The sequence below is a fragment of the Methylocystis heyeri genome (assembly GCF_004802635.2).
Lineage (GTDB): Bacteria > Pseudomonadota > Alphaproteobacteria > Rhizobiales > Beijerinckiaceae > Methylocystis > Methylocystis heyeri.
In genome coordinates this window covers 2779837-2836565 of record NZ_CP046052.1, presented here as the reverse complement: position 1 = coordinate 2836565, position 56729 = coordinate 2779837, and the positions used below count along the sequence as shown (strand labels likewise).

The 56729-nt window shown below is 62.8% G+C and carries 53 protein-coding genes and 1 pseudogene (1 of these 54 running past the window's edge); 35 read left to right on the top strand and 19 right to left on the bottom strand.

What is annotated here, in order from left to right:
* Positions 1-25 carry the start of a bacterial ammonia monooxygenase, subunit AmoC gene (gene amoC / locus H2LOC_RS12950; protein WP_136496759.1) on the bottom strand. It extends 752 nt beyond the left edge of the window, so the window shows 25 of its 777 coding nt (coding positions 1-25); its start codon is at positions 23-25; its stop codon lies off the left edge, out of view.
* 159 nt (positions 26-184) lie between these two features.
* Here amoC and H2LOC_RS12945 point away from each other — a divergent pair, with 159 nt between their 5' ends.
* From H2LOC_RS12945 to H2LOC_RS12935, 3 genes are all read left to right on the top strand, one after another.
* Positions 185-1168 carry a GlxA family transcriptional regulator gene (locus H2LOC_RS12945; protein WP_136496758.1) on the top strand — a complete coding sequence of 328 codons (984 nt, stop codon included), beginning with the start codon at positions 185-187 and terminating at the stop codon, positions 1166-1168.
* A 193-nt stretch (positions 1169-1361) separates the two neighbouring features.
* Positions 1362-3164, top strand: a complete 1803-nt coding sequence (locus tag H2LOC_RS12940; protein WP_136496757.1) for an amidohydrolase — start codon at positions 1362-1364, stop codon at positions 3162-3164.
* 276 nt (positions 3165-3440) lie between these two features.
* Positions 3441-3926 (top strand): hypothetical protein, encoded by a 486-nt coding sequence (locus H2LOC_RS12935; RefSeq protein ID WP_136496756.1) that lies wholly within the window; start codon positions 3441-3443, stop codon positions 3924-3926.
* Positions 3927-4230: 304 nt separating this feature from the next.
* On the opposite strand, the gene H2LOC_RS12930 is transcribed toward H2LOC_RS12935, so the two are convergent.
* From H2LOC_RS12930 to H2LOC_RS22005, 4 genes and pseudogenes are all read right to left on the bottom strand, one after another.
* Positions 4231-5151, bottom strand: coding sequence for an HNH endonuclease (locus tag H2LOC_RS12930; protein ID WP_162009762.1), 921 nt, complete (start codon positions 5149-5151; stop codon positions 4231-4233).
* A gap of 109 nt (positions 5152-5260) precedes the next feature.
* Entirely contained in the window at positions 5261-5428 is a 168-nt protein-coding gene (locus tag H2LOC_RS12925; protein WP_202620457.1) for a hypothetical protein, read from the bottom strand.
* A gap of 14 nt (positions 5429-5442) precedes the next feature.
* Positions 5443-5771: pseudogene (locus H2LOC_RS12920) on the bottom strand (HigA family addiction module antitoxin).
* 9 nt (positions 5772-5780) lie between these two features.
* Positions 5781-6221, bottom strand: a complete 441-nt coding sequence (locus tag H2LOC_RS22005) for a hypothetical protein (RefSeq protein ID WP_343040025.1) — start codon at positions 6219-6221, stop codon at positions 5781-5783.
* A 37-nt stretch (positions 6222-6258) separates the two neighbouring features.
* Here H2LOC_RS22005 and H2LOC_RS12910 point away from each other — a divergent pair, with 37 nt between their 5' ends.
* The 5 genes from H2LOC_RS12910 to H2LOC_RS12890 all read left to right on the top strand — a co-directional run bounded on the left by H2LOC_RS12910 (position 6259) and on the right by H2LOC_RS12890 (position 11704).
* Positions 6259-6825: an NADPH-dependent FMN reductase gene (locus H2LOC_RS12910; RefSeq protein WP_246206825.1), complete on the top strand. Its 567-nt coding sequence runs from the start codon at positions 6259-6261 to the stop codon at positions 6823-6825.
* Positions 6826-7386: 561 nt separating this feature from the next.
* Positions 7387-8925 carry a DUF4153 domain-containing protein gene (locus H2LOC_RS12905; protein ID WP_136496754.1) on the top strand — a complete coding sequence of 513 codons (1539 nt, stop codon included), beginning with the start codon at positions 7387-7389 and terminating at the stop codon, positions 8923-8925.
* A gap of 12 nt (positions 8926-8937) precedes the next feature.
* Positions 8938-9633 carry a response regulator transcription factor gene (locus H2LOC_RS12900; protein WP_136496753.1) on the top strand — a complete coding sequence of 232 codons (696 nt, stop codon included), beginning with the start codon at positions 8938-8940 and terminating at the stop codon, positions 9631-9633.
* Positions 9630-11258, top strand: a complete 1629-nt coding sequence (locus H2LOC_RS12895; protein ID WP_343040024.1) for an ATP-binding protein — start codon at positions 9630-9632, stop codon at positions 11256-11258. Before H2LOC_RS12900 ends, H2LOC_RS12895 begins: the two co-directional genes overlap by 4 nt.
* Positions 11255-11704, top strand: a complete 450-nt coding sequence (locus tag H2LOC_RS12890) for a ribosomal maturation YjgA family protein (protein WP_343040023.1) — start codon at positions 11255-11257, stop codon at positions 11702-11704. Before H2LOC_RS12895 ends, H2LOC_RS12890 begins: the two co-directional genes overlap by 4 nt.
* On the opposite strand, the gene H2LOC_RS12885 is transcribed toward H2LOC_RS12890, so the two are convergent.
* The 4 genes from H2LOC_RS12885 to H2LOC_RS12870 form a co-directional block, all read right to left on the bottom strand.
* Positions 11619-12200: a DUF3280 domain-containing protein gene (locus H2LOC_RS12885; RefSeq protein WP_136496751.1), complete on the bottom strand. Its 582-nt coding sequence runs from the start codon at positions 12198-12200 to the stop codon at positions 11619-11621. The two genes, H2LOC_RS12890 and H2LOC_RS12885, sit on opposite strands and share 86 nt — an antisense overlap.
* 135 nt (positions 12201-12335) lie before the next feature.
* Positions 12336-12986 carry a response regulator gene (locus tag H2LOC_RS12880; RefSeq protein ID WP_136496750.1) on the bottom strand — a complete coding sequence of 217 codons (651 nt, stop codon included), beginning with the start codon at positions 12984-12986 and terminating at the stop codon, positions 12336-12338.
* Positions 12983-14377, bottom strand: coding sequence for a sensor histidine kinase (locus tag H2LOC_RS12875; protein WP_136496749.1), 1395 nt, complete (start codon positions 14375-14377; stop codon positions 12983-12985). Before H2LOC_RS12875 ends, H2LOC_RS12880 begins: the two co-directional genes overlap by 4 nt.
* Before the next feature lie 291 nt (positions 14378-14668).
* Positions 14669-14866: a hypothetical protein gene (locus tag H2LOC_RS12870; RefSeq protein WP_136496748.1), complete on the bottom strand. Its 198-nt coding sequence runs from the start codon at positions 14864-14866 to the stop codon at positions 14669-14671.
* Between the two features lie 316 nt (positions 14867-15182).
* Here H2LOC_RS12870 and H2LOC_RS12865 point away from each other — a divergent pair, with 316 nt between their 5' ends.
* Entirely contained in the window at positions 15183-16043 is an 861-nt protein-coding gene (locus H2LOC_RS12865; RefSeq protein ID WP_136496747.1) for an ABC transporter permease, read from the top strand.
* A complete protein-coding gene (locus tag H2LOC_RS12860; protein ID WP_136496746.1) occupies positions 16033-16797 on the top strand; it encodes an ABC transporter ATP-binding protein in 765 nt (254 codons plus the stop codon). Before H2LOC_RS12865 ends, H2LOC_RS12860 begins: the two co-directional genes overlap by 11 nt.
* Here the strand turns inward: H2LOC_RS12860 and H2LOC_RS12855 are convergent.
* Together H2LOC_RS12855 and H2LOC_RS12850 are read right to left on the bottom strand one after the other, a co-directional pair.
* Complete coding sequence (locus H2LOC_RS12855) at positions 16776-17948, bottom strand: LptF/LptG family permease (RefSeq protein WP_136496745.1); 1173 nt, start codon at positions 17946-17948, stop codon at positions 16776-16778. The two genes, H2LOC_RS12860 and H2LOC_RS12855, sit on opposite strands and share 22 nt — an antisense overlap.
* 27 nt (positions 17949-17975) lie before the next feature.
* Entirely contained in the window at positions 17976-18884 is a 909-nt protein-coding gene (locus tag H2LOC_RS12850) for a hypothetical protein (RefSeq protein WP_136496744.1), read from the bottom strand.
* Between the two features lie 48 nt (positions 18885-18932).
* On the opposite strand from H2LOC_RS12850, the gene H2LOC_RS12845 reads away from it, so the two are divergent.
* Positions 18933-20219, top strand: a complete 1287-nt coding sequence (locus H2LOC_RS12845; protein ID WP_246206824.1) for a glycosyltransferase — start codon at positions 18933-18935, stop codon at positions 20217-20219.
* On the opposite strand, the gene glmS is transcribed toward H2LOC_RS12845, so the two are convergent.
* On the bottom strand, positions 20206-22035 hold the full coding sequence (gene glmS / locus H2LOC_RS12840) for a glutamine--fructose-6-phosphate transaminase (isomerizing) (RefSeq protein ID WP_136496743.1): 1830 nt from the start codon (positions 22033-22035) through the stop codon (positions 20206-20208). The genes H2LOC_RS12845 and glmS overlap by 14 nt on opposite strands.
* A gap of 167 nt (positions 22036-22202) precedes the next feature.
* Here glmS and H2LOC_RS12835 point away from each other — a divergent pair, with 167 nt between their 5' ends.
* Both H2LOC_RS12835 and H2LOC_RS12830 read left to right on the top strand, forming a co-directional pair.
* The gene (locus H2LOC_RS12835) at positions 22203-22892 is read left to right on the top strand and encodes a hypothetical protein (RefSeq protein WP_136496742.1); all 690 of its coding nucleotides are present in this window, start codon (positions 22203-22205) and stop codon (positions 22890-22892) included.
* A complete protein-coding gene (locus tag H2LOC_RS12830; RefSeq protein WP_136496741.1) occupies positions 22889-24088 on the top strand; it encodes a helix-turn-helix domain-containing protein in 1200 nt (399 codons plus the stop codon). Before H2LOC_RS12835 ends, H2LOC_RS12830 begins: the two co-directional genes overlap by 4 nt.
* A gap of 290 nt (positions 24089-24378) precedes the next feature.
* On the opposite strand, the gene H2LOC_RS12825 is transcribed toward H2LOC_RS12830, so the two are convergent.
* Positions 24379-25136, bottom strand: a protein-coding gene (locus H2LOC_RS12825; RefSeq protein ID WP_425487302.1) for an IS5 family transposase whose coding sequence is annotated in 2 segments (ribosomal slippage) — positions 24379-24791 and positions 24791-25136 — 759 coding nt in all. Because the reading frame shifts where the segments join, the coding sequence is not laid out codon by codon here.
* Between the two features lie 243 nt (positions 25137-25379).
* Entirely contained in the window at positions 25380-26690 is a 1311-nt protein-coding gene (glmU, locus tag H2LOC_RS12820; protein WP_425487301.1) for a bifunctional UDP-N-acetylglucosamine diphosphorylase/glucosamine-1-phosphate N-acetyltransferase GlmU, read from the bottom strand.
* A gap of 292 nt (positions 26691-26982) precedes the next feature.
* Between glmU and H2LOC_RS12815 the strand changes: the two genes are divergently transcribed.
* The 12 genes from H2LOC_RS12815 to H2LOC_RS12760 all read left to right on the top strand — a co-directional run bounded on the left by H2LOC_RS12815 (position 26983) and on the right by H2LOC_RS12760 (position 41745).
* Positions 26983-28515, top strand: a complete 1533-nt coding sequence (locus H2LOC_RS12815) for an OpgD/OpgG family glucan biosynthesis protein (RefSeq protein WP_136496739.1) — start codon at positions 26983-26985, stop codon at positions 28513-28515.
* Positions 28503-30713: a glucans biosynthesis glucosyltransferase MdoH gene (gene mdoH, locus H2LOC_RS12810; RefSeq protein WP_136496738.1), complete on the top strand. Its 2211-nt coding sequence runs from the start codon at positions 28503-28505 to the stop codon at positions 30711-30713. The genes H2LOC_RS12815 and mdoH overlap by 13 nt, the downstream gene beginning before the upstream one ends.
* A 10-nt stretch (positions 30714-30723) precedes the next feature.
* A complete protein-coding gene (locus H2LOC_RS12805) occupies positions 30724-31062 on the top strand; it encodes a DUF952 domain-containing protein (protein ID WP_136496737.1) in 339 nt (112 codons plus the stop codon).
* Positions 31059-32117: a quinone-dependent dihydroorotate dehydrogenase gene (locus H2LOC_RS12800; RefSeq protein ID WP_136496736.1), complete on the top strand. Its 1059-nt coding sequence runs from the start codon at positions 31059-31061 to the stop codon at positions 32115-32117. Before H2LOC_RS12805 ends, H2LOC_RS12800 begins: the two co-directional genes overlap by 4 nt.
* Positions 32118-32372: 255 nt before the next feature.
* Positions 32373-34145, top strand: coding sequence for an acetolactate synthase 3 large subunit (locus H2LOC_RS12795; RefSeq protein WP_136496735.1), 1773 nt, complete (start codon positions 32373-32375; stop codon positions 34143-34145).
* A gap of 41 nt (positions 34146-34186) precedes the next feature.
* Positions 34187-34738: an acetolactate synthase small subunit gene (gene ilvN, locus H2LOC_RS12790; RefSeq protein WP_136496734.1), complete on the top strand. Its 552-nt coding sequence runs from the start codon at positions 34187-34189 to the stop codon at positions 34736-34738.
* 190 nt (positions 34739-34928) lie between these two features.
* Positions 34929-35948: a ketol-acid reductoisomerase gene (gene ilvC, locus H2LOC_RS12785; RefSeq protein ID WP_136497107.1), complete on the top strand. Its 1020-nt coding sequence runs from the start codon at positions 34929-34931 to the stop codon at positions 35946-35948.
* A 116-nt stretch (positions 35949-36064) separates the two neighbouring features.
* On the top strand, positions 36065-36964 hold the full coding sequence (locus H2LOC_RS12780) for a nuclear transport factor 2 family protein (protein ID WP_136496733.1): 900 nt from the start codon (positions 36065-36067) through the stop codon (positions 36962-36964).
* A complete protein-coding gene (locus H2LOC_RS12775) occupies positions 36961-37866 on the top strand; it encodes a PhzF family phenazine biosynthesis protein (RefSeq protein ID WP_162009761.1) in 906 nt (301 codons plus the stop codon). The genes H2LOC_RS12780 and H2LOC_RS12775 overlap by 4 nt, the downstream gene beginning before the upstream one ends.
* Positions 37863-38582 carry an NUDIX hydrolase gene (locus H2LOC_RS12770; RefSeq protein WP_136496731.1) on the top strand — a complete coding sequence of 240 codons (720 nt, stop codon included), beginning with the start codon at positions 37863-37865 and terminating at the stop codon, positions 38580-38582. Before H2LOC_RS12775 ends, H2LOC_RS12770 begins: the two co-directional genes overlap by 4 nt.
* A gap of 60 nt (positions 38583-38642) precedes the next feature.
* The gene (aroB, locus tag H2LOC_RS12765; RefSeq protein WP_136496730.1) at positions 38643-40430 is read left to right on the top strand and encodes a 3-dehydroquinate synthase; all 1788 of its coding nucleotides are present in this window, start codon (positions 38643-38645) and stop codon (positions 40428-40430) included.
* A gap of 43 nt (positions 40431-40473) precedes the next feature.
* A complete protein-coding gene (locus H2LOC_RS12760; RefSeq protein ID WP_136496729.1) occupies positions 40474-41745 on the top strand; it encodes an HlyC/CorC family transporter in 1272 nt (423 codons plus the stop codon).
* Positions 41746-42019: 274 nt separating this feature from the next.
* On the opposite strand, the gene H2LOC_RS12755 is transcribed toward H2LOC_RS12760, so the two are convergent.
* A complete protein-coding gene (locus tag H2LOC_RS12755; RefSeq protein WP_136496728.1) occupies positions 42020-43786 on the bottom strand; it encodes a glucan ABC transporter ATP-binding protein/ permease in 1767 nt (588 codons plus the stop codon).
* A 207-nt stretch (positions 43787-43993) separates the two neighbouring features.
* On the opposite strand from H2LOC_RS12755, the gene H2LOC_RS12750 reads away from it, so the two are divergent.
* The 5 genes from H2LOC_RS12750 (at position 43994) to H2LOC_RS12730 (ending at position 48446) form a co-directional block, all read left to right on the top strand.
* On the top strand, positions 43994-44611 hold the full coding sequence (locus H2LOC_RS12750) for a YcxB family protein (protein ID WP_136496727.1): 618 nt from the start codon (positions 43994-43996) through the stop codon (positions 44609-44611).
* 321 nt (positions 44612-44932) lie between these two features.
* The gene (locus H2LOC_RS12745; RefSeq protein WP_154331659.1) at positions 44933-45331 is read left to right on the top strand and encodes a hypothetical protein; all 399 of its coding nucleotides are present in this window, start codon (positions 44933-44935) and stop codon (positions 45329-45331) included.
* 330 nt (positions 45332-45661) lie between these two features.
* Entirely contained in the window at positions 45662-46258 is a 597-nt protein-coding gene (locus tag H2LOC_RS12740; protein ID WP_136496725.1) for a LemA family protein, read from the top strand.
* A 145-nt stretch (positions 46259-46403) separates the two neighbouring features.
* Positions 46404-47288, top strand: coding sequence for a serine O-acetyltransferase (gene cysE, locus H2LOC_RS12735; protein WP_425487300.1), 885 nt, complete (start codon positions 46404-46406; stop codon positions 47286-47288).
* Between the two features lie 129 nt (positions 47289-47417).
* Positions 47418-48446 carry an NHL repeat-containing protein gene (locus H2LOC_RS12730; RefSeq protein WP_136496724.1) on the top strand — a complete coding sequence of 343 codons (1029 nt, stop codon included), beginning with the start codon at positions 47418-47420 and terminating at the stop codon, positions 48444-48446.
* Between the two features lie 63 nt (positions 48447-48509).
* Here the strand turns inward: H2LOC_RS12730 and H2LOC_RS12725 are convergent, their stop codons facing one another.
* Positions 48510-49478, bottom strand: a complete 969-nt coding sequence (locus H2LOC_RS12725; protein ID WP_136496723.1) for a hypothetical protein — start codon at positions 49476-49478, stop codon at positions 48510-48512.
* Positions 49479-49733: 255 nt separating this feature from the next.
* Here H2LOC_RS12725 and H2LOC_RS12720 point away from each other — a divergent pair, with 255 nt between their 5' ends.
* Entirely contained in the window at positions 49734-50690 is a 957-nt protein-coding gene (locus H2LOC_RS12720; RefSeq protein ID WP_136496722.1) for a 50S ribosomal protein L11 methyltransferase, read from the top strand.
* A gap of 69 nt (positions 50691-50759) precedes the next feature.
* Positions 50760-51554: a YdcF family protein gene (locus tag H2LOC_RS12715; RefSeq protein WP_136496721.1), complete on the top strand. Its 795-nt coding sequence runs from the start codon at positions 50760-50762 to the stop codon at positions 51552-51554.
* A gap of 26 nt (positions 51555-51580) precedes the next feature.
* Here H2LOC_RS12715 and H2LOC_RS12710 read toward each other — a convergent pair whose 3' ends face one another.
* Positions 51581-52354: a response regulator transcription factor gene (locus H2LOC_RS12710; protein ID WP_136496720.1), complete on the bottom strand. Its 774-nt coding sequence runs from the start codon at positions 52352-52354 to the stop codon at positions 51581-51583.
* 816 nt (positions 52355-53170) lie between these two features.
* On the opposite strand from H2LOC_RS12710, the gene H2LOC_RS12705 reads away from it, so the two are divergent.
* Positions 53171-53584 carry a DUF1190 domain-containing protein gene (locus H2LOC_RS12705; RefSeq protein WP_136496719.1) on the top strand — a complete coding sequence of 138 codons (414 nt, stop codon included), beginning with the start codon at positions 53171-53173 and terminating at the stop codon, positions 53582-53584.
* Between the two features lie 223 nt (positions 53585-53807).
* Here H2LOC_RS12705 and H2LOC_RS12700 read toward each other — a convergent pair whose 3' ends face one another.
* The gene (locus H2LOC_RS12700; protein WP_136496718.1) at positions 53808-54629 is read right to left on the bottom strand and encodes a DUF3108 domain-containing protein; all 822 of its coding nucleotides are present in this window, start codon (positions 54627-54629) and stop codon (positions 53808-53810) included.
* Positions 54630-54713: 84 nt separating this feature from the next.
* Positions 54714-55130, bottom strand: a complete 417-nt coding sequence (locus H2LOC_RS12695) for a hypothetical protein (protein ID WP_136496717.1) — start codon at positions 55128-55130, stop codon at positions 54714-54716.
* A 108-nt stretch (positions 55131-55238) separates the two neighbouring features.
* Here H2LOC_RS12695 and sseA point away from each other — a divergent pair, with 108 nt between their 5' ends.
* Together sseA and H2LOC_RS12685 are read left to right on the top strand one after the other, a co-directional pair.
* On the top strand, positions 55239-56102 hold the full coding sequence (gene sseA, locus H2LOC_RS12690; RefSeq protein WP_136496716.1) for a 3-mercaptopyruvate sulfurtransferase: 864 nt from the start codon (positions 55239-55241) through the stop codon (positions 56100-56102).
* Positions 56103-56306: 204 nt separating this feature from the next.
* Complete coding sequence (locus H2LOC_RS12685) at positions 56307-56645, top strand: P-II family nitrogen regulator (RefSeq protein ID WP_136496715.1); 339 nt, start codon at positions 56307-56309, stop codon at positions 56643-56645.
* The last annotated feature ends 84 nt before the right edge of the window (positions 56646-56729 follow it).

Below are 56729 nucleotides of genomic sequence, written 5' to 3'. Positions count from 1 at the left end.
CGGCGGTTTGTGTCGATATGCTCATTTCTTTCTCCGTCTTCTCCGGTGGCGTCTTCCTCCGGTAACGGAAATGTCCTCGACCTCGGGACCGTTTGCAGCTAGTCTTATTTGACAATAATGATGCTATTTTCGCCAGCGGATCTGCCAAATCGAATACAAAGTTGGCCAAATCTTGGAGCGTGCGATGGATGTTGTCGTTCTCGGCTACCGCAGCTGCATCGGCTCCGCCTTTCTCGGCGCTTACGACATGCTGACGATGAGCCTGCGCATGCTGACGAGGCCCGGCAGGCCGCCGCCGTTCGAAGTCGTCACCGCGAGCTTTTCCGGCGAAGCTTTCGTCGACGGAAACGGCAGACGGCTCGATGTCGACAGGGGGTTGGAGTCGATCAAATCCTGCGACGCGGTCATCGTTCCGGCTTACATCTGCGACGGAACCGACCGCCTCGATCAATCCAGCGAGATCGGCGCCGTCGCGGCGTGGCTAAGGCGCCAGCATGCGCTCGGAGCCGCCATATGCGGCTCCTGCAACGGGGTCTTCATCCTCGGCGAAGCCGGCCTGCTGGATCGAAGACGCTGCACCACCACCTGGTGGCGTCACGACGATCTCAAAAGCAATTATCCCCGCGCCCAGGTCGCATGGGGCGCGTCGTTGATCGAAGACGGCCGGGTGGTGACGGCCGGCGGTCCGCTGTCGTGGATCGATCTCTCGCTCCATGTGATCCGCACGCTCTGCGGCGGGGAGGCGGCCAAAAAGGCGGCCGATTTCACCGTGGTGGAAACGACGCCGTCCAATCAGACTGTTTATGTTCCTCCCGGCCATCTCGCGGCCTCGAACCAATTTTTGCTCGAAGCCGAGCATGCGGTGCGCCAGGCCGGCCATTCCCCGATCACCGCGCGCCAGCTTGCGCTGGCGCTGAAATCCTCGGAGCGCACCCTGCACCGGCGGCTCAAGGAGATTTCCGGCGAAACGCCCAAAGGCTTCATCGATCGGGTTCGATTCGAGACCACGCGGACGCTGCTCGAAACAACCAAGCATTCGATAAAGGAGCTCGCTCAAACTTCGGGCTATGCCGACGCCACCAGTTTTCGGCGGGCGTTCCAGCGCTATTCCGGCATGACCCCGGGCGCCTATCGCACATGGGCGCGCAGCCGTCGTGGAGCGGAATGAGCGGGGAAGGATTGCAGCTTGACCTCGGCCTTGCCGGCGGCAAGGTTTCAACATAGGCTTCACCCGTTGAAATTGCTTCGCTTTTCACGGGGGAAGTAAAAATATGTGCCTCATTTGTGGAAACGCCGGTTTTGGGCGGATGTGGGGACGTCTCTCGTCGAGCAAGGAGGATCGTTCGGCTTCGGCAATCCCAATGACGCGCCGGCAACTGGTGGCTTCCGGCGTGGCTGTGGGAGCGCTGGCGGCGACCGCACAACCGGCCCTTTCCGCGCCTGAAACAGTCACCGTCTTCCGCAACGGACGTATTTATACCGTCGAGGACTCACAGCCCTGGGCGCAGGCCGTGGCGGTGCGGGGACGACGCATCGTCTATGTCGGCGACGACGCCGGCGCCGTAAAATTCGCAGGACCGGGCGCCGATGTCTACGATCTGAACGGCCGCATGATGCTGCCGGGTTTCGTCGAGGCCCACTGGCATCTCGCCACCGTGGCTTTCGCCCGCGGAGCCTGGGTGAATTACGACCGGACCGAAGAAATCTACGAGGCCTTGCGCCAATACGCCAAGTCCCATCCAGATGAGAAAATCATTTCGGGATTTGGATGGATCGCCGCCGATTTCCCCGCAACAGGGCCGCGCAAGGAGCCGCTGGACGAGATTATTCCCGATCGGCCCGTGCTGCTGATCTCCAACGACTTCCACAACTATTGGGTCAATTCCAAATTCCTCGAGATGGCGGGGATCGACAAGAATACGCCACGCGACGTCGTGCCGGGCTCCTCCTGGTTCGAAAAAGACCCCAAGACCGGCGAACCCACCGGGTTCATGAGCGAACCGCCTGCATTGTTCGCTGCGCTGGAGGCGCTCGAAAAGCACGGGATACAGCCCTATGGGCTCAAATCCGCCGCCGCGGCGATGGAGGAATGGCAGCCCAAGCTCGCGGGCGCGGGAATAACCACCTTCTTCGATGCGGGATTCGTTCTTTGGCCCGATCAGCAGCACAATGGCTTCGACATATTGCTCGATCTCGAACGCCGCGGGAAGCTGTTGCAGCGCGTAGTGGGCTCGTACTATTACAACGACGCCAAGATCGACCCGCTGCCGATCATCAGAGCCTATAAGAAGAAATATCAAACCGCGCTGGTTCAGGCCAATGTGCTCAAGCTGGTCGCGGACGGCACGGAATTGACCCGCACAGCCTATTATCTCCAGCCTTATGTAGGCAAAGGCGATTGGCGGGGCGAGCCGCTGATTCCGCCCGATGTGTTCAACCGCGTAGTCAACGCGGCCGATGCGGAAGGGTTCGACATGCATGTGCATGCCGTCGGCGACGCCGCCGTGCGCATGACGCTGGACGCCTATGAAGGAGCGATGAAAGCGAATGGTTCGCGAGACCGCCGCCACACGCTTTGTCACGCCTTCCTCACGGCGCCCGAAGATATCCCGCGCTTTAAAAAGCTCGGCGTCGTCGCCAATACGCAGATCCAGTGGGGCGTGCCCGACGCCAGCCAGTTGCTCATTCGCGAGATTTTGGGGGAAGAGCGCTGGAGCCGCATGTATTCTTTCAAGTCCTTCATGAATTCAGGCGCAACCGTTTCATTCGGCGCCGACGCGCTCGCGACCGGATACAAGGTCGTTTACAAGCCTCTGGAAGCGATCCAGGCGGGTCATACGCGGCAGGAGCCCGGCAAGCCCGACGGTCCGCTGCAGCCGCCCGCGAGCGAGCGTCTCTCCATCGCCGAGCTCATCCGCGGCTACACGCTCAACGGCGCCTATCAGCTGCGCAAGGAAAACGAGATCGGCTCGATCAAGGTCGGCAAGCTCGCCGATCTCGTCGTGCTCGAGCAAAACCTGTTCGACGTTGCGCCGCACGACATCGGCAAGGTGAAGGTGCAACTCACCATGATGGACGGGCGCATCACGCATCGCGATGGGATCGAACCGGCGGCGATGGCGAAACCCGCCGGCCGCAAAAGATCTTCGCGAAAAAGCGGCTGAACAAAAACTTGGAGTCTATCCTTGTTTCCATGAAACAGGAAAAGACTCTGGCGCCTGAGACCGGCTAACGACAACAGCTCTGCAGGAACCGACTTCGATCATGGCCTTCTCTTCGAAACGGTGTAGAGCGCCGGCGTCGCGCTCAATCAGTCCTTCCATATCCGTGATCGTCGCAGCGCTGCGGCCTGTTCCGCTACAGCACAGGAGAAGGACCTGTCCGCGGCGGAAATCGCAAAGCTCGTCCAAAATCCGCTCTCCGACGCGATCCTCGTTCCGATGGCGAACGACACTAATTTCGGCGTCGGGCCCTGGCGCCAGCCAGCCGATTATCTGCAAATCCAGCCTGTGGTTCCATTTCATATCAACGAGGATTGGAATCTGATCACCCGCACGACGATTCCCCTCATGTCGCAGGCTCGCATTTCATCGGCGCAAGGACGGGAGAACGGGATCGGCGACATTGTGCCTATCCTGGCGTTCTCGCCCTCTCACCCTGGTCCTGTCATTTGGGGCTTTGGTCCCACATTCTCGCTGCCGACGGCGACGGACAAAACGCTTGGAACGAGGCAATGGAGCGTCGGTCCCGCCGCCGTCGTGCTGATCATGCCGGATCCGTGGGTGTTCGGTGCGCTCGTGACCCAGCACTGGGGCTTCGCCGGCGCGCATGACGTCAATCGCATCAGTCGGTTCTCGGCGCAGCTTTTCGCGATCTATAACTTTCCCGATGGGACGTTCCTGTCCTCGACCCCCCGCTGGGAGTGATTTGACCGAGGCGCAGGGACGCCGCCCCCATCGTTTGCTCGAACCATAGTTCCGCCAGTCTTGTTGCGGGTTTCGCGTCCGGCCAGTTGACGGTCGAATAACTGAGGATGTTGTGCGCGGCAAAGCCGCGACCATGGATCTGATAGGCGCCAGGGCGAGGGGAGTGGCCATCCCTGAGCCAAACAGCCGGAAACTCGGGCTTTGGTCCGTGCTTGCCCGGTGCGGGCCATAGACCGATCTCCACGATCGGCAAATGATGCAATGGCAGGTCCGAGAGAACCAGAAGTCTCGCCGCTTCCTTGCTTCAATGCCTGAATATAATCTTCCGATGGAAGTCTAGATACCTTTTCTGCATGTCGGAGAACGGTCGGATTTGTAGCTCGCTTGGATCAAGCATGTTGATCTGACTCAAGACATGCTTCGGTAGCCGTGATGATATTCGCGGACGACCGTCGGCTTCGAAGGTCAAATAACCCCTGTCGAACATCACGTCATAGGTCGGCGTTAGAAGTAGCCCATTGGCGCCGTCCAGCCTTTCATTCGAGTTGTCGCAAAGACTCCAAGGCTTGATGTGGCTCGCACGTAACAGGAACGGTTCCATAACGCCGGTCAGGCGGCACCCTTTCTCGATCAGACCGACGTTTTCGCGATATTTCCCTTGTCCCACCCGCGCGAGACCAACCACGTTCCGTTCGGTTTCTGAGAGGTCGGGGGAATTTCTCAGGATTTCATCTTCGAGTAGAGCGGCGACGGCCAAGGTCAGGAAAGAGGTCGAAGCATCAACGAATGCATCGACGTCTTGCCCGAAGGCGTAAATTCCGAAACACACCGACTCCTCGTACACCGGAGCGAAGTCCTTGGGAGGAACCACTCCCTTCTTGAAGCGCCAACCATCGTGCGGCAGCGGGAGGAGGTCCGTGCCGTAGAAGTGGTGGATTCCCTGGAATTGAGCACTTTTCAGAAGCGGGTCGAACGGCTTTGTGGTCGACCCTTCAAGGCCCGCCCAGAGCGACCGTTCCGGGGTTTGCCAAGAGAAGTCGATGTGCAAGGAGATACGGAGATGCTTGAACTTTCCGATGCGAATGCCCCAGCCTTCATTCACGGTCTCAAACGGAACAGGGTTCCCGTCCTCGAGCAACCGCGCGATCGTCGGGAGTTCGGATAGGCGGCTAGAAACTCGTTTCGCGACATCTATCAGGAGCTTCTCATCGTCTTGGTCTGACATGATAATACCCATAAATACAAAGCGTTAGAACCATTTGAGCAGCACCGCTGTGTAGCAGTCCACCGCGGCAAAGCCCTGATAATTAAAGCAACTAGCTGTGAAGCCGGGGTTAAGACGGGATGACTAGCGGAAGGACGCCGCCCGCGCCCTTGCTGAGTCGCTGCAGCGTCGTCTCCTTGTTCCTGAAAGCTTCGAGAAAGACGAAAGGAAACTCCACAGCGTCGAAAGGACGCTCCGCCGGCGCCGAGATGGCTTCTTCGATTTCGACGGCGTTCACGGCGATTCGCCGACTCAGGAAAGCCGTTGATTGTCCGATTGGCCCTTGAACGGCAGGACCTTGATTTCCTTCTCCCGCTTGCGAGCCTGCGCGATATCGTAGCTGTTTTGCGTCCGCATGAGCGTGTCCATGGATACGCCGAACGCCTTTTCGAGACGTAACGCCATCTCAGGCGACAGATGCACCCGCTCGTTCAGGAGCGCCGATAACGCCGGACGGGTAACGCCCAGCACTTTAGCCGCGTGCGTCACCGAAAGGCCGAGAGGGGTTCGATGATCTCGCTCTTGACGAACCCGTCGGGATGAGCCGGGCTCTTCATCCTCAGTCCTTGCGTCGCCGTCATGATCCCCTCCTAATGGTAATCCTCATAGTCCAGGTCGACGATCTCGACTTCGGCTGGGTCGATCCGGACGTGATCCGCCAGTTTTTGTTGACGAACAGGCTCCAGGCGCCGTTGCGGGCGCCCGTCAACTGGTGCGCCTTCCAGGTGGGCACGGATCGCAGTTCCTATACGTTGTTTTCTCCACGGGTTCACTGTTACAATAGAAATCGAGCAACAAATTCGTATCCTTAGGCGAATTGTTGCGGTTGTTGTGGCGTCAAGCAATGCTGGAGATCGTCTTGCCGCCACTTGCGCAAAATCGGCCCATGCAGTCATCAGTTCTCGCCGTTTTTCTAACGCCGAACTACAGCGATTTGGCTGCTCGGCCTTGTCGCCGACAGCATGCGCGAGCGCGCTACGAGCTACGCCTCTTACAGCGCCCTGTATAATTTCGCCGGCGCCGCCGGCCATGTCGGTCCCATTTCGCCTAACTGTCCAGGAGACGGCGTTGACTTCAAGCCCGCTGCGCATTCTCGCTTTTTCCGGCAGTCTGAGAACTGCGTCCTCCAACGCCGCAACCCTGCAAGCGATGTCGATCCTGGCGCCGCCCGGAGTCGATATCGTTCTTTACGAAGGGCTCGCGAGGCTGCCCCACTTCAATCCCGATCTCGACCGCAGCGAGGCGCCCGAGCTTCTACCTCCGCAAGTCCGAGAACTGCGGCGGCAGGTGGGGCTCGCAAGCGGATTGCTGATCTCTTCGCCGGAATACGCCCATGGGGTGGCGGGCTCCTTCAAGAACGCTCTCGACTGGCTCGTCGCCAGTCTCGAATTCCCCGGAAAGCCGGTGGCGCTGATCAATACGGCGCCCCGCGCCGTGCATTCCGACGCCCAGCTTCGCGAGATCCTCGCCACCATGTCGGCGCGAGTGATCGCAGGGGCTTCGATCACCGCGCCGATTTCGGGCGTCGGGCGGAATCTCGACGCGCAAGCCATAGCGGCCGACCCTGAGCTGTCGCGCCAGCTGCGCCAGGCGCTCGGCGTCTTTGTCGAAGCAGTTGTCGCTGCGCCGGAATAGACGCGTTTGGGATGAAATCTCGGCCTCTAGAGTCTTTTATTTTAACGCGTTTCGTACGCCGAACCGGGCGTCCACTTCGGCTGGAAACGCTCTAACCCCCGCTTGCCTACGCGGGGCGTGGCGGCGAACACGGTTGCTTTCGTTCGCGCCAATGACGTCGGCGACTTGATCCGCATCCCTGCGGAGCGGCCTTGGGCCGACGAAAATCCGTTTATTTCGGTATCGATTTCCCCGCAGCTCGCGCCGGCGCGCCATGAGGCTCGCTTGAAATCGCTATAGAGCCCGCAACGTCCCGCGTCCGGGTCTGCGCAAAATCTGCACGACAATCCTCAAATTCTCCGAACAGCGTCCAATTGGTCTGCATAGCCGGGGCGCATCTTCGGCGCATGGCCAAGGTCATCGCATTTCCTCTCCCCGCAAGCCGCCTGCCGCGGCGACTCGCAAAAGACGGCTGGTGGCTCGTCTGCGAGCCGAAACAGGCGTCGATCCGCGCATTCCCGCGCGAGGGTCCGCGGGAGCGGATCGTCCCTCTTTCCAGCTTTCGAAGGAAACAAAATCCAAATGACGATTGAAGCGCCTTCACTTGCTCGCCGCACGCCTGCGCGTTGGTTCGTAAACCGTCTCATGCTCGCCACGGGGGCCGCAGCCCTTGCCGACTGGCTGTTCTACAACGCTTATCCGCTAGGCGTCTCCGTCGCTATTTTCCTGGGCTCGTGCGCTGTATTGGCGATCGGGACCAATCCCGTGCGCGCGCATCCGCGCCTTCGAATCGGCGCAAGCATCGCTCTCCTCCTCGCGCTTCTCGCCGTCGTGGAGGAGGTGTCCTGGCTGTCCTTTCTTGTCGCGTCGGGCGCGACATCGCTTTTCGCGCTGATGATGGTTTCGGGGGATTTCGCAGCATGGCCATCCCAACTGCGTCGCGCGCTGGGATTGCCGCTGGCCGGGCCCTTCTGGCTCGCAGGCGACGCCTTTCGCGCACGCAGGCTTTCGTTGCGCAAGGGCAAGCCGGCCGGACGCATCGCCGCGCTCGCGTCGTGGATCGCGCCCATATTGCTGGGTTCGATATTCCTGGCGCTGTTTGCTTCCGCCAACCCCTTGATCGAAGACTGGGTGCAAGAGCTCGATCCGCGCCGCATTTTCGAGCTTGTCTCCGTCGCGCGAGCCGTATTCTGGCTGCTCGTCATTTGCTCGATATGGCCGCTCCTTCATTTGCGGTTCTCGCGCAAGGCTGCGCGCGCGGCCCTTGCATCCGGAACGTCGCCCGCCGGCGACTTCGAGGCGCTGTTCGGCAAGGTTGCGGTGCTGCGGTCGCTGCTTCTGTTCAACGCCCTCTTTGCGGTGCAGACCTCTCTCGACTTCGCCTATCTCTGGGGCGGACTCGCGCTGCCGAACGGATTGACCTACGCGGCCTACGCCCATCGCGGCGCCTATCCGCTCGTCGCCACCACGCTGCTCGCCGCCGGTTTTGTTCTTGTCGCGATGCGTCGGGGCGGCCCTGCGGAGACTTCCCCCTGGATCAAGCCGCTGGTTCTCGCCTGGGTCGCGCAAAATCTGATGCTTGTCGCCTCCTCGATATTTCGGACTGGCCTTTATATCGCCGCCTATTCGCTCAGCGAATTGAGACTGGCCGCGCTGATCTGGATGGCGCTGGTGGCGGTGGGGCTCGCTTTGATCGTGGTCCAGATCGTCTGGCGAAAGACCAGCAGATGGCTGCTGAACGCCAATGCGATTGCAACGGCGATCACGCTTTACGCCTGCTGCTGGATCGACTTTCCCGCGATCGTGGCGAGTTACGATATCGCGCACTGCCTGGAAATAAGCGGAACCGGACCCGCGCTCGACCTTGATTATCTCTTCGCGCTCGGCCCGGAGGCGATGCCGGCCTATGACGAATTTCTTCAGGCTTATTGGAGACGCAACCAGACTGGGAAATCCAGCGGTCAAATCGCCTGGAGCCAAAATGAGCGCCGGTCAAACGCAGAAACCGCCTCCAGGCTGAACTGGCGCAGCCGGACGTTCCGCGGGTGGCGTCTTCAGCGCTATTTCGATACACATCCCGAGGGCGCATCGACGGGCGAGCGCCCTTTGGCCAATCAATAGGGCGCAGCTTCCGTGGCGTTCCGCATCCTCGTCGCCGATGACGACCCCCACATCCGCGACATCATCTGCTTCGCGCTGGAGAAGGCGGGCATGAAGGCGGTCCCGGCGCGAGACGGCGCCGAGGCCCTTCGCCGTTTTGACGAAGACGCGCCGGACCTCGTCGTTCTCGACATCGGCATGCCCGAAATGGACGGTCTCGAAGTATGCCGCCGAATCCGCAAGTTCTCGGAGGCGCCGATCCTGTTTCTCTCGGCGCGAGACGAGGAGATCGATCGGGTGATCGGACTCGAGATCGGCGGCGACGACTACGTAACAAAGCCGTTCAGTCCCCGCGAGCTGGTGGCGCGCGTCAACGCCATTCTGAAGCGCACGCAAGCGGGCCTCAAGCCGGAGACGGGCTTGATGTCGCGCGGGGAGCTTACGCTCGACCCCGCAGCGCATATCGTCGCATTGGGAATGAAACCGGTCGCCTTGACCGCGATCGAATTCGCCATCCTCAGGATCTTGCTGGCCCGTCCGGGTGTCGTCTTCACCCGGGAGCAAATTCTCGATCTGGCCTATGGCGGCGCCATCCATGTCGCGGATCGGACAATCGACAGCCACATCCGCAACATCCGAGCCAAGCTCCTGGCCGCCGGCTGCGACAACGCCGTCGACACGGTGCACGGCGTCGGGTTCCGTATCGGGCGCTGCGAGGCCACGTCGTGAAGGCGCGCGCAGCCAAGACCCGGATCGTCCGCAAATGGCGACCGAGCATCGGGCTCATCGTAACGGCTCTCGTGATGACGGCCCTCGCCCTGCCGCTTGCCGGACTGTTTTTCTTTCGCATCTACGAAAACCAGCTGATCCACCAGACCGAATCCGAATTGATCGGCCAAAGCGCGGTCCTCGCGATGGTGATGCGGCGGGAAATCGAGGCCGGCGTTTCGACTGCGGTCCCGCTCGGCGTTGAAGCGCCGACGCCGGCCGCAGCAGAGCCATATGAGCCGATCATGCCGACGCTCGACCTGACGAGGGACGAACTGCTGGGGCGCAGGCCTGAATCGCAACCGTCCCCGGCCCCGGCCGATCCGGCTTTCGTCGCGCTCGGCGCGCGCCTCGCGCCCGACCTCGCCGAAACGCAGCGGATGACGCTCGCGGGTTTTCGGTTGCTCGACCCAAACGGCGTCGTGATCGCCGGGCGCGAGGAAGTCGGCCGTTCGCTCGCCAATATCGAGGAAGTCACGGAGGCCTTGCGGGGCCGATTTCGCAGCGTGATGCGGCTGCGCGTCTCCAAACACGAAGCGCCGCCGCTCTATTCCCTGAGCCGCGGAACAGGCGTTCGCGTCTTCACGGCGACGCCGGTGGTCGTGCGCGGCCGCGTCGCCGGAGTCGTCTACGCTTCGCGCACGCCGAGCAACGTATTCAAGAGCTTCTATGACGAACGCGGCAAAGTCGCCGCCGCCGGCTCGACGATTATCGGTCTCGCACTGCTGATTGGTTTCGTGTTCCAGAGGACGATCACACAGCCGATAAACGAACTTCGAAGACGCACGGCCGCCATCGCGCGAGGAGACCGCACTGCGCTGCGATCCCCCGCACATTATGGGACGGCGGAATTTGCGCAGCTGTCGCAGAGTTTCCTGGATATGGCCGCGGCTCTTCAAAACCGGTCTGATTTCATCGCCACCTTTGCCGCGCATGTCTCGCATGAGCTCAAATCGCCGCTGACGGCGATCCAGGGCGCCGCGGAACTCCTCCGCGACGATCTGGAAGCGCAGGAGCGCAAGATGAGCGACGCAGACCGGCGAAGGTTTCTCGATCACATCGTCGCCGACACGGGCCGGCTGACTGCTATCGTGCGCCGTCTGCGCGAACTCGCGCGCGCCGAGGGCGCCGCTACGGGAGGCGTGACGACGCTCGCGGCCGCGGTCGCCGACCTCGGGTGCGCCTTCCCCGCGTTGCGGATCCATAGCTGGGGCGATCTTACCGTTCCGATCCGCATGTCCGTCGAAAACGCCCGGGTCGTCTTTGCGCATCTTGCGGACAATGCGGCGAACCATGGCGCGACGTCGTTGACAGTTTCGGCCCGCCTGCAAGGCGAGGCCGTTTGCGTGACCGTGCAGGACGACGGCCCTGGCGTTTCTTGCGCGAACCGCGCCAAGATTTTCTACAGCTTTTTCACGACACGGCGCGAGAGCGGCGGCACAGGCATGGGCCTTGCGATCGTGCGCGCCATGCTGCACGCTCATGGCGGAAGCATAGACCTCGCGGCCGACGGCGCCGATCCGCCGCGCGGGGCCGCGTTCGTCGTCATGATTCCTGAAGCTGAATGCAACCCGCGGTCCGCATGAAGACGCGGCTTGCGATCTTCTGCGCCATTATCGCCGCGGGGCTGTCGCTGCGCGCCTTCGGGCCCGGCCTGGGCCTGCCATTTTGCTTTGTGAAATACGGCGGCTCCATTCTCTGGGCGACAATGGTCTATTTCCTTTTGGGCCTGACGGCGGGCGACGGACTTCGCCGCTCTATCGCCGCCGGGGCGATGCTGATCGCCATCGCGGTCGAGTTGTTCAGGCTTTACCACACGCCGTGGCTGGACGCGTTCCGCCTCACGCCGCCCGGGGCGTTGTTGCTCGGCCGAGTCTTTTCGCTCTGGAACATTGTGGCTTACGCCTGCGGCGTCGCGCTCGGCGTTGCGATCGATCCGGGGGCGATCAAGGGCGCGCCGCCGCTTCCTTGCGGAGGCTGTTGCGGCGGGCGAGTTCCGGCTCCACGAGATTATACCGGATCAGATATTTGAGCGCGCGGCTCCAGGATTCGTCGGTTTCGTTGCGCAGATCCGTGCGTGAAAAATTCAAAAGCTCGCCGGTTGCGGCGTCACGGATGCGGAACTCGAGATATTGCTCCATGATGCTCACCTTTCGGAAAAAGGCGACGAAGGACATGTCGGCGCCGAGCTCGTGCGCCGCTTCGGCGTCGCAACCGTTGCATTTGCGCAGCCAATGCTCCTTCGCCATCGCATGGCCGGATGCGGCGCCGTCGACGATCTCGAAAATGCCGGAGCGGGCGAGGAGCTCGCGCGCCAGCAGGGTCATGCGATGAAGCCGCTGCGTCTCTTCCGGGCTTTCCCCGGCGATCGGCCCTCCGGCGGTGAAGTCGTCGAGCTCGATGTCGAACACCGCGAGCCTGATCGGACGACGGTCGCTCTCCGTCGCGGCGATGGACGGCCTCGCCGCGAACAGCGCGCCCGCGCATAAGGCGTAAATTGCGAGCCTCGTCGCTGAAACTAATCTCATTCGCTTTCTCCGCTTCGCTTTGATCGGCCGAGCCGCCCGATCGAGACGGTGGAGCAAAAGCGAGAGATTTGCGCCGGATGCGTTCCTGTCTTCCGTTGGGAGAATTTCCCGAGCCTCTGGTTTGAAATAAGCGCGTCAGGAGGCGCCGTCGCCGTTCACCAGCCCGGCGCCGATCGCGAGCCACACCAGATGGGCGTCGGTGCGGGCGCCGATTTTGGACTTGATCTGGTAATGATAGTTTTGAACCGTCTTGGGACTGAGATTGAGAAGCTTCGCGATTTCCTCGGTCGTTCGCCCCAAAGCCACCAGCCGAAAAATCTCGGTCTCGCGCGGACCGAGCTCCTCGGTCGGCGAGCGGGCTCCGGCGAGCCGCTCCGCGGCGAGATCGCGCGCGATGTCGTCGCTGAGGGCGCGGCCGCCCCGGGCGACGACCGCTATCGCCCGAACGAGCTCGGCGGCGTCGCTGCTCTTGGTGACATAGCCCGAGGCTCCGGCCTCGAAGGCCTTCAGAGCATAGGCTGCATTGGCGTGCATGGTGAAGACGAGGATGCGCGCGCGCTTGTCCCACTGCTTTATGTGGCGAACCGCCTCCAGCCCGCCGGGTCCGGGAAGCGTGAGATCGGTCAGCACGACATCGGGCGAAGCGCGCCGATAGGCTTCATAGGCGCCTGCGGCGTTTTCGGCCTCGGCCACGATCCTGTAGCCGGGCTGGCGCTCGAGCAGGCGCCGGTATCCCTCGCGAACGATGGGATGGTCGTCCACCATCAATATGGCGATGTCGCTCATGCGAGGGCGAACTCCAACGGCGCGGAGGCGCTCATGGCGATGAGCGGAATGCGCGCGGCGACGCGCACGCCTTCCGCGGCGCGGGTTATGGACAGGCTGCCGCCGAAGGCGGCGACGCGCTCGGTGACGCCGAGAATGCCGTGCCCCGGCGAGGCGTTGACGGCGGCTGGATCGCCGCCGCCGTCGTCCTCGACCGTCAGGGCGATGACGCCGTTTGCGGAAGCCGCGCGCTCGACGCGAAGATGGACCTCCCGCGGCGCGCCGTGGCGCATCGCATTGGTCAGGCATTCCTGGGCGATGCGGTAGACGCTCGCCGCGACCGCAGGCGGCACGGCGGCGAGGTCTCCCATGAGATCGAGCCGCACCACCGCCTTGGGCGCGCTCTGTGCGTTCCAGCCTGCGACGAGCCTTATCAGGCACGGTTCGAGTCCCAGTTCCTCCAATTCCTGCGAGCGCAGCCGGGCGAGCGCTTCGCGCAAGGTGGCGGTCATGCGTTTTGCGACCCGCAAGATGGCGCGGGCGTCTTCGGCGAGGTCGGGGCGGTCTCCTGCGCCCGCCTCGATCGCTGCGGCGAAGGCCGCGGTGGCGGCGAGGCACTGGCCGAATTCGTCGTGAAGATCGCGGGCGACGGCGCGGCGTTCCTCCTCCTGAACCTCGAACAGGCGCTTGGTCAGAGCGACGCGCTCCGCGCTGGTCTGCGCCAGTCTCGCCGCAAGATCGTTCATCGCGCGTCCGATCATCCCGAACTCGCCGGTCGCCACCGCGATTCTGCGGCGATAATTGCCGCTCTCCAGGCTGCGAAGGCCGTCGATGATGGTCTGCGCGGGCGCCAGCGCATGGGCGACCGCCAAAGCGGAGAGAAGACAAATGCCGATCGCCATCGTCGCCGCAACCCTGAAGACGACCGAAATCTGGCGCCAGGCCTGACGGATGGCGGCGTCGGCGTCCGCCGTCGCGACGACCGCGCCCGTCTCGGGCTGCCGCACCGTCAGCGGACGCGCGACCGGCGCCGGTCGGCCGAAAATACCGCCGTAGACGCCGGAGAACCACGACGGCGCCTGCGATCCGACCCCTTCGAGCTGGCTGCACAGGGTGCGGGGCTCCTCGGCTGCGGGCGCAAAGACGATGCAGACGCCGGGCGAAACCAGCTTCAGTGTGGCGAGCGACTCCCAATTGGGGATCGGCAGGATCTTGTCGCGGCGCATGCTGTGGCGCCACAGGAGCTCGCGCCAGAACAGAGTCTCGAGCTCATGCGAGACGCGGTCGGCTGACGCCGCGGTTTCGGTTTCGAGGGAGGAATGGGCGTCGATCATGATCCATCCCGTCGTCAGCGCGAGGCAGAAGACGGCTATGGCGCAAAGCTGCATGACGAGCCGGACGATCAATCCCATTGGCGCAACTCCCTCCGAGCAGAACATTCATGGAAATTAAGGCGCCAAATCGGCGCATGGCCAATGTTTTCCGGCTGCAGCGCGAACTTCGGGCAAAATGCCCGAATGAGAAAGGCGTAATCCAACCGGCCAAGCCTATGCTTCTGCGGCGGGCGAAACATGGCGCAACGCTAAAAGAGGCTTCGCGCAATTTGCGCGAAGCCCCGCAACTGCGGAAAAGTGTAACGGCTAGCTGGGCTTTTGACCCCTTCTTAAAAAACAGAACTACGCAAGGACGCTTACTTGAAAACTTCAGTCGAAGGCCGCTCCCAGCGCGCCGCCGATCAGCCCGCAGATGACGCCGGCGAAAAGGATCGCGCCGGGACCCAGCAGTAGAAATCCGATGGAGCCGCCCAGCGCCAAGCCGACGCCGGCGCCCACGATCTTGCCGGTGTATTTTTCCGCTTTTTCTTCAGAGGCCTGCACGGCCTTGGTTGCGTTCTCGGCCATTTTCTTTCCTCCTGCGGCGCTTGGCGCCGCTCGCTGCATCAGCACAAGGAGGACTACCAGAGGCATATGATGGAGGAATGAGATTTGGGTGAAGCTCGGGCGACATAATTTTTAAGCTCGTGCGACGGCGGAGCCGGCCGCCTCGAGACGCCCGTCGGCGGCCCGCGCCCATGAAAATACTGCTAATTCATAATGTTGTGTTTTAGGAGGGGAGGGCGCTTCGACCTGCCGGGCGATTTGGCCGTAGACTGCGGCCGGCGCTGGAGCCTTTGGCTGCCGCCCGACGCCATTGACAGAGGGCCGGCGCAACTGGTCTATGCGGGACCGCCGCATCGGAATTCAAGAAAGGATCGAGAGCCTGCCGTCCGTCGTTTTGTCCCCTGAGCTCTTCGAGCCCTTCGAGCGCGCCTGGCGCCATCGGGAGCTGATCCGCGCCGTAGCGCGCCGGGAGTTCATCTCGCGTTTTCGGGGCTCCGCGCTCGGGCCGCTGTGGGCGGTGATCTCTCCTCTTATCATGATGCTGACCTACACGGCCGTATTTTCCGTGACCGTGCCTCAGCTCGCCGCCGGCAAGAGCATAACGGATTACGCCGCCGGCATTTTCGTCGGCCTCATTATCTTCAATCTCTTCAGCGAGCTCGCCTATCGGGCCCCGATGCTGCTGCATGAGCACGTCAATTTCGTAAAAAAGTCGATCTTTCCGAGCGAGACCATCGCCTGGACCGCGACGATCAGGACTTTCACCTATGGCGGGATAGCCTTCCTCGTCTTTCTCGTCTTCCGCCTTTTAACGGGCGGCGTCTTGCATTGGTCGGTGCTGTTCACGCCGTTTCTGGTCGTCCCTTTCGCGCTGATGATCCTCGGCGTGGTCTGGTTCTTCATGGCGCTCGGCGCCTTCACGCGCGACGTCGCGCATATCATGGCGTCGATCGTGCCCATCCTGATGTTCGCGACGCCGGTGTTCTACTCGCTCGACCAGCTGCCGCCGAACGCGGCGGTCTGGCTGCGCCTCAATCTGATCGGCGACTATATCGAGATGTTCCGCGCCGTCACGATCGAGGGACGCATTCCCAATCTCTTGGGCTATCTCGCCGTCGCGATCCTGTCCTACGCCATTTTCTGGGGCGGCTATCAGTTCTTCATGCGCTACAAGTCGGTCATCGTCGATGTCATCTGAGCCCATCATCGTCAGCGAGGGCGTGGGAAAAGCGTTTCAGCTCTACGCCCATCAAAACGACCAGCTCAAGCAGATCCTGTTCGGCCTCTGGAAGCAATTCTACAGGGAGAAATGGGTTCTGCTCGACGTCTCCTTCCGCATCGGGAAGGGAGAGCGCGTCGGGCTGATCGGCCGCAACGGCGCGGGCAAGACCACCCTGCTCCAAATCCTGTGCGGAATCACCCGTCCGACCAAGGGCGCTTTTGAGGTCACGGGGCGCATCGCTCCGATACTGGCGCTCGGCTCAGGTTTCGACGGCCTTCTGACCGGCCGCGAGAACGCCCGCATCGGCGCCGCCATTCTCGGCCTCTCGCGGCGCGAGGTGGACGCCTGCATAGAAGACATCGCCGCCTTCGCCGAGATCGGTCCGGCTTTCGAACAGCCGATGCGCACCTATTCCAGCGGCATGCTCGCGCGCGTCGCCTTCGCGATCTGCGCCTACGCCAAGGCGGACATCCTCATCGTCGACGAGGCGCTGTCGGTGGGGGACGAAGCCTTCCAGAAAAAATGCGAGTCCTTCATCTCGAACTTCGCCAGGACCGGCACCATTCTGATGGTTTCGCACGATCTCGAATTCCTGCGTAATCTGTGCGACCGGGTGATCTGGCTCGACAATGGCGTGGTCCGGATGGAAGGCGATCCCGCGGAGGTGCTCGGGGCCTATCGCGCCGAGATGACCGCCCGCGTCGAACATCAGGCCCAGGGAGCGGCGTAGCCTTCGCCCGCCGGCGCCGGAGCGCCGCCCGCCGGCAGGCGTCCGGCCCGAGCCGGTCCGTAATTCAACCGGCCGATGAGAAAGACCGAGTAGAAAATCTCCGCAAGCAGCAGCAAGGCGAGCACGAAAGCGAATCGGGCGTCGGCGCGCAGCAAGGATTGCAGCGCGACGAGGAAGAGAATATGCGCCGCCGGAATGGCGACGATGAACAGTGATCCGCCCGTGCCTCGCCTGCCGGTGATATTGCCGAAGGCCAGCACCAGCGCCATGGCCAGCAAAGCGTGTCCCAGCGTCAGGAGCGGCACGCCGACGCGCATCGCCGCTTCGGTGGTCCATTCCGCCAGCAATCTTCGATCGGACCGCACCACCTGGTATTGCGCCAGGAATTCGGGCGCGGGCAGCTCGAACACGCCGCGCCACGAGCGCTTGGGCAGGCCGCCGCTCCCCTGCATGGGCAGCGCCATCGCATATTGGTCGAAATTGGTGATCCGCACGTCGTTGCTGAAGATCGAGCGGGTCTGGATGCTGCCTTTGGTCAGGGCGACGATCACGCCCGATTCGTTGCGCCGGAATTCCGCGCGTGCGGCGGTGACGGTCTGCTCCTGGCCGGTGTCGGCCGAAATCTGCCGCAGGAACAGATTGACTGCGATGTCCGGGGTTTCCCATCGCTCGAGATAAAGCGTCTTGGCTCCGCTCTCGAAAGTGTAGAAACGCGCCGGATCGAGCATGCGGTGGTTGAGCGAGTTGCGGACGACGTTGAGAACGTCCTGCATATTGCCCGCCGATTGGGGAGCGATGAAATTGGAGAGCATATAGCCCGCCCCGACCAGCACGGACGCCAGGATCAGAGCGGGCCGGCAGACCGCCCACACAGAAAGGCGAAGAGCGTAGAGCACTGCGATCATGCCCTCGGACGCCATGCGGGAAAATTCCAGCGCGGTGGCGACGCCGACCGCCATCGGCAAGGCGACATAGGCGATTGTCGGCGCGACCCCGACCAGAGCCGGCCAGACGAGGCCGCCGCGCACGGCCGCCGCCGACAGGGAGCCGAGGAGATAGGACAGCACCACGGGAACGCACAGCGCGAACTGGATGACGGCTGCGGTGACCGCGACGCGCTTGATGAGGTATAGGAAGAGCAGGCGCGGCATTTCAGCGGAGCCCGCAGCGGCCGGGTCTCATTTTCCGAACCTCGCCCAGGCGGCTTTCGAGAATTCGGTCCAGGCGGGATCGAATGTTCCGCGCGAGGGCAGGGCGGTCGCGCCGGCCCAGTGGCAGAAATAGATCTCCTTGCCGTCGGGATCTAGCGGCTTTCCTTCGGAAAAGCTTATTCCCGGCGCCTTGTAGTAGCTCTCGTGCGAGGCGTTGTTCACCACATTGGGCAGAAGCGCGATTTTGACGCCGCGGCGGTGCGTGACGAAATTCACCAGCGGCTGCGCAAACAATTGCCCGCGCTTGCGCACGTCGTGGAAAATCTCGGCGTCCTTCGCCATGGTCTCGATGAAATCGGACAGCTTGAGATATTTGTTGGAGGTCACCCAGAAGCCGTCGTTGAACAGCAGGACGTCGCGCAAGAAGGGGTAGGCGCTGCGGCGGTCGTTATAGACATATTCGAAGCTGGGAGAAGCGACGATGAATTCGGTCTTTCCCGCTTCCAGCCTGCCGAAGATCGGCGAAAAATCGCGGAACAATATGACGTCGACGTCGACATAGGCCACTTCGTCGAGCGGGAGCGCCAGCGCCTGGAGCTTCCGAAGCCGGCGGCGGTTGTTGTTGAATATTCCGGGGTAGAGCTCGTTCGCGAGCCTGTCGATCTCCTTGGGCTCTTCCTCGACGAAAGTCGCGCCGTAGATTTCGGCGGCGCGGCGCGTCTGGACGACATTGTCGTCATAAGGGATAAGGTAGATCGGCAGGGCCGAATTGGTGGCGCGGTAGCTCTCCAGGAAAGGCAGCAGCCAGTCGATGATCTTGTCGTTGCCCACGATGGCTATGCCATAGCGTTTCTGCCGGGCCTGGGGGGAGGCGCCTTCCGCCGCTCCGCTTTCGGGCAGGGACGAAGAAACTGGATTCGACTGGTTCTGGCTCATATGCCAAGCTCTACTTGGAATCTTCCGCATATAGCAAGAGGGGCGGTTTTGGAGGTCGCGGGCATTGAGGAAAGCGTAGCCGCGGCGTCGCCGCTCCTGGGAAAAACCGTCGCGGTGGTTCACGCCGCCTGGCACTCCTGCGGCAGCTATCAAGTCAATGCGGCCCAGCTGACGGCCTATAAGGCTCTGGGCGCCCGGGTGATCTCCATCGCCATGATGGACGATCTCTCCCCGCCGGCGCCCAAAGGCGGCCGCTGGCCGGGCTATCTTGCGGCCTCCAAAGACTTGCCGGCGGACCGCAGGTTCTTCACCGCGACGTCGCACCGCAGCCTCGTTTCCTCCGGCCTGCTCCGGGAGGGCTGGCTTCCCCTGATCCATGGCGATCAAGCGCGCTGGCTGATCGAAATCGCGAAGCGCGTCCCGGTCCCGCAGGGGCTGGAGACGGAGCGGATCGACCTCATCCACGCCAATCATTACTTCACCCTGCCCCTGGCGCTGCGCCTGGGGGGAGAGAGGAACATTCCCGTCATCCTGGAGACCCAGGACATTCAGGCCCGGCAATATGCGCTGCGCAACCGGGGCGGTTTTTTCCTGCGGCCCTACGCATCCTATGATCAAATGCTGGCGCTGGAGCTGGGTTGGACCGCCCGCGCCGATCTTTGCGTCCATCTGAACGAGGAAGAATTTCTGGAATTCGGCCGGCTGCTGCCGCAGGCGCGCCATGCGCTGGTCTATCCGGCGACCGAGCCGGCGCCGCTGAGCAGGGGCCGCGACATCGTCATCGTCGCCAGCGACAATTATGGCAATTACCTGAGCCTGCGCTGGTTTCTGGAGGAGGTTCTGCCCCTCGCCGGCGATGTCGAGCTTGCGATCTACGGCAATATCGACAAGGGAGTGAAGAACCGCGACGCCGCGCTTTACGAGGCCCATAAGGCGCTGTTCATGGGCCGCGTCGACGACATCGGGGCGGTTTACGCCGCCACAGGCTGCATCCTGCTGCCGACCACCGAGGGCCACGGGCTTTCGATAAAGGCGGTCGAGGCGCTCTCCAGCGGCGCCCTGCTGATCGCGACGCCCCAGGCTTTCCGCGGCATGGGCGTCGATCCCGGCAGCCTGTCCAATGTGATATTGCGGCAGGACGCGGCCGGCTTCGCGCAGGCGCTGCTTGATATCCGCGCGCGGCTGCTGTCGGGGGCTTTGCAGCCCCCGGGCGCGGATTCGGACACAAAGCGGCTCTATGACAGGGCCTTCAGCCCGCAGGCCTACGCCAAAGCGCTGGCCCGCTGCGCCGTCCCGCTGGTCGCGGAGGCGGCGAGCGCCTCTACTCCACCGTGACGCTCTTTGCGAGATTGCGCGGCTGGTCGACGTCTTTGCCCATGAAAACCGAGACGTGATAGGCGAGGAGCTGCGCCGGCAGGGCGTAGACCAGCGCGGCGAAGGCGCCGGCCGCGGTCTCGGGCATTTCGATGAAGCCGGCGAGATCCGCCGCCGCGGCTACCTTGGCGCTGTTCGGGCCGACGAGGATGAGATGGCCGCCTCGCGCAGCGACTTCCTGAAGATTGGAGACGGTTTTCTCGAGGCTCGCGTCATGGGGCGCGAGAACGACCACCGGAATTGAAAAGTCGATCAGCGCGATCGGCCCGTGCTTGAGCTCGCCGGCGGCGTAGCCTTCGGCGTGGATGTAGGACAATTCCTTGAGCTTGAGCGCCCCTTCCAGCGCCAGCGGATAGGAAGGACCGCGTCCGAGATAAAGCACGCTGGATGCGCGCGCGACGTCCCGCGCCACCGGCTCGATGCGGGCCTCGTCCTTGAGCACCTGGGCCATCAGGCCCGGCGTCGCGATCAGTTCGGCCACCAGCTCTTTCTCGCGCTCTTCGGTGAGGACGCCGCGCGCCCTGCCGAGCGCGAGGGCGAGACAGGCGAACACGGCGAGCTGGCAGGTGAATGCCTTGGTCGAAGCGACGCCGATTTCCGGTCCCGCGAGCGTGAGCGCCACCGTGTCGCTCTCGCGGGCGATGGTGGAGGTCTCCACATTGACGATGGAAAGAACATGCTGCCCATGCGCGCGCGCATAGCGCAGCGCCGCGAGCGTGTCGGCGGTCTCGCCCGATTGCGAAACGACGATCATCAGCCCGCGCTCGGGCAGCGGCGCCTCGCGGTAGCGGAACTCGGAGGCGATGTCGATGTCCACCGACAGCCTGGCGAAGCGTTCGAGCCAGTAGCGCGCCAGAAGGCCGGCGTAGAAGGCGGTGCCGCAGGCGGAAATGGTCACGCGCGAAAGCGCCCTGGCGTCGAAATCGAACGCGAAGGGCAGCCGCACGGTTCCGCTGGCGAGATCGAGGTAATGCGCCAGAGTGCGGCCGACGACTTCGGGCTGCTCATGAATTTCCTTGGCCATGTAGTGGCGATAATGGCCCTTGTCGACCTGGAGCGAGCCTGCCTGCAACGGCCGCCTCGCCCGCACGACTTCTTCGCCCGCGGCGTTGAAGAAGGTGGTTTTTTCGCGCGTCACGACGACCCAGTCGTCTTCTTCGAGATAGGCGATTTCCTTGGCGAGAGGCGCAAGAGCCAAAGCGTCGGAGCCGAGATAGGCGCCGTCCTCGCCGAAGCCGACCGCGAGCGGCGAGCCGCGCCGGGCGCCGATCAGGAGATCGGTTCTTCCGTCGAACAGGAACACCAATGCGAAGGCGCCCTTTAGCCGCGCCAGCGCGGAGGCCACCGCGGCCTGCGGGGTGGTTCCTTCGCGCAGATAATCCGCGACGAGATGCGCGACCGCTTCGGAATCGGTCTGGGTCGAGAAGACATGTCCTTTTGCCATCAGCTCTTCGCGCAGCTCGCGGAAGTTCTCGATGATGCCGTTGTGAACCACCGCCACTTTTCCATTGGCGTGGGGATGGGCGTTGGTTTCATTGGGGCGTCCGTGGGTCGCCCAGCGCGTATGCCCGATGCCGATTTCGCCTTTGAGCGGATGTCCCGCGAGCTTTTCTTCGAGATTGCGGAGCTTTCCGCTCGCGCGCAGCCGCGTCAGCCTGCCGTCTTCGAGCGTGGCGACGCCCGCCGAATCATAACCTCGATATTCCAGCCGGCGAAGCGCTTCGATGAGAGCGGGAGCCACCGGCCCACGCCCCAGAATTCCTACGATGCCGCACATGCGCTGTCTCCACGTTTTTAGCGGCAGGATAGCACGAACGGGGGCGCGCCGGAGGAAAACAAGCGCTCGCCCGGCTGCTTGGTTAAGCCATACAAAATCCTGCAATTAGGCTCTTGCACGGAAAGTCTTTAAGGTTTAAAGGAAAAAGTGCATATCGGGAAAATTGTATGAAAGGGCAATTTATGGATGCCTACGGTCGCCTCCGGGCCTCGGCTCTTTCCATGATCGTTCGCGACGTTGCGGCGGCATTTTGGCCAGAACTTCGTGCGCTCTCGATGGTCACATACGCCGACGCCTTCGCCGAAGTGGCCGCAGATAAAGGAACATTGGAGGATCAAAAGATTGATGACCTTCTTCAGCGCAGGCATTTCAAGATGGAGCGGCTAATTGTTGATTTGGCAAAAAAACATGGTTTGGCGCATACTCTCAGCGTGATTGTGCAGAATAATAGGCGACATGCGTATGTTTATACTGGCGACGTAGGAATGACTCAGTCTTACGTCAAATCTATTGGCTCTATGCCGCAGCCTGCAAGATTCAGAGAACGGTTTGCAAATGCTATGAGTATTCCTAGGCTTGACTTGGGCGACGAGCCTGATGGGGCCTTCATAATGCGCAATCTCTACGGGGTGATCGCTCATAATCCTATCGGAAGACGATTTAATGAGACCGAACAAAAACTTGGAATGATACAATTCTGCGTTCCCGCCATTGACTGCAAGGCTTGGGGGGTTGAACTCACATTATCCGAAATTATTGATTCGTATCCCGCAGCTGCCGAACGCGAGACGCCAAAACGTTCGCTTCCTTGGAAAAAGAAGGCGAGGGATGAGGGAACTGGGACTGAAGGAAAATGACGGGGATCGTCCAAGGCTTTTGTGGCGCACGCCTGACTGAAGCGAGAAAGGCTAGCGGGAAGAGCGCGACCGATTTGGCCGAGCTTGCCGGCGTCAGCGTGCAATCCATCTCGAAGTATGAGAATGGTCACCAAAACCCTAAATTCGATGTATTTCACAAGTTGGTTTCAATCCTAAACGTTCCACGTGATTATTTTTTCCGGCCGGTCCCGGGGAAAGACGAGCGGCCGATTTTTTGGCGTGCGCGACTGACGGCCCCGCCGACCGCGCGTGACCGCGCGGAGGTCCGCTTGGAATGGATGAAGGAAATCGTTGATTATTTAGAAAATTACTTCGATCTTCCTGAATTGAATATTCCAAAAATCGAGTTTCACGAAGAAAACATAGCCGATATGGACTTCGTTGAAAGCACAGCGAAGGAAATGCGAGAGTTTTGGGGAATCAAGCCTGGTCCAATGCCGGACACTATCGAGAAGCTTGAGACTAACGGGATCTTGGTGTCGCGAATTCATGTCAATGCGGATAAATTGGACGCATTTTCACAATGGTCTGATACGTTTAATATGCCGTTTGTTGTCCTATCTCGTGACAAAGCTAGTGCGTGTAGGCAGCGATTTGATGTTCTGCATGAATTAGTTCATATATGCTGCCATAATAACGTTCCGCAAAGACGGCTGAATGATAGAGCATTCTATAAGCTAATAGAAAAACAAGCTGATCGGATTGCATCAGCTATGCTGCTGCCAGAATATGAATTTACTAGCGAACTTTATGCCCCGTCTTTGGACGGGTTTTTAACTCTGAAGGAAAGGTGGGGGGCGTCTGTTGCTTCGATGATTATGCGATGTAAAGGGCTAGATATAATAGATGAGGATCAGGCTACGCGGTTGTGGATAAATTATAACCGCCGTGGATGGCGAAAGTCGGAACCTCTCGATAACAAGATGAAGAAAGAGGACCCGCAATTAATTCGCAGGAGCTTCGAAATGCTTGTCGAAGAGGGAGTGCAATCCCACGATGAAATCTCAAGATCGCTTCCTTTCCCGCCAAAGGACTTAGAAGAATTATCCGACCTTCCTCCGGGAACGTTCCGCAATGCCCCGGAAGCAAGGGCTGAGCCAATTCTAAAGGAACAATTTCGCCGCGAGACGCTGCCGGGAACCAACGTGGTTAGCTTCCCGGGAAAGAAGACCTAACCGTTCTTCCAACGAGTCTGTGCCGCCTGCCGGGGCTGTTCGGCCGTACGGCTCTCGGCGCGTTTCTTCCCGCCAGCGCGCGCCCAAGCTCGGCGGCGGCTTGGTTCTTGGCAGGCCTATCGCCATAGTCCTAGGCTTCCTCCCCCCTCGCGATACGTATAATCTTGACGGCGTGAGCGATGGCGCCGACGTGGCCATTCTCGCCTTCAGCTCCGGTGGGCGTTTTCGTCTATCACGGCCTTGATGTCCAAGAGCAACACCGCCAACTCGGTGAACGCTAGGGCCCAGACTCATAACCAATAGCTGACAGTGGCAGCGAGGCAAACGGCGGCGAGGAAATTGACGGCGTTTCTGTCGTAGCGCGTCGCCACGCGTCTAAAATCCTTTAAACGGCAGAACATGCGCTCGATGGCGTTGCGGTTTCGATAGAGGAGCGGCGAAAAGCAGTTCTTCCATTTGCGGTTGGCCTTGGGCGGAATATTCGGCAGTGCGCCGCCGTCCTCGATCCTACGGCGGATGGCGTTGCTGTCGTATCCCTTGTCGCCGTGGAGGACTTCGCAAGGCGGAAGATGGGCAAGAAGTTCCGCGCCCGCTGTGCAATCGGCGACGTTTCCGGCTGTGAGCATGAAAGCTATGGGTCGACATTGCGCGTCGGTCAGCGCGTGGATTTTCGTTGTGCGTCCACCGCGCGAGCGGCCGATGGCCTGATTTTTCTCCCCCCTTTGCCGCCGCTGGCCGAGCGATGCGCTTTCACCGCCGAGGAGTCGATGAGAACTTCCGTCGGCGGCCCGCCGGCTTGAGCGAGTGCATGGAACAAGTCGACCCAGACGCCCTTGGCGGCCCAACGGACATAGCGATTATAAAGTGTCTTTTTGGGCCCGTATTCCGGCGGTGCGTCGACCCAGCGCCCGCCGGATTTGAGCACTTGGACGATGCCGCTGATGACCCTGCGGTCGTCGACCCGCGCCTTGCCGCGCGTGTCAGTGGGAAGATGTGGCGCAATCTTCGAAAACTGCGCATCTGTCAGCCAGAATTGATCGCGAATCATCGGCGCTTCCTTTCGGAAGCCCTGAATCACAACCCGCTCTTTACGCCAAGCACTTTATGGGTCTGGACCCTAGAACTAGCGCTTCGCGTTCCGAAGCTGCCGACTGAATATCTTCGCGGGCCTTTGTTAACCGCTCCACCCACTCGTTCTGAGTCATTTTGCCCTCCGCTTACCGCTGAGCATAGCACTGGGGACTGGCGGGGGCGAGCCGGAGTCAACCCCGCCGAAATTAACACTGAGACACTACTGCGAGTTTTTCCCGCTCTTCTTTTCCGCCTGCGTGCGGTTGAAAGCGTCGGCCCAGCCCGCTTTTTCGATCTGCCTGCCGCGCGCGACGGCGAGGGCGCCTGCGGCCACGTCTTTCGTGACCACCGAGCCCGAGCCGACATAGGCGCCGGCGCCGATATTGACCGGGGCGACCAGCGAGGAATTGGAGCCGATGAAGGCGCCTTCGCCGATCTGCGTGCGATATTTGAAGTATCCGTCGTAATTGCAGGTAATCGTGCCGGCGCCGATATTGGCTTCGGCCCCGACGTCGGCGTCGCCGATATAGGTGAGATGGCTGACCTTGGCGCCGGCTCCGATCGCCGCCGCTTTGATCTCGACGAAATTCCCCACTTTCGACTTTGCCCCGAGATCGGCGCCGGGCCGAAGCCGCGCGAAGGGGCCCACATGGGCGCCCTCGCCGATCCGGGCCTTTTCGATATGGGAAAAGGCGTGGACGACGGCGCCGTTCGCAATCTCGACCCCGGCGCCGATGACGACATGGGGCTCGATGACCACGTCCTGGCCGATCCTGGCGTCGGCGGAAAGAAACACCGTCTCCGGCGCGACCAGCGTGGCCCCGCCCGCCATGGCGGCGCGGCGCAGGCGGTCCTGCGCGATGCGCTCGGCCTCGGCGAGCTGGATGCGGTCGTTCACGCCGAGAACCTCGCTCTCCTGGCCGAGAACGACGCGGCGACCGAGACCTCGCGCGCGGGCGATCTCCACGACGTCGGTCAGATAATATTCGCCCTTGGCGTTGGCGCAGCCGACCGCCTCGAGCAGCTCCAGGGCGCGGCGCCCGTCGAGCGCCATCACGCCGGCGTTGCAGAGCGTAATCGCCCGCTCGCTTTCGGTGGCGTCTTTTTCCTCGCGAACCGCGGTCAGATCCCCGGCTGCGTCCTTGATCAAGCGTCCGTAGCCGAAGGGGTTCGCCGCTTCGAAGCCGAGAACGGCGACGGCGGCGCCGTCCTTCAGAGCCGCGCGCAGGGCGCTCATCGAGGCGGGCGTCACGAGAGGGGTGTCGGCGAAGAGGATGAGGAGGTCGTCGAAGCCGGCCGCCAGGGCCTCCCGCGCCGCGAGCGTCGCATGGGCGGTGCCGCGGCGTTCTTCCTGCACGAAAACCCGCGCATCCGGCCGCAACCGCAGGGCCTCGGCCTGGACGTCCTCCCGACCGGGGCCCACCACCACGGCGACGCCGGCCGTCTCGGCGGCGGAAAGGCTGGCGAGGACGTGGCCGAGCATGGACCGGCCGGCGATCTTGTGGAGCACCTTCGGAAGTTGCGACTTCATCCTTGTGCCTTCCCCCGCGGCCAGGATGACGGCGAGGGCGCTGCGACGATCTTTGGAGGAGGGCATAGGTTTCCGCGAGCCTTTCGAGATCTGAAGAATAGCTGAAGCGTCGTTCTAGCAGCTCTCGGCGGATTTCGAAGCGGGGACGCGCCGCAGAACGCCGCCCGCGCGTCTATTTCGGGCGAAATATTTCCGGGCTCGAAAGAAAGCCGTTTCGATTCGCCGGGGTTCTTGTATAGATTGTTCGGCGCTTCGGCGGTCCGCCGCGCCCTCCCTCGGGTTATTAAAGCTTATGGTTGAACGTAGAGACGTTTTGCGGGCGGCGCTAGGCGCACTGGCCGCCGGTTTCAGCCCTGCGGTCCGCGCATCCGCCGATCAGCCCGCCGCTCCCGCTCCCGCTTCTCCTTTTTCGCGCGACAATGTCCTGGAGCTAGCCCGTTCCCTTGCAAAAAAGCCGTTTTCGCCGCCGCCGAACGATCTGCGGGAGCCTTTCTCCGGGCTGAGCTACGAACAATATGTCGCCATCAAGACCCGGCCGGACGCCGCCGTCTGGTCGGGGGAGAACAAAGGCTTCTCCTTCGAGCCCCTGCACAGGGGGCCGATCTTCAGCACGCCGGTCGATCTGTTCGTGGTCGAGGGCGGGATCACGAAACGCATCGCCTACGATCAGAATCTGTTCGACTATGGCGGGTTGAAGGTCCCCGACAAGCTGCCCGACATGGGATTCTCGGGTTTTCGCGTGCTGCGGGCCCAGAACGGCGGGACCGAGGCGGAGCTGGCCTTGTTCCAGGGGGCGAGTTTCTATCGCGCCTGCGCTCCCGGCCAGACGCTCGGGGCCAGCGCCCGCGGTCTTTCCATCCGCACCGCCGATCCGCGCGGGGAGGAATTTCCAGTCTTCCGCACCTTCTGGATCGAGAAGCCCGCGCTCGGCGACAACGCCCTCGTCATCCATGCGCTGCTCGACTCCCAGAGCGTCGCGGGCGCCTATCGCTTCACCCTGCGGCCCGGGGAAGCGACCATCATCGACACCGAGCTGACGCTTTTTCCCCGCGCCGACCTCGACCATATCGGCATAGCGGGGCTGGCGGGCGCTTCCCTGTTCACGCCGCTCGACCGCCGCCGCACCGACGACATTCGTCCGGCTGTCTCCGAGCTGAACGGGCTGCAGATGCTGACCGGCGCCAATGAATGGATCTGGCGTCCGATATCGAATCGCAACAGCCTGCAGCTTTCCTCCTTCGTCGACGCCAATCCGAAAGGGTTCGGCTGTCTGATGCGCAACCGCGACATCGCCTCCTATCAGGACGACGAGCAGCATTGGGAGCGCCGGCCCTCGCTGTGGATCGAGCCGCTCGGGGAATGGGGCGACGGCTCTGTGCAGCTCGTCGAGATACCCTCCGAGTCGGAGATCAACCAGAACATCATCGCCTATTGGCGGCCGAAGCAGGCGCTCGCCGCCGGCAAGGAGGCGCGTTTCGCCTATCGCCAGTTCTGGTGCTGGGAGCCGCCCACGCGCCCGCCGCTCGCTTATGTGGCCGACGCGCGCGGCGGCCGCGGCTCCGCGCCCAAACTCCGCCGCTTTGTGGTTGTCTTTGCCGGGGAGGCCTTGAGCGATCCGGCGCGGACGGCTTCGCTTCGCCCGGTTCTGACCACCTCGCCGGGCGCAGCGAACAATATCCGCATGTATCACAACCCGCCGGCCAAGACCTGCCGGGTCGTATTCGATCTCGACCCGGGCGGCGAAACCTTTTGCGAGCTGCGGCTCGTGCTTCAGTCGGGCGACGACCCGATCAGCGAAACCTGGCTCTACAGATGGACGTCCTGAATCAAACGCTCGCCGAGGCTTCTCCTCACGACGCCGCCGCCCGCCCGCCGCTGGGCGGCGTTTTCGCGCCGCCGACGCCGGTCGAGAACCGGCTGGCGATGCCCGCCCAGAATCTCTTCAAATTCGACTCCCGGCACCGCCGCCGCCCCGCGGCGCCCAAGCTCGGATACATCCCCTGGCTGTCGCGTCTCGTGACCTTCGGCGGGGGCGCGGCTCTGACCGTCTATGGCGGCAACGAGATGTACCGCGTCATCGACGTCGGCGGGGTCACGACGCTGAAATGGGCGCTGTTGGCGCTTTTCGTGCTGAACTTCTCGTGGATCGCGCTTTCCTTCTCGAGCAGTCTGGTCGGATTGGCCGCCCTTTTGCGCAGGCCCAGTCGTCCCGCGCGGCCGACCAGCCTCGCCGCCAAGACGGCGGTCGTCATGCCGATCTACAACGAAGCGCCTAGCCGGGTGTTCGCCGCGCTGCAGACCATTTTCGAGGATGTCGAGGCGACCGGCCTCGGGGAGGGTTTCGACTGGTTCTTCCTGTCGGACACCACAAATCCCGACATCTGGATCGCCGAGGAGCGGGCCTTCATCGAGATCCGGCGGCGCCTCGGCGCAGCGGGCGGGCGTGTCTTCTACCGCCGCCGAGAAAAGAACACGAGCCGCAAGGCGGGCAACATCGCCGAGTTCGTCTCGCGCTGGGGCGGGGCCTACGAGCATATGGTGGTGCTGGACGCCGACAGCCTCATGACCGGCGAGACCATCGTGCAGCTCGCCGCCGCCATGGAGGCGGACCCCGACTCCGGCATCATCCAGACGCTGCCGCTGATCATCAACCGCAACACGCTTTTTGCGCGCGTGCAGCAGTTCGCGGCCCGCATCTATGGACCCGTGATCGCCGCCGGGCTTTCGGAGTGGATGGGGCGCGACGGCAACTACTGGGGCCACAACGCGATCATCCGCACCGAGGCATTCGCCCGCCATTGCGGCCTGCCCGACCTGCGCGGCCGCCCACCGTGGGGCGGCCATATCATGAGCCACGACTTCGTCGAGGCTGCGCTGATACGCCGGGCGGGCTACGCCGTCTACATGCTCCCGACGCTCGGCGGCTCCTATGAGGAGAGCCCGCCGTCGCTGATCGACCTTTCGGCGCGCGACCGGCGCTGGTGCCAGGGCAATCTCCAGCACAGCCGCATCCTGTTCGGAAGCGGCTTTCACTGGGCCTCGCGCCAGCATTTTCTCACCGGCATATTCGGCTACCTCACTTCGCCGCTGTGGCTGCTGCAACTACTGGTCGGCATCATCATCGTGTTCCAGGCGAGCTATTTCCGGCCCGAGTATTTCTCGGCGGAATTCGCGCTCTTCCCGGTTTGGCCGCGCTTCGACGCCCAGCGCTCGCTCGAGCTCTTCGCGCTGACGATGGGCATCCTCCTCGCGCCCAAGCTGTTCGGCCTGATCGTGGCGATCCACGATCCCGAAACCCGGCGGGGTTCGGGCGGGGTGGTCATGCTGCTGATCTCGACCGTATTCGAGGTCATCCTTTCGGCCTTGCTCGCGCCGATCATGATGCTGATTCAGACCGGCCATGTCGTCCATATCGTCTTCGGTTTCGACACCGGGTGGGACCCACAGCGCCGCGACGACGGCTCTGTGCCTTTCTCGGCCATCGTCCGCCGCCACAGATCGCATGTCGCGCTCGGCGTTCTCTCGCTGGTCGCGGGCTTGTTGATTTCCCCTTCGCTCGTCGCCTGGATGTCTCCCACCATCGCCGGCCTGATTCTCGCCATCCCGATTTCCTGGCTGACCAGCCAGCGCTGGCTGGGCCTCGCTTTCCGCCGGGCGGGCCTGCTGGTCACGCCCGAGGAGACCAACACGCCCCATGTCGCCAAGCGCGGCCGCGCCCTCTCCAAGATTCTGGCGCGCACGGGCGAAGACGAAGCCAATTGCATATTGGCGATCCACGCCGACCCGGAGCTTCGCTCCCTGCACGAGACCTGGCTGCCGGCCCGCAAGCCGCGCCAGCGCGGCCAGATCACGGCCGATCGCGCGGTCGCCGAAGCAAAGCTCGCGGATGCGGAGACGATCGAGGATGCGGTGCAATGGCTCAACCGCGGAGAGCGTCTCGTCGCGGTGAGCGACCGCGCGCTGATCTCGATGGCGGCCCGCTTGCCTCGGCGCGGCAGGCCCGAAGCCGCGGCGGCGGAGTGAAGGCTCGTCGATGGCTCTGATATACAAGATCGTTTCCGCCGCGGCGTTCCAGACGGCGGCGGACGCATTCCGCGGCGCCGGCGTCGATCTTTCCGACGGCTTCATCCATTTCTCGACCGGCGAGCAGGTGCGGGAGACCGCGGCGCGCCATTACAAGGGGCAGGGGGATCTGCTCCTCGTCGCGGTAGAGGCGGAAAGTCTCGGGACGGCGCTCAAATGGGAAGTCTCCCGCGGCGGGGCATTGTTTCCCCATCTCTACGGCGTCTTGCCGCTGTCGGCGGTCTCATGGGCGAGGCCTCTGCCGCTCGGAGCCGACGGCGCCCATGATTTTTCGGGATTTCCGCTATGATGGACTGGCTGGGGGGCGCCTTCGCGGCCCTGGCGCGGCGACTGGATGCGGAAGACGCCCATCGCGCGACGATCGCGGCCCTGAAGCTCCTGCCCGATCGCCCCGCCGCGCCGGATGATCCGCGCCTCGCAGTCTCGGCGTTCGGTTTCGATTTTCCCAATCCCGTGGGCCTCGCCGCCGGCTTCGACAAGAACGCCGAGGTCTTTTCGAAAGCGACGGCGCTCGGCTTCGGTTTCGTGGAGGTCGGCACGCTCACGCCTCGGCCGCAGCCCGGCAATCCGCGCCCCCGCGCCTTTCGTCTCGCCGAGGATCGCGCCGTCGTCAACCGATACGGCTTCAACAATGACGGCCACGCCCCGGCCTTGCGGCGCCTCGGCGCGCGCCGGCGCGGCGGAATCGTCGGCGTCAACATCGGCGCCAACAAGGACTCCGGCGACCGCATCGCGGATTATGTCGCGGGGGTGAAGAGCTTCTGGCCGGCGGCCGATTATTTCACGGTCAACGTATCTTCGCCCAACACTCCGGGCCTGCGCGATCTGCAGGAGCCTCGCGCGCTGGCGGAGCTGCTCGCGCGCGTGCTGGAGGCGCGCGACGCTGCGCCTCGCCGCCGGCCGCTGCTGCTCAAGATCGCGCCCGACCTCGATCTCGGCCAGATCGACGGGATCGTGCGCGTCGCCAGGGACGAGCGCATCGACGGCATGATCGTCTCCAACACCACCATCTCTCGCCCGGCGTCCCTGCGGTCTGATTTCGCAGGCGAGGCGGGGGGACTCTCCGGCGCGCCGCTTTTCGAGCTTTCGACGCAGCGTCTGGCGCAGGTTTTCGTCAGGGTCGAACGGCAGTTTCCCTTGATCGGCGTCGGCGGGATCGACGGCGCAGCCGCAGCCTTCGCCAAGATCGAAGCCGGGGCCTCGCTGGTCCAGCTTTATTCCGCCCTGGTTTACGAGGGGCCGGGCCTCGTGTCGCGAATCAAGAAGGGTCTTGTGGAGCGCCTGGCGGGGGAGGGCGTCGCCTTGGCGGATGTCGTCGGCCGCGAGGCGAAGAACTACGATTGATCGCACTCGTCGGCTTTCCGGCGAATTTCCGCCAAGCGCTTGACCGCTTTCTCCCTCTCGCCTAATTTACACGCCGCTAAATCCAACCGAGGTCGGACAAGTGGGGCAGCAAGCGGTCGTATTTTCTGCGCCGACGCCGGACCGAGCTTAAGCTCGGGTTCCCGGGGCGGCGCTTGACCAGGGCCCGAAAGGGCCTTTTTTGTTGCCCGAAATTCAACAAGGCGGAAAGAACGCGCGAAACGGAAAGCCATAAAAATGTCTAAAGAGATGACCGGCGCAGAAATGGTGGTCGAAGCCCTGAAGGATCACGGGGTCGACGTCCTTTTCGGTTATCCCGGCGGCGCGGTTCTTCCGATTTACGACGTATTGTTCCAGCAGGAGTCCGTCAGGCACATTCTGGTGCGCCACGAGCAGGGAGCGGCCCATGCCGCGGAAGGCTACGCGCGCTCGTCCGGCAAGGTCGGCGCCCTGCTGGTGACCTCCGGCCCGGGCGCGACCAATACGGTCACGGGCCTGACCGACGCCCTGATGGACAGCATTCCGCTGGTCTGCATCACGGGGCAGGTTCCGACCCATCTCATCGGTTCGGACGCCTTTCAGGAATGCGACACCGTCGGGATCACCCGTCACTGCACCAAGCACAATTATCTCGTCAGAAGCATAGACGATCTCTGCCGGGTGCTGCACGAGGCCTTTTACGTCGCGACCAGCGGCCGGCCCGGCCCGGTGGTGGTGGACATTCCCAAGGATGTTCAGTTCGCGCGCGGAACCTATACGCCGCCGCACAACATCCACCACAAGACCTATAATCCCCAGATCGACGCCGATATGGCGCTGATCCGGGAGGCGGTGCGGATGATGGCGGCGGCCAGGAGGCCGATCTTCTATACCGGCGGCGGCGTCATCAACTCGGGTCCGATCGCCTCGACCCTGCTGCGCGAGCTCGCGGCGCTGACCGGCTTTCCCGTCACCTCGACCCTGATGGGGCTGGGAGCCTATCCGGCGACGTCCGGCAATTGGCTGGGCATGCTCGGCATGCACGGCACCTTCGAGGCCAACAACGCCATGCACGACTGCGATCTCATGATCGCCGTCGGCGCGCGCTTCGACGACCGCATCACCGGCCGGCTCGACGCTTTTTCGCCCGGCTCCAAGAAGGTCCATATCGACATCGACCGTTCTTCCATCAACAAGAACGTGAAAGTCGATCTCGCCATCGTCGGCGATTGCGCTCATGTGCTCGAGGCGATGGTCCGGCTGTGGCGTTCCGAAGCGATGCACGCCGAAAAGCAGCCGCTCGAAGACTGGTGGCGCCAGATCGACGCCTGGCGCGGCAGGAAATCTCTGGCGTTCCGCAATTCGGACAATGTGATCAAGCCGCAATACGCCGTGCAGCGTCTTTACGAACTCACCAAGGGCAAGGACGTTTACGTCACCACCGAGGTCGGGCAGCACCAGATGTGGGCCGCCCAGCATTTCCACTTCGACGAACCCAACCGCTGGATGACTTCGGGCGGGCTCGGCACGATGGGCTATGGCCTGCCCGCCGCGATCGGCGCGCAGCTCGCCCATCCCGGCTCGGTGGTGGTGGACATCGCCGGGGAGGCCTCGATCCTGATGTGCATTCAGGAACTCTCCACCGCCATTCAATATCGCCTGCCCGTGAAGGTCTTCATCCTGAACAACGAATATATGGGGATGGTGCGCCAGTGGCAGGAGCTGCTCCACGGCGGGCGCTATTCGCACAGCTATTCGGAGGCGCTGCCGGACTTCGTGAAGCTTGCGGAGGCATTCGGCGCCAAGGGAATTCGCTGCTTCGATCCCGCCGGGCTCGACGCTGCGATCCAGGAGATGCTGGACTACGACGGCCCGGTGCTGTTCGACTGCCTGGTCGAGAAATCGGAAAACTGCTTCCCGATGATTCCTTCCGGAAAAGCCCATAACGATATGCTGCTCGCCGATCTTTCGGACGACGCCGGGCTGGAGCTCGGCTCGGTCATCGACGAAAAGGGCAAGATGCTCGTCTGAGGGCCCACGTCCCGAGCCGAAGCGCAACCAACGGAAACGCCATGAACGCCCCGACTTCCTCGCCGTCGCCCTATTCCGTGTCGACGGCGCAATCAAAGATAGAGCAGCACACGCTTTCGGTGCTGGCCGACAATGAACCGGGCGTCCTCGCCCGGGTGGTGGGGCTGTTTTCGGGCCGGGGCTACAACATCGAAAGCCTGACCGTGGCCGAGGTGGCGCACGCCGAGCATCTGTCGCGCGTCACGATCAGGACCTCGGGCGCGCCCGAGACCATCGACCAGATCCGCCATCAGCTCGAGCGTCTGGTGCCGGTGCGGCAGGTCACGGACCTCACCGAGGGCGGCCGCGGCCTGGAGCGCGAGCTGGCGATGGTCAAGGTGCGCGGGCGGGGGGAGAACCGGGCCGACGCGCTGCAGCTCGCCAACGCCTTCCGCGCCCGCATCGTCGACGCCACCACCGAGAGCTTTATTTTCGAACTCACCGGCAAGCCGGAAAAAATCGACGAATTCGTGGACCTCATGCGGCCGATCGGCCTCGTCGAAGTTTCACGTACGGGCGTCGCCGCGATTTCGCGCGGGCCCGAGCCGATCTGATCCGGCAAGCCTTGGGCTTTTGACCTTCTCCGCGTCGCCGCGTAGAAGAAGCCGCAAATTCTGGAAATTCGAGACGAGCCCGTCCTTGTGGGACGGACTGACAAGGCGCCCCATGAACTGTCCCAAGGGACAAAAGTGGCCGCCCGCCACATGGGGCTTCACGCCGCCGCAGCCGAGGGAAACGAAGGAAATGCGCGTTTATTACGACCGGGACGCCGATATTAATCTGATCAAGGGCAAGAAAGTCGCCATCGTCGGTTATGGCAGCCAGGGCTTCGCTCATGCTCTGAACCTCAAGGAAAGCGGCGTCGCCGAGGTCGCGGTGGCCCTGCGCAAGGGCTCTTCCTCCATCGCCAAGGCGCAAGGCGCCGGGCTGAAGGTGCTGGAAGTGGCCGAGGCCGCCAAATGGGCCGACGTCGTGATGATGCTGACTCCCGACGAGTTGCAGGGCGAAATCTACGCGAACGAACTCGCCCCCAACCTCAAGCCGGGCGCGGCGCTGCTCTTCGCCCACGGGCTGAACATCCACTTCAACCTGATCGAGCCGCGCAAGGATCTCGACGTCCTGATGGTCGCGCCGAAGGGCCCCGGACACACTGTCCGCGGCGAATATCTCAAGGGCGGCGGCGTTCCCTGCCTGATCGCGGTTCACCAGAACGCTTCGGGCAACGCGCTCGAACTCGGCCTTTCCTACGCCAGCGCCATCGGCGGCGGTCGGGCCGGCGTCATCGAGACGACCTTCCGCGAGGAATGCGAGACCGACCTTTTCGGCGAGCAGGTCGTGCTCTGCGGCGGGCTCGTGGAGTTGATTCGCGCCGGTTTCGAGACGCTGGTCGAGGCCGGCTACGCGCCCGAGATGGCCTATTTCGAGTGCCTTCACGAGGTCAAGCTCATCGTCGACCTGATCTATGAAGGCGGCATCGCCAATATGAACTATTCCGTTTCGAACACTGCGGAATATGGCGAATATGTCACCGGCCCCCGCATCATCACTCCCGCCACCAAGGCCGAGATGAAGCGGGTTCTCGAAGACATCCAGTCGGGCAAGTTTACCCGCGACTGGATGCTCGAGAACAAGGTCAACCAGACTTCGTTCAAGGCGACCCGCACGCGCAACGCGGCTCACCCCATCGAAGAGGTGGGCGCCAGGCTGCGCGGGATGATGCCCTGGATCGGCAAGAACAAGCTGGTCGACAAGGACCGTAACTAACGATTATCATGGCGTAGGCGAGGCAACTCAAAGCGTTTCGTAAGTAGACGCGGCCTTTCCGGCGCAGGAAAACATGCGCCGGCTCTCGCGAGGGGGCCGGCGAAGAGGGGGCGCGCATGTATGGAGGGGCGGACCGCCCAGTCCAGATGACCGGGGGCGAGATTCGTCGCCGGATCGTCGACATCACGCGTCTCAGGCTCGCGGGCGATCTCGATCGCCTGATGGAATATTTCTCTCCAACCGTCGTCGTTCACTATAATTGCACCAAAGAAGGCCTGTTCAGCCCGGGCGTCTTGAACGGCCGGGAGGAATTCCGCGCCAATCTCCGCCTTACCGAGGAAAACTATCAGGGCGTCGACGGAGAGATCGTAGACATTCTGGTTGAAAACGACCTGTCCGCCGTCCGCTGGCGCACGCATTGGCGCCATCGCGGCGCGGGGCTCGTCTATCCTCTCGAGATGGCCTATTTCCTGCGCTGGCGGGGCAGTTTCGTCGTCGAGATGCATGAATTTCTCGATATTCCTGGAGCGGTGACCCTCGGCCGCGGCGGGCTCGGCCATTTCGACGACATGCTGAATCCGCATCCGCCGGGATTGAGCCGCGAGGAAATCGCGAGCCGAATGACGGAACTCGCCGACTTCCCCACTCCGATGGGGATGGACCTGGCCGCGACGAGAAAATATTTTTCTCCCGACGTCGTGTGTGAATTCATCGGCAACAGGGAGCGGTTTCCCTATGCGGGCCGGCATGTCGGCGTCGAGGCGTTGACCAACATCGTGCGGACGATCGCCACCGAGTTCGAGCAGTTCAACTGCGGTCTCTCGGACATATTGATCGACGGCGGTCGCGCGGCCTGCCGCCGGACGGTGGAAGTGCGCCATCGCGGCACGGGCAGGCACGGGCTGGTGGAGCTCGCCGAATTCCTGAAGATCGAAAACGGCCTGATCGTCGAAATGATCGAATATCGCGACAGCGTGACCATCCTGGAGATGCAGGGCGAGATGGACGGCCGGTGACGAGACCGCTGCAATTCCACGCGATCGATGTTTTCACCAGTTCCAGATTGAGCGGTAGCCCCCTGGCGGTCGTAGACGCCGCCGGGGAGCTTTCCGCCTCGCAGATGCGGGCGATCGCAAGCGAGTTCGGCTTCCCCGTCACGGCCTTTCTTCGCGCGTCGCGCGATCCCGTCAACAGCGCCGGCCTGCGCGTGTTCACGCGTAGCGGCGAGGCTTCCTTTTCAGCCGAGGCCGTGATCGGCGTCGCTGTTCTGTTGGCCGAGACCCGCGCCGGCGAGGTTCTTTCCCGGCGCGGCGTGGTGATCGCTCTGGAACTGGGCGGCGAGGTTTATTCCTGCGAGGTCATCCGGAACAGCGCCGGGGTGTCTTACGCCCAGTTTACGCTGCGGCGCCTTCCCTCGAGGGAGCCGAGGCCGCTCGATCCGCTTGTCGTCGCGGCTGCGCTGGGGCTCGCCGCGGCGGACATCGGCTTCGACTGGCACGCGCCTTGTCTGTGCAGCCTGTTTTCCCGCTTCGCTTTCATCCCCGTAGGCGGCAGGAGGGCATTGGAGAAAGCCTGCCCCATGCGGCAGTCCTGGCCTCTCGTCTTCGGCCGGGACGCGGGCGTCTGTCTCTACACCGCCGACGCGCTGGCCCCGGAGAGCGCGCTTCATATCCGTTCCTTTCGAGTCGAGGAAGGAGAGGATTGCGCAAATGGCGAGGCGCTGGCGGCCTTCGCGGCGGCGGCATGCGCGTTCGAGAGCCCGCAGGACGGCGAACACCAAATGTTCATAGAACAGGGACACAACGTCGGCCGCGCCTCTCGCCTCACTCTCGGCCTCGGCGTCCAGGACGGCCGGCTCGCCGAAATCAGGCTGGGCGGCCAGGCGACGCCGACCATGCGGGGAGAACTCAAGCTTTGACGGAAGTTCGAATCCTGGAGATCGATCGTCTCGAGTGTCGGGTCGTGCGCTACGATTGGGAGTTCGAACGCGGTTTCGGCAAGGAGATCGAGGCTCATTGGGCGGAGCGCAAAGCCGCCAATCCTGCGCTCTACGACGGCCCGGTGCTGCTCGCCTGCCGGGCCGAGCCGCGGCGCGAGGCGAGCGGCGAAAATATCCTCTGCGTCGATTTCTTCGAGGTCGGCTTCTCCCGTTTCCTGGCCTGGCGCGATTTCGGCTTTCCCGATCGCGGGGTCTACAACTGCTTCGCCATGCCGGCCCTTCGAACCGTCGACGGGGCCTTTCTTCTCGGCGAGATGGGGCCGCGCCACTCCTGCGCCGGGCTGCTTTATTTTCCGGCCGGCACGCCCGACCGCAGCGACGTCTTCGACGGACGCGTGGATCTCGACGGCAGCGTGATCCGGGAGCTCGCCGAGGAGACCGGCATTTGCGTCGAGAAGAGCATGTTTTCGCCGGGCTGGCGGGTGGTCTTCGAAAGCCAGCGCATCGCATGCATGAAAATAATAGAGTGGCCGGCGCCCGCGTCGGACGTCGCGGCGCGCGTGGAACGGCATATCTCCAGCGAGGACGAACCTGAACTCGCGAGCGGATATATGGTGGATCGGCGGGAACAGCTCGCAGACCCGCGCCTTCCCGCCTTCATGACGGCGTTTCTGGAGCCCTTGCTGGAGCGCTGAAGTTGCGCCAGCCCTTTTTTGGCTGAATTTTCCACTTTGCCGGTATATAAGCTGCAAATCATGATGAAAAGCCACGATGGCGAGTGGGGGCCGGGGGCCGCCGACCCGCGCGTCGCCGCCATACGCGGCGCGCTCGACAGCCATTGCATCGTGCTCGTCGGCATGATGGGCTCGGGCAAGAGCGCTATCGGCCAGCGCCTCGCCGCCCGCCTCGGATTGAGATTCTTCGACGCCGACGCCGAAATCGTCTCCGCGGCCGGCATGACCATCCCCGAGATTTTCCAGAAATACGGCGAGGGGTATTTTCGCGACGGCGAAAGGCGCGTGCTGTTCCGGCTGCTCAACAACGGGCCGATCGTGCTCGCCACCGGCGGCGGGGCCTTTCTCGATCCGCGCACGCGCCGGCGCATCGCAGAGCGCGGGGTTTCGGTCTGGTTCGACGCCGATCACGAAACCCTGTTGAAGCGGGTGCGGCGCAAGAGCGATCGGCCCCTGCTGCAGACGCCCGATCCCGGCGCGACCCTGCGCCGCCTCATGGACGACCGTAACCCCATCTACGCCACTGCGGACATCAGGGTCGTCTCGCGCGACGTCCCCCAGGAGGCGATGGTGGAGGAAACCATGGACGCCCTCGCCGGCCGCCTTCCTTCCATGACGATAGGCGCGCACCGCTCCACCAAGGAAACCCAGGCAATCATGAACCACTTTGCGCAGCGCCCGAACCAGACCTCCAACGCAGCGCCGCATTTCGAAAATGTGCGGGTCGGACTGGGCGAACGCTCCTATGACATCGTGATCGGCTCGGGCCTCTTGGCCCAGGCCGGCGAGCGCATCGCGGCGGTCGCGCCGGGCGCGGCCTGCGCCATCGTCACGGATTCAAATGTGGCGGCGCTTTACCTGCCCGCGCTGGAAGACAGCCTGAAAGCCAGCGGCCTGCGTACGACCTCGATCGTGGTGGAGCCGGGCGAGAGCTCGAAGTCCCTCGGCGTGTTCGGCCGCGTCTGCGAAGAAGCCATCGCAGCGAGGATCGAACGCCGCGACGTCATCGTCGCGCTCGGCGGCGGCGTCGTCGGCGATCTTTCCGGCTTCGTCGCTGCGAGCCTGCGGCGCGGCGCGAGATTCATCCAGATTCCGACTTCGCTTCTGGCCCAGGTCGACAGTTCGGTCGGCGGCAAGACGGGGATCAACTCGCCGCAAGGCAAGAATCTGATCGGCGCCTTTCATCAGCCCGCGCTGGTCCTCGCCGACGTCGACACGCTCGTAACCCTGCCGCCGCGGGAATTGCGCGCCGGCTACGCCGAAGTCGTCAAATACGGCCTGATCTGCGACCGGCGTTTCTTCGAATGGCTGGAGGCCGACGGCGACGCCGTGTTCCACAGCAAGCCGGAGCAGATCTGCGCGGTGGCTGTGAGCTGCGAGACCAAGGCGCGCATCGTCGCCAATGACGAGACCGAGCAGGGAGACCGCGCGCTCCTCAATCTCGGCCACACTTTCGGCCACGCTTTCGAGCGCCTCGTCAATTACGACAACGCCCGGCTGGTGCATGGCGAAGGCGTCGCCATCGGCCTCGCTCTGGCGCTGCGCTTTTCGCATCGGCTCGGCCTGTGCGCCGGCCAGGACGCCGAGCGCGCCGAGCGCCATCTCGCGAGCCTCGGCTTGCCGACGCGCATCGGGGAAATACCGGGCTGGAATTTCGACGCCGACGCGGTGTTGAACGCGATGTATCAGGACAAGAAGGTCGAAAAGGGCGCGCTCACTTTCGTGCTGCTGCGCGGCATCGGCGAAGCCTTCGTCGCCAAATCCGTCGACGCGGGCGAGGTGAGACGGTTTTTGCTGAGCGAAATTTAACTATGCGCGCGAGAGCGCCGCAGGCCAATCGAGGGAGGCGAGTTTGAGCGACGGCGACCCGTGGACGGCGCTGCTTGTCGTTGTCGTGTGCGTTGTTCTCTCGGCGTTTTTTTCAGGATCGGAGACGGCCCTCACGGCGGCCTCCCCAGCGCATATGCATGCGCTCGAAAAGGAGGGAGACAAGCGCGCCGGCATTGTTTCGCGGCTCATGCGCCAGCGCAACAGGATGATCGCCGCCCTGCTGCTCGGCAACACCCTCTTCAACATCGGCGGCTCGGCCTTCGCGACCAGCGTGCTGGTCGCCCTGTTCGGAGAGCATGGCGCGGTCTACGCCACCTTCATCATGACCGCGATGCTGCTGGTGTTCGCCGAGGTTCTGCCCAAGACCCTGGCGATCAATCACCCGGACAGCTTTTCCCTGGCGGCGGCGCGGACCGTCGGCATCGTCGTCTCCGTTTTCGGCCCCTTGCTGGCCGGGGTCGAATTTTTCGTGCGCTGGCTGTTGAAAATGGCCGGCGTCGAGCTCGGCGAAGGCCGCAACGTGCTGTCGCCCTATGACGAACTCATGAGCGCGGTCGACATCCTGCATGAAGAAGGCAATGTCGAGCGCAGCGCGAGGGACATGTTCGGCGGCGTGCTCGATCTCCAGGTCATGCATGTGTCCGACGTCATGGTTCATCGCACCAAGATGCGCGCGATCGACGCCGATCTCCCGCCCAAGCAGATCATCCGCGAGGTGCTGGCCTCGCCCTACACCAGAATGCCCCTGTGGCGGGAGCGGCCCGACAATTTCATCGGCGTGCTGCATTCGAAGGACCTCTTGCGCGCGCTGGACGCGGCAGGGGGGGATGCAGCTTCCTTGCAGATCGACGAGATCATGCTGGAGCCCTGGTTCACGCCCGAGGCGACCACGCTCAAGGACCAGCTCGAGGCCTTTTTGAAGCGCAAGACCCATTTCGCCTTCGTCGTCGACGAATATGGCGAGGTCATGGGCCTCGTGACGCTCGAGGACATTCTGGAGGAGATCGTCGGCGACATCCGGGACGAGCACGACGTCGCCATGCTGGGCGTGCGCGCGCAGAAGGACGGCTCGGTGCTGGTCGACGGCGCCGTTCCGGTGCGCGATCTCAACCGCGCGATGGACTGGCATTTGCCCGACAGCGAGGCGACCACCATCGCCGGGCTCGTCATCCACGAAGCCGGCGCCATTCCCGAAGCCGGCCAGGTGTTCAGCTTCCATGGTTTTCGCTTCGAGGTGCTGCGGCGAGTCCGCAACCGCATCACGTCGTTGAGGGTGGTTCCCGAAGGGCTGTAAGACGGGTTCAGCCGCGTCGCCCCCTACGACTTCCGGCTGATCCGCGTCATCGCGAGCGACAAGCGAAGCGACCCAGAGCGGCGCCCGTCCCCTGGAGCGCATTCCGCAAAAGTTGATAGACTTTTGCGACAAGAATGCGCTCTAGCTATTTGATTCTGGCACGATTTCTTATCGCTCGAACGATTCCGTTCGAGCGGAAAGCGCGCTGGATCGCCGCGTCGCTGCGCTCCTCGCAATGACGCCGAGGGACCGCTCTATTCAAGCGGAAACCATATCACGCCTCCGCCGGCTGGGCGGTGAGGAGCTGCGCCGCGGCGAGGGCGGCGAAGCGCCCTCCCTGCCGCACCAGCTCGTCGAACGAGCCGTGCTCGATGACTGCGCCGTTTTCGAACACGAAAATCCGGTCGGCGTTGCGAATGGTCGCCAGCCGGTGCGCGATGACGAAAGTGGTGCGGCCCTGCATGGCGGCGTCGAGCGCTTTCTGGATCTGGGTTTCGGTCTCGGCGTCGAGCGCGCTGGTCGCCTCGTCGAACACCATGATCGGCGGGTCCTTGAGCAGGGCCCTCGCGATCGAGAGCCTTTGGCGCTCGCCGCCGGAAAGGGTTCTGCCCCGCTCGCCGACCTCGGTCGCGACGCCCTCGCTCTGGCGGGCGACGAAATCCGCCGCCTGGGCGCGCTCCAGCGCCAGCGCGATTTCCGCATCGGTGGCGTCGGGCTTGCCGATGCGGATGTTTTCCTCGATCGAGCGCGCGAACAGCATCGGCTCCTGGAAGACGACCCCGATATTGCGGCGAAGCGAGGTCAGCGTGAATTCGCGGATGTCGACGCCGTCGATCAGAATGCGGCCTTCCGCCGGATCGAACACGCGATGCAGCAGGCCGAGCGTGGTGGATTTGCCCGAGCCGGTCGAGCCGACGAGGGCGATGGTTTCGCCGGGCCTCGCCACGAAGCTGACGTTGCGCACCGCCATGCGTTTGCCGTCATAGGAGAAGCTGACGTTCTCGAAGGTCACTTCTCCCGAAAACCTGCCGGCGTCGCGGGCGTCGGCGCGATCCGCCACCACCGGATGGGTGTCGAGAATGGCGAAGAAACCCCGCAGCTTGGCCGATTGCTGAAACAGGAAATTGACGAATCCGACCGTGTGCTCCAGCCGGCCGATCAGCATGATGGCGAAATTGGTGAAGGTCACGATCTCGCCGATCGTCGCGAGGTCGCGCATATGCAGCCAGGCGCCGAGGAGGAAAATGCACAGCACGGTGATCGTCGCCGAAGCGCGACTCGCCACCACCACCATGGCCCACCAGTTCAGGACCGGCAGCTGCGCGGCGAGCAGGTCGGCGATTATGCTTTTGAGCGCCAGCGACTCGCTTTGCGCGCGGGTGAAGCTCTGGACCACCGGAACATTGCCGAGCGCGTCGGAAGCAAGGCTCGCCAGCGCCACATTGTGGTGTTCGACCGTGGCCTGCAGAGCCTCGGTGCGCCGCACGACGAAGGCCGTCACGATATAGAACAGCGTCACCATGACGATCAGCAGGCTGGCGAGGCGCCAGTTATACAGGAGCGTCGCCGGCAGCATCAGGAACAGGGCGAGGAACGAGGCGCAGTGTTCGCGAAAGAAGGAAAGCCACAGCACGAACATGGCGGTGGCGCCTTCCAGCATCGACTGCAGCAGGCGCCCGGAATGGACATTGGCGTGAAAGCTCAGCGGCAGGTTGAGCACGTGATCGAAATATTGCGCCATGGCGGCGAGACGGCTGCGATGCGCGAGACGGTCGGCGCGCAGGCCCACGGCGATCGAGCCGGCGATCGAGAACAGGCCGAAAGCGCCCCAGCCCATGACCAGCGGAAGCAGGTCGCTCCAGGCGAGTTTTCCGCCGGAAGCCTGCGTGCTGGTCATGAGGTCGATGATGCGTCCGAACAGAATCGGCTCGGCATATTGGGTGCAAGCGAGAGCGAAATTGCCGGCGACCAGAAAATAGACCAGCTTGGCCTCGGGCCTCAATTGGCCCAGCACGCGAAGATAGACGGACAATGGCGACATGGAGCGGCTCGCAAAACGCGGATGCCCGCCCATTACAAGGGGTTTGGGGCCGAAGCAAGGAGGGAGAGGGGGCGCTTTCCGAGGTCTGGCAGTCCTCGGCGCGACCTTGCCACAGCGCGCATATTGGTGGAAGGTCGAGGTTGAGCAAGGCTTATCCGGGCGATCCCGGAATATGCTTATTAGCGCTCTTTCACGCTGGATTTGCAAATGTCGTCCACAATTAGTTTTTCGGCGGAAATGAATGTAAAAGACTATGCGGCATGGGGATTGTACGTTCATCTCCTCAATCGCAAGCGGAGCAGAACGCGCACCTACGTAGCCGCCGCACTCTTTTTTGCCTTTGTCATTTTCTTGCCGATATTTGATTTCTGGCGGAATGACATGCCCGATGCAGATTTGCTGAGCATGCTGCAGCAATATTTCGTCGAACACGTATTGGAGTCTTCCATCCCGATATTCGCGGCGCTTGCCATCTATATTTACCTGTCGCGTGAAAAAGCCTTTCGGTCGCTCATCAACCGGCAGTTTCATTCCTTGGCCAAATTGGTCGGGGATGCGGGACAGACGCAACTTCATGAATATCGTCTGGATGGCGAAGCCATTCACGTGAAGATGCCGAGCGGCGCGCTCACACTGGAGTGGCCGGCCTTTCTCCGATTCGGTGAAACGCCGGAGCACTTTTTCGTGGCCTATCCCTGGTGCACAGCCGTCTCTATCCCAAAACGGGCGCTTTCGATCGAACAGATCAGCGCGGTCCGTGCGTTGCTCACCGAAAAGATCGGCAATGCGGGTTTTTATAGTCCCGAGGCCGCGCAAGCGAGGTAACACACAATAATACCTCATATTGCGATGTAATTTAACGTATTGCTGTTGCGACGTATTGGCGTAGACCGCATGTTTCCTGATCCGTAAATATCATCTGCTGTCGACATGCTGCCTCGCGCTTGCCGTCCTGCGCGCCGCAGCCTAATTTTTAAACGGATGCGGCAGATGAGCTCTTCAAAAGACGGAGAGACGAATATGTCGAAAACCAGACAGATACTAACCTACGCTGCAGCTCTACTTATACCCGCGGGGATGCTCCTGGTTGCCTGGCCTATGCTTGCGTCAAATCTCTTCGCCAGCGGCGTTGGAGGGGACTCCTTCATGCCTCATGGCATGTGTTATCTTTGGGTGCCGCAGCTCTATTGGATGCATGTCAGCTCCGACCTCCTGATCGGAGTGTCATATCTCGCTATTTCCTCGACGCTGATCTATCTCATTTACCGGGCCCGCGAGGACATGCCGTTTTCCTGGATCTTCGTGGCCTTCGGAATATTCATCCTCGCCTGCGCCGGCACGCATTTCATGGGGGCGTGGACTGTGTGGAATCCCGCCTATTGGCTCGCGGGCTATGTCAAGCTCCTGACCGCGGCGGCTTCGGTCGCGACCGCCGTGGTGCTTCCTTTCCTGGTTCCGAAAGTGTTGTCGCTGATCAAAGCCGTGAGGCTTTCGGAAGACCGTAGAGAGCAGCTGGAGCGCTTTCAGCCCAAGATGGCGGAATAAGCGGCGTAAATCGGCGAAGGGCGCTATCACCCTCCCATTGAGGGGGAGGGTCGCCGCCGGGGCGCATTCCGCAAAAGTGAAGAGACTTTTGCGATGAGAATGCGCGCCAGGCGGCGGGGTGGGGTGACTCTCTGCTGCAATTTGCGCCATTTATCCCCCACCCGACCGCCTCCGGCGGTCGACCTCCCCGCGAAGGGGGAGGTATGGGCGCCTCGCGGCGTCTGAGGATTTCTTCCCCAACGACATCGCCGCGCTCCGGCCTTTCAAAATCGCGGCCAAACGCCTAAATTCCCGCCGTGGCCCTTTGGCTCCCGGCATTGGAGATAAGCGATGCGTTCGGTTTCGAGCTGGCGTTCCCTCGCCGTCGCAGTTCTGCTCGGTTTCAACGTCGCAGGATGCGGCTACAACACCATTCCCACCCTCGAAGAAAACGCCAAGGCGAAATGGTCGGCGGTGCAGGCCCAATATCAGCGCCGCGCCGACCTCATTCCCAATCTGGTGGCGACGGTCCAGGGATACGCCAAGCAGGAAAAGGAAGTGCTGACCTCGGTCGCCGAGGCGCGCGCCAAGGCGACGCAGGTGCGGATCGACGCCTCTTCGCTGTCCGACCCCGAGAAAATGAAGCAGTTCCAGGACGCCCAGAACCAGCTCAGCGGCGCGCTCGGCCGCCTGCTGGCGGTCAGCGAGGCCTATCCCGACCTCAAATCCAACGCGAATTTCCTGGCCCTGCAGTCGCAGCTCGAAGGCACGGAGAACCGCATCAACGTCGCCCGCCGCGATTACATCGAGGCGGCGAGGGACTATAACCTCTCGTTGCGGACCTTCCCGACGCTGATCTGGGCCAAGACCTTCTTCGCCTCCGAAAAGCCGATGGCCGAATTTACCGCGAGCGACGCGGCGCAGAGCGCGCCCGAGGTCAAATTTTGAGAGCCCGAAATTCGAGCATTTCGCCGGCGTCGCCGCGCGGGCGAGAACGCTTTTTCTTCACGGTTATCGGCCTATCTAGCGGGAAGAGCCGGGATAGCGCAGCCTCGATCATACCGCGCGCAAGCCGGCCGCAGGGGCCCCGACAATGAACCAGCTCGTCATGCAAGCCCGGGCCGACGCCGCGCCGCCTTCCGGCGGCCGGGCCGCCTTGCGCGAAATCTGCGCGAGCGACGCGCTCTGGCTCCATATGCGCGGCGAAGCGGCGGCGGCCCTCGCGCTGGAGCCGGCCTTGTCGCCGCTGCTGATGGGGGCCGTGGTCAACAGGTCCTGCCTCGCCGACGCCATCGCCCATCGCGTCAGCGCGCGGCTGGGCGCGAGCGCGATCTCCGGGCAGATGATTCTGGACGCCTACGCGGAAGCGCTCGCCGCCGAACCCGAAATAACCGAGGCTTTCCGCGCCGATCTCGCCGCCATCGTGGAAAGAGACCCCGCCTGCGGGCGGCTCATCGACGCTTTCCTTTATTACAAGGGTTTCCACGCCATCGAGACCCACAGGCTGGCCAACTGGCTGTGGCGGCGGGGACGCAGGGACTTCGCGCTATATCTGCAGAGCCGCGGCTCTGAGATTTTCCAGACCGACATTCACCCGGCCGCCCGCTTCGGCAAAGGGGTTTTTCTGGACCACGCCACCGGCCTGGTGGTGGGCGAGACCGCGGTGGTGGAGGACGATGTCTCCATCATGCAGAATGTGACCCTGGGCGGAACCGGCAAGCAGTCGGGCGATCGCCACCCGAAGGTGCGGCGCGGGGTGCTGATCGGGGCCGGGGCCAAGATTCTCGGCAATATCGAGATCGGAGCCTGCTCCAGAGTCGCCGCGGGCTCGGTGGCGCTAAGCTCCGCGCCGCGCAACGTCACGGTGGCCGGCGTTCCTGCAAAGGTCATCGGCGCCAACGGCTGCGCCGAGCCGGCGCGGGACATGGACCAGCTTCTCGGCGATCTCGCTTATGATTCTTTTGCTTATGTGATCTGAGGGTCGCAGGATCATCGCGCAGCGCACGCGCCGTCGCCAAAGGCATGCGGTGTGAGTCTTGCCACATGCGAATGGTCCAAGCCATGGAATGACTACCCCACGCTCAAATTTGCGAAGGGGAGAACAACCATGGTTTCGACGCAGAAATCTTGCCGCTATGGCGCCGCCTTTGCCAAGGGCTTTGTGAAGATCTCGGCCGCACTCGCCATGGTAGGAATCTCGGCGAGCGCTGGAATGGCGGCGGCGGTGACGCTGAATTCGCCCTATGGGCTCGCGGTCGATCAAAGCTCTGGCGCTTTATATATCACCGATCCTGTTGCCGGGCAGGTAGCGCTTTACAACCCCGATTCAAAGACGCTTTCGCCATTCGTTACGGGGCAACCCAATGTATTCTCTGTTGCTGTCAACAGTGACGGCTTCGTCTACACTGGCGTCGTCGGATCGAACCCGCAGATCTATGTCTATAACCGAAATGGCCAGGCGGTAAATGGGCTAGCCGTGCCGCCGGGCGATCAACCCATCACCATGGCGTTCGACGCCGACAACATTCTGTACCAATCGTTTGGCTTCGCAGACAACAATTCTCAAATCAACATGAATTCCTATATAAACAATATTTCAATTGATTTTAGACCGATTACCGGATTCGCTCCATACAGCCGCCTGCAGACATATACGAGGCTCAATCCAGGAAGCAGATACGCCATCGCTTATGATGACGGCCAGATGTTCGTTATCGGAGCATATACTGGCGGAACTCTAAATATCTACGATATGCAGATTCTGGCTCAAGGCCGTGCCGCTGATATCAATGCCAGTTTAGGCTTGTCCTTAATGATTTCGTATAGAGCCTGGTCGAATAACCACATTATTCCCGGCGCGACGGGGCCGGCTTTCGCAGCGGCTGTCGATGCGCATCACAATATTTACTACACCAATCCCGATAACAAAACCATTTCCGTTACCGGCAAATTGATCAATACGTCCACCCTACCGATTACTCTGCCGTCGTCACCCTTCGGGATCGCCTTCGACAAGGCGCGGTCGCTGCTTTATCTCGCCTTTCCAAGCGAGCATCTGGTCCGCGCTTACAAAGTGTCTTACACGACGCGGAACGGCGCGCAAACGCCAGCGCTGACGCCTGTGGCCTTTCCCTGAACCAAAAAGCAACAAAGTTAGAGCGCGTTCGATCAAAACCGAACGCGCTCTTGTGATTTGAAATCAATGGATCTCGGGGCGCGCGTCGATCTGGCGGTAGGAAAAAGTAAAGGCGCTGTCGAGGTCGAGCGCCGCATAGAGAATGGGCTCCGCGGTCAGGAAAGGCCGCCAATATTCTCCGAACCCTCGCGCGCCTTCCACGCCCTGGCGACGAAAGCGTTTCTCGCCGGGCTGATGCGGATCGATGTTGGGGTTCTGGAAGCGCCTCGTGAAACCATAGGCCGACGTCACCGTGAAGCGGACCGACACGCCGGCGACGTCGAGCGCGCGCAGGGCGTCGATCCAGGGCGCCGCCCGCAGCAGTTTGCGAACGACATGCAGCGCCACGGCCGGATCGCAGGCATAGGTGAAAGCGCTGGGGCCGAGATCGACGAACAGCCGCTCATATTGAGAGAAAGCGACCACCAGCCGGCGCAGTTTCTTGTCCCTGTTGCGGGCCAGCCGGTCGACGACGCGCGCCAGCGTCCCGATCCAGCCGCTGTCCTCGAGCTGAACCGTCGGCACGACCAGCACGATGGCCTGGGCCGACAGCAATTGGCCGGCGAATTTGTCCTTCACGTCGTTCAGAATCGCGACCCGCGCGCCTTCCGGCGGCACGGCGAGTTCGCCCGCGGCGTCGACGATCTCCAGCAGCCACGGGCCGCGCTCGGCGACCGCCGGCGGAGCCGCGCCGTTCAATCCGAGACGAAAATAATATTCATAGGTGTCGAGCGTGTCGGTGGCGACGCCGCCTTCCACGAAATCCTGCCGCAGCCTGTCGTAATCGGGGCAGGGCGCGCCAAAAATATCCTGGCGCATCGTCGCGGCTTCGGCCTCGACCGCCTCGGCCCGCCGCAGCGGCTGCAAGGTCGGCCGCAAGCCCAGCGGATAGCCGTAGGCGTTTTGCGCCACGCAATCCGCAAGGGAGGCGAGAAGCGAAGATTTGCCGCCCTTCTTGGGGCCGATGAGGCATATGGACAGTTTTTCCTTCATCGCTTTCGCCGGCGTCTCTGCAGTGTCTTCGAGCGAATTGGATACCGGTTCGCATGAAGAAAACACGGTCAACAAGGAATCCCGGAGGCTTTCCGGGAACGGACTTGCTTCGTTCGGGCGCGGGTTCCGTCTCGCGCGATTCGGCGGGCGGAAAAGCGGCCAGTCCCGGCCGCGAGGCCGAGCGTCGAGGAAAATACAGGCGAGAGGCCGGCAATGAAAGGTGACGAAGCGCGCAGGGCGTGATAATCGCCGGCTATGCTTGAAGGTCTTCCACCAAACGGCGCAAGCCATGTGATGCGGCTCGTCTGCGGCGAGCGTGAGGCCCGCGCCATCGCCGATTTCATCGTCGAGACTTTCGACCCCACCGAGACCGCCGCTTCCGCTTTCGAGCAGGAGGGCGGCGCAGATTGGCTGGTCGAGGTTTACTTCGGCGAGCCGCCGGACGAAGAGCTCGTGCGCAGCCTGGTCGCCGAGGTCGCCGGGGAAGAGGCCGGAGCGGCCGCGCAATTTTCCGAAATCGCCAAAAACGACTGGGTCCAGAGCTCCCTCGCCGGCCTGAAGCCGGTTCGAGCGGGGCGAATCGTCGTGCACGGCTCCCACGACCGCCACAGACTGGGCGCCAACGACCTCGGCGTAGAAATCGAGGCCGCCCTGGCGTTCGGCACCGGCCATCACGGCACGACGCTGGGATGTCTCGAGGCGCTGGACCGAATCGCGAAGCGGCGCCGTCCCGCCCGCGTGCTCGATGTCGGAACCGGAACAGGCGTGCTGGCCATCGCCGCCGCGAAACTGCTGCGCCGGCCGGTCGCGAGCTGCGACATCGACCCGGTCGCGGTGGAGATCGCGCGCGCCAACGCCGTCGCAAACGGCGCGGGCGCATTGGTGCGGCCGGTGGTCGCCGCGGGCGTGCGCCACGAGGCTTTTCGCGGCGAGAAGTTCGACCTCATCCTCGCCAATATCCTGGCCCGGCCTCTGCGGCTGCTGGCGCCGAGTCTCGCCCTTGTCGCGGCCCCGGAAGCGGAGCTGGTTCTTTCCGGCCTCCTGATTCGCGACGCGCCGGGCGTCCTTTCCGCCTATCGCGCGCAAGGATTCGCCCTGCGCGAGAGGGGCGAGATCGACGGCTGGACGACTCTCGTGCTCAAGCGCGGCGGCGCTCCGCGTCCTTTCGCTGCTCCCGAAATCGGGCGGCGCTTCGACTTTTCTCCGGACTAGCTGTTTCCGGCCGGACGGCGTCGTCCGGCCGATGATGGATCGCTCAGCCGGACGCCTGCGGGAGGGCCGATGTTCTTCGTCATTTCGAAGCTTTTCGAGTTTTTTGCGTCGCCTTCCCACTTCGCTTTGTTCGCGCTCGCCGCCGGCGTCGTCCTCAGCTATACGCGCCACGCGACCGCGGGCAGGCGCCTGACCGCGGCCAGCGCCGTTCTGCTGCTGGCGATCGCCTTCGGGCCGATCGGCTATTTTCTGGCCGCTCCCCTCGAAGCGCGATTCCCCGAGCCGCCCGAGGATATGCCGGCGCCCGACGGCATCGTGGTGCTCGGGGGAGCGGTCGACGAAGCGCAAAGCGGAGAGAAGGGCCGCGTCGCCCTCAACGAAGCCGCCGAGCGGCTGACGGCGCCGATCGAACTGCTGCGCCGCTATCCTCACGCGCGGCTCGTGTTCACGGGAGGGTCGGCGGCGCTGACCGGCTCCCGCTTCACCGAGGCGCAGGCGGTCAGGCTGTTCTGGCGGTCGACGGGAGTGGACCAGGGCGATGTCGTTTACGAAGATCGCTCGCGCAATACTTTCGAAAACGCGGTTTTCACCCGCGATCTGGTCCGGCCCAAGGCGGGCGAGCGATGGCTGCTGGTGACTTCCGCCATGCATATGCCGCGCTCGATGGGGATCTTCCGCAAGGCCGGCTTTCCGGTGATTCCCTATCCCGTCGATTACAGGACCAACGGCGACTATTCGCGACCTTATTTGTCTTTCGTCACCCAGAACGCCGTCGGCGTGACCGACTCCGCCGCCCATGAATGGGTCGGCCTCGTCGCCTATTATATGACCGGAAAGACCGACGCGCTTTTCCCGGCGCCGTAACTTGCGCAGACGCGAGGGACGCGCTCCTATTCGGGGCGCGCCTGTCTTCTTCCGCGCGAGCCTCCGGAAGGCTCGAGGCCGCGGCCGCCCTGTCCGGCGCTCGCAGGCCAGGAGCCGTGCTTCATCTCCAGGAACAGGGCGATGGCCTGAGCCCGGTTGCGCACTTCGAGCTTCTCGAAGAGATTGCGCAGATGGAACTTGATCGTGTTGATCGAGACGCCGAAATCCTTGGCGAGCTGGCTGTTGGTGTGGCCGGACCCCAGCGCGGACAACAGGCTGCGTTCCCGCAGGGTGAGATTTTCCAGCGGATCGGCCCGCATCTTGCGGATGTCGACGAAGGGAAACACCATGTCGCCGGCGGCCACGGCGGAAAGGACGTCCAGCAGCCGCTCCGGCGGAGCCCGTTTGCTGACGAAACCGGCGCCGCCGAGTTGGAGCGTTTCAGCGGGCGCAGCGGGATCGTTGGTGCCGCTGTAGATCACGATTTTGGGGGCCGAAGCCTGACGCGAGAGCGCGCGAAGGACTTCTCGGGCGTGCATCGTGGGCAACTGCCAGCCGATCACGGCGAGCGAAAAATTGGGTTGCCGCGCAGCCTCCAGAAATTCCTCGCCGTCGGTGACCTTCAGGACCAGATTGAAGCGGCGATCGTCGGTGAGCAGCTTGTCGAGACCCGCCAGGATCAAGGGGCTCTTGTCGCATACCGCGACGTCGATCGTCGTTCCGTTCTTCTTTCCCGCCGGCCTCGCCGGGCCGGGAGCCGTCCTGTCGTCCGTGGAACCATTCGATGAGGCGGGCGGCATCCATATCTCCACATCGCCGGCGGGCGAATGCGCTGCCCGCATTGGCGACTTTCATTAATTTATATTCCGGTTTCCCGCTTCTGCGCCCGATCCGACGCCGAATGGGTCGATATGCGAGCATATAATCGTCCGACCGAAATGAAAAGCTGTTCCTATCCGAACGGGCGGTCGCATTCGCAAAAAGATGGAAAACAAAAAACGCGGCGCCCGGCTTTCCGCCGATGCGCCGCGCTTTAAACTAGCGCCTGATTGCGCTGGTCGCTCAGTCGGAGAAGACCCAACGAGCGGCGAAGTAGGCCGCAGCGCCCAGAACGATGATGGCGACCATGCCGACCGGAGTGGCGGCGTAGCTGGTGAGTTCGAGAATCGCGCCCATAACTTCCTCCTATTGTCATTCACTAATGTGCCGGTCACGGGAAAGTTGCCGACATCTTAACGCGTCACTCGTTATGAGCGACATCCTGTCCTGCGATCACAGTTAGGTGGACCGTTTAGTCTCACGGCGCCCCTTGCGTCATTGCCGACGCAGGCCGTCTCTACAAGAGACAGGAACACTCCTGCATCGTCGCTTGGGCGCTGTTCCTGTACAGAACAAGCCAAATCGAATGAGCAGCGCGTGTCTGCGTTCCCGATCTGCAGTTAACGTTGGCATTATTGTAACCACTGTCTGTTGTCAAGCGAGTCGAATCACGGCGAGCCCCCGTCAATGCGTGGTTTTAGCGCAGTTTACGCTTGCGATGACGCCGCGCCGCGGACTATTTTCGCGCCGCCCGGCCTGAGACGGTAGGCCTCAAAAAAACATTCGCGGGACAGGAAATGCGCAGCCCTTCGCCATCGAAAAAGTTTCTGTTCGCCGCGGCCGTGGCCGTCGCCGCGCTCGTCGCCTTCGTCGCCACGCGCCGCGCTCCGGCTTGCGGCGGGAACGGCAAGATCATGTCGACTCAGACCGAATGCCGAGCGTGGGGATTCGATGCGGAATTGTGCAAGACCGTCGTCGAAAAGGCGCGCGCCATCGCGATGCGCGCCGCGCCGAAGATGAGCAATTCGATCCAGTGCGAAACCGAGTTCACCGATTGCTTCGAGGCGCCGGACGGCGCCTTTTATCCGAAGCCTTCGTTCTGCTTGCGCGGCGACGGCAAGACCGCGCAAGAGCCGACCGAACTGCATTACCTGCGTTACGAATCCGATCGCATGAATCGCAAGAAGACGCGCGAAGTGCCGATCAACTAGAGCATGTTCCCAAAAAGTGCGAAGCGGTTTTTGGAAAAGGAACATGCTCCGTCAAAGAGATTTGGATCGCGTTCGACTGCGTTTTAACCGAACGCGATCCTGCCAACTTTCAAAAAGCGACGCGCGAGTCCAGGAATAGAATTGGAGTACGACATATGACGTCGACGGCGTTTGAAGCGCGTTCGACGCTGTTCGAGTCCAACGCGCTTCAAGGGCGCGAATGCTATTTCTGTCCGATCTGGAATTCGGTGGCGTCGATCGACAGCATGCCCACCGTGGTCTTGACGTCGATGCGCAAGGGCGCGACGACATGCGCATTGGAGAGCGGCGCCAGCCAGACGCTCATGTCGTGGTTTTCCGCCATGAACTTGGTCGACGTGCTGTTGGGACTGTGGCCCGAGATCGGCGTGTAGCGCGCGGAGCAGATCGAAACGGGACCTACGTAGCCTTTCGTCTTGGCTGTCCTCGTGTCGACATAGGAAAGCTCCACGTTGAAGCGCGTCACGCCGTCGAAGACGGGAATGGTCCGGTTGCATGCGCTCGGGCCGACCAGAGGCTGGTCCGGGGGAACGCTCATGATCAGCGCGCTCACCGGGTCCACGACATGGCGTTTTTCTTCCTCGCTGACCGGCAGCCTTATAGCGGCGTCCCACGGCGGCGGCTGGACGTCCAGCGCGCGCACGCTGTTGTTGGCGAGGGACATCCGGGTGGTGCGCGTTTCATAGGAGTTCGCGAAGGTGTTGGCGAAGGCGGCCGGCGCCGGGCCGCCGGGCGCGAGCTTTCCCGAGGCCGTGGCGGCGGCTTTGGTGTTGTTGACCAGATTGGCGAGGCCGGACGTCTTCATTGAAATGTCCAGCCGGTAATTCTGTGGTTCGATCATCGCCGACGCCGAAGCGCTGCCGAAAGAGAGCCCCAGCAAAGTAAGGGCGTAATGGGCCCTCAGGCTTTCGGCGGCGGCGGGCTCCGCGAATGACGCGAGCGCGATCGCCGCGGCCTGCGCCAGCCGGGCGGTCCTGACGCGATCGGAAAAGTCAAACTCGCTCATATCGGCTCGCCTGGATACTGTGACTGGGCGGCCGGCTGGCCGCGCCGGAAGGGGCGGGTCTTGTCGACATCTCGCGACGAAGCCTCACGCCGTTTCCTGGCTGCGGCCGTCCGCGAAAATGCGCCAGGCCCTCAGCCCCGCCTTTGCGACGACGGTGCGACCGTCCTTCGCAAGACCGACGAGATGCCTGAATATGAGAGGATTGCGCCAGGAAAACGGTTTTTCGGGGTCGCAAACCGCATGATATTCGTCGCTGTCGGGGTCCTCCATGAGGAGCGTGCCGATGCGATCGGGCCGGAACTGGGCCGAGAGCCCGCGGTCTTCCTTCCAGTCGCAGTAGTAGTCGCGGCAGACGTCGGGGCGCGTGGCGTAGACCGTGCAGCCGCCGGAGAGCGAGCAATGCCCGCAGAGGGCTCCTGCTTTCTTGTTCAATTCCTCGATCTCAAGGACCTGGCAACAAAAGGTGCAGGCGCCGCAGGCCTTGCCGGGGATTTCGAGCATAGCGTTCCTGAAGGACAATCCGTCTTCGACAGACGGAATCGAATATGCTTATTGTGCCGACAATGAGCCGAGAAGCAACAGGCGAACGATATCCGAAAGGAAAACGAGATGCCACACAACAGCGTTGATCCGGAGAAGCTGTTCGTCTCCACCGATTGGCTGGAGGCGCATCTCTCCGACCCGGACCTCATGGCGTTCGACGCTTCCTGGCACATGCCTGCGGCGGGACGCGACCCTCGCGCCGAATATCTGGACGGCCATATTCCCGGCGCGGTGTTCTTCGATATAGACGGGATCGCCGACAAATCGACCGATCTCCCGCACATGCTGCCAGATCCTGTGGCTTTCTCCGCCGCGATGCGCAAGCTCGGTTTCGGCGACGGCATGCGCGCCGTGATCTACGACAGCGCAGGTCTGTTCTCGGCGCCCCGCCTCTGGTGGACCCTGCGGGTCTTCGGCGTGGAGGATATCGCAATTCTCGCCGGCGGGCTGCCCCGCTGGAAGGCGGAAGGCCGCCCGCTCGAGCAAAGGGAGCCGTCCCGGCCCGCCGCCCATTTCACAGCCCGTCTCAACCATGGCCTGGTGGCGGACGCCGCCGAGGTCAAAAAGGCCCTGGAAACGAAATCCGCGCAGGTGGTGGATATGCGCTCTTCGGAGCGGTTTCGCGGCGTTGCGCCCGAGCCGCGCCCCGGATTGCGCTCGGGCCATATGCCGGGCGCCTTCAACCTTCCGTTTTCGCGGCTCGTCGAACAGGATCGCCTGAAGCAGGCAGCCGAACTCGAAGCCGAGTTCAACGCCGCGGGAATCGATCCCCGGCTTCCGGTGATCGCGAGCTGCGGCTCCGGCCTCACCGCCTGCATATTGAGCTTTGCGCTCGCGGCCGCCGGGCACGGACCTTCATCGGTCTATGACGGCTCCTGGTCCGAATGGGGCGCGCGCGCGGATCTTCCGGTCGCGACCGAGGCGGCCTGACGCCTGGACTTTTGGGCCGCCGCCGCTCTCGCGGAGGTAAGACCGACTCAGATAGGACCAAGCTATAATGCCTGTTTTTTGGGCGTGATTTTAGCCATGGCGGAAATAACCGCCAAATGCTATTAGCCGCGAGGCTTCTTTGCGCCAGGCTTTCTCAGTGCTGAACCGCATGGGGGCCGAGATGCACGCGTGGGGAAAAGGTGAATGAAAAAAATCGAGGCGATCATCAAGCCCTTCAAGCTCGATGAGGTGAAGGAGGCCTTGCAGGCCGCGGGATTGCAAGGCATCACCGTCACCGAGGCGAAGGGCTTCGGTCGCCAAAAGGGTCATACGGAACTGTACCGCGGCGCGGAATATGTCGTGGATTTCCTTCCCAAGGTGAAAATCGAAATCGTTCTGGCGGACGAGTCCGTGGATCGCGCCGTGGAGGCCATCCGCAAGGCGGCCCAGACGGGCCGCATCGGCGACGGCAAGATTTTTGTTTCCAATGTGGAGGGGGCTATCAGGATTCGAACGGGGGAAACCGGCCTGGACGCAATCTGACCGCGCCGGGCCCTCGACGGACCATCCCACCTTTTGCCGATATCACGAAGGTTGATCTCGAAGTTGGTAAACTAGCAGGGGCTC

Bases quoted from the DNA above. Each gene is read 5' to 3' on its own strand.
- H2LOC_RS12945 (WP_136496758.1), top strand. From the start codon at position 185: ATGGATGTTGTCGTTCTCGGCTACCGCAGCTGCATCGGCTCCGCCTTT.
- H2LOC_RS12940 (WP_136496757.1), top strand. From the start codon at position 1,362: ATGACGCGCCGGCAACTGGTGGCTTCCGGCGTGGCTGTGGGAGCGCTG.
- H2LOC_RS12935 (WP_136496756.1), top strand. From the start codon at position 3,441: ATGGCGAACGACACTAATTTCGGCGTCGGGCCCTGGCGCCAGCCAGCC.
- H2LOC_RS12930 (WP_162009762.1), bottom strand. From the start codon at position 5,151: ATGTCAGACCAAGACGATGAGAAGCTCCTGATAGATGTCGCGAAACGA.
- H2LOC_RS22005 (WP_343040025.1), bottom strand. From the start codon at position 6,221: ATGGCCGGCGGCGCCGGCGAAATTATACAGGGCGCTGTAAGAGGCGTA.
- H2LOC_RS12905 (WP_136496754.1), top strand. From the start codon at position 7,387: ATGACGATTGAAGCGCCTTCACTTGCTCGCCGCACGCCTGCGCGTTGG.
- H2LOC_RS12890 (WP_343040023.1), top strand. From the start codon at position 11,255: ATGAAGACGCGGCTTGCGATCTTCTGCGCCATTATCGCCGCGGGGCTG.
- H2LOC_RS12885 (WP_136496751.1), bottom strand. From the start codon at position 12,200: ATGAGATTAGTTTCAGCGACGAGGCTCGCAATTTACGCCTTATGCGCG.
- H2LOC_RS12880 (WP_136496750.1), bottom strand. From the start codon at position 12,986: ATGAGCGACATCGCCATATTGATGGTGGACGACCATCCCATCGTTCGC.
- H2LOC_RS12875 (WP_136496749.1), bottom strand. From the start codon at position 14,377: ATGGGATTGATCGTCCGGCTCGTCATGCAGCTTTGCGCCATAGCCGTC.
- H2LOC_RS12870 (WP_136496748.1), bottom strand. From the start codon at position 14,866: ATGGCCGAGAACGCAACCAAGGCCGTGCAGGCCTCTGAAGAAAAAGCG.
- H2LOC_RS12865 (WP_136496747.1), top strand. From the start codon at position 15,183: ATGCGGGACCGCCGCATCGGAATTCAAGAAAGGATCGAGAGCCTGCCG.
- H2LOC_RS12860 (WP_136496746.1), top strand. From the start codon at position 16,033: ATGTCATCTGAGCCCATCATCGTCAGCGAGGGCGTGGGAAAAGCGTTT.
- H2LOC_RS12855 (WP_136496745.1), bottom strand. From the start codon at position 17,948: ATGCCGCGCCTGCTCTTCCTATACCTCATCAAGCGCGTCGCGGTCACC.
- H2LOC_RS12850 (WP_136496744.1), bottom strand. From the start codon at position 18,884: ATGAGCCAGAACCAGTCGAATCCAGTTTCTTCGTCCCTGCCCGAAAGC.
- glmS (WP_136496743.1), bottom strand. From the start codon at position 22,035: ATGTGCGGCATCGTAGGAATTCTGGGGCGTGGGCCGGTGGCTCCCGCT.
- H2LOC_RS12835 (WP_136496742.1), top strand. From the start codon at position 22,203: ATGAAAGGGCAATTTATGGATGCCTACGGTCGCCTCCGGGCCTCGGCT.
- H2LOC_RS12830 (WP_136496741.1), top strand. From the start codon at position 22,889: ATGACGGGGATCGTCCAAGGCTTTTGTGGCGCACGCCTGACTGAAGCG.
- glmU (WP_425487301.1), bottom strand. From the start codon at position 26,690: ATGAAGTCGCAACTTCCGAAGGTGCTCCACAAGATCGCCGGCCGGTCC.
- H2LOC_RS12815 (WP_136496739.1), top strand. From the start codon at position 26,983: ATGGTTGAACGTAGAGACGTTTTGCGGGCGGCGCTAGGCGCACTGGCC.
- mdoH (WP_136496738.1), top strand. From the start codon at position 28,503: ATGGACGTCCTGAATCAAACGCTCGCCGAGGCTTCTCCTCACGACGCC.
- H2LOC_RS12805 (WP_136496737.1), top strand. From the start codon at position 30,724: ATGGCTCTGATATACAAGATCGTTTCCGCCGCGGCGTTCCAGACGGCG.
- H2LOC_RS12800 (WP_136496736.1), top strand. From the start codon at position 31,059: ATGATGGACTGGCTGGGGGGCGCCTTCGCGGCCCTGGCGCGGCGACTG.
- H2LOC_RS12795 (WP_136496735.1), top strand. From the start codon at position 32,373: ATGTCTAAAGAGATGACCGGCGCAGAAATGGTGGTCGAAGCCCTGAAG.
- ilvN (WP_136496734.1), top strand. From the start codon at position 34,187: ATGAACGCCCCGACTTCCTCGCCGTCGCCCTATTCCGTGTCGACGGCG.
- ilvC (WP_136497107.1), top strand. From the start codon at position 34,929: ATGCGCGTTTATTACGACCGGGACGCCGATATTAATCTGATCAAGGGC.
- H2LOC_RS12780 (WP_136496733.1), top strand. From the start codon at position 36,065: ATGTATGGAGGGGCGGACCGCCCAGTCCAGATGACCGGGGGCGAGATT.
- aroB (WP_136496730.1), top strand. From the start codon at position 38,643: ATGATGAAAAGCCACGATGGCGAGTGGGGGCCGGGGGCCGCCGACCCG.
- H2LOC_RS12755 (WP_136496728.1), bottom strand. From the start codon at position 43,786: ATGTCGCCATTGTCCGTCTATCTTCGCGTGCTGGGCCAATTGAGGCCC.
- H2LOC_RS12750 (WP_136496727.1), top strand. From the start codon at position 43,994: ATGTCGTCCACAATTAGTTTTTCGGCGGAAATGAATGTAAAAGACTAT.
- H2LOC_RS12745 (WP_154331659.1), top strand. From the start codon at position 44,933: ATGCCTCATGGCATGTGTTATCTTTGGGTGCCGCAGCTCTATTGGATG.
- H2LOC_RS12740 (WP_136496725.1), top strand. From the start codon at position 45,662: ATGCGTTCGGTTTCGAGCTGGCGTTCCCTCGCCGTCGCAGTTCTGCTC.
- cysE (WP_425487300.1), top strand. From the start codon at position 46,404: ATGAACCAGCTCGTCATGCAAGCCCGGGCCGACGCCGCGCCGCCTTCC.
- H2LOC_RS12730 (WP_136496724.1), top strand. From the start codon at position 47,418: ATGGTTTCGACGCAGAAATCTTGCCGCTATGGCGCCGCCTTTGCCAAG.
- H2LOC_RS12725 (WP_136496723.1), bottom strand. From the start codon at position 49,478: ATGAAGGAAAAACTGTCCATATGCCTCATCGGCCCCAAGAAGGGCGGC.
- H2LOC_RS12720 (WP_136496722.1), top strand. From the start codon at position 49,734: ATGCTTGAAGGTCTTCCACCAAACGGCGCAAGCCATGTGATGCGGCTC.
- H2LOC_RS12715 (WP_136496721.1), top strand. From the start codon at position 50,760: ATGTTCTTCGTCATTTCGAAGCTTTTCGAGTTTTTTGCGTCGCCTTCC.
- H2LOC_RS12710 (WP_136496720.1), bottom strand. From the start codon at position 52,354: ATGCCGCCCGCCTCATCGAATGGTTCCACGGACGACAGGACGGCTCCC.
- H2LOC_RS12705 (WP_136496719.1), top strand. From the start codon at position 53,171: ATGCGCAGCCCTTCGCCATCGAAAAAGTTTCTGTTCGCCGCGGCCGTG.
- H2LOC_RS12700 (WP_136496718.1), bottom strand. From the start codon at position 54,629: ATGAGCGAGTTTGACTTTTCCGATCGCGTCAGGACCGCCCGGCTGGCG.
- H2LOC_RS12695 (WP_136496717.1), bottom strand. From the start codon at position 55,130: ATGCTCGAAATCCCCGGCAAGGCCTGCGGCGCCTGCACCTTTTGTTGC.
- sseA (WP_136496716.1), top strand. From the start codon at position 55,239: ATGCCACACAACAGCGTTGATCCGGAGAAGCTGTTCGTCTCCACCGAT.
- H2LOC_RS12685 (WP_136496715.1), top strand. From the start codon at position 56,307: ATGAAAAAAATCGAGGCGATCATCAAGCCCTTCAAGCTCGATGAGGTG.